Annotated in this window: 48 protein-coding genes and 1 pseudogene; 32 read left to right on the forward strand and 17 right to left on the reverse strand. The window is 71.7% G+C overall.

Translation table 11 applies throughout. The features are described 5' to 3' along the window. Positions 1–91 precede the first annotated feature (91 nt). Genes E9998_RS05860 through E9998_RS05870 form a run of 3 tightly spaced genes read left to right on the forward strand, consistent with a single transcriptional unit; the run spans position 92 to position 3,725 of the window. Positions 92–1,285: a serpin family protein gene (locus tag E9998_RS05860; RefSeq protein ID WP_136528761.1), complete on the forward strand. Its 1,194-nt coding sequence runs from the start codon at positions 92–94 to the stop codon at positions 1,283–1,285. A 30-nt stretch (positions 1,286–1,315) separates the two neighbouring features. Then, positions 1,316–2,533: a serpin family protein gene (locus E9998_RS05865; protein WP_136528762.1), complete on the forward strand. Its 1,218-nt coding sequence runs from the start codon at positions 1,316–1,318 to the stop codon at positions 2,531–2,533. Beyond that, positions 2,526–3,725 (forward strand): serpin family protein, encoded by a 1,200-nt coding sequence (locus E9998_RS05870; RefSeq protein WP_158299703.1) that lies wholly within the window; start codon positions 2,526–2,528, stop codon positions 3,723–3,725. The genes E9998_RS05865 and E9998_RS05870 overlap by 8 nt, the downstream gene beginning before the upstream one ends. Here the strand turns inward: E9998_RS05870 and E9998_RS05875 are convergent. From E9998_RS05875 to E9998_RS05885, 3 genes are read right to left on the reverse strand one after another with little or no spacing between them, the layout of a single operon-like run. Further along, on the reverse strand, positions 3,717–4,346 hold the full coding sequence (locus tag E9998_RS05875) for a hypothetical protein (RefSeq protein WP_204745267.1): 630 nt from the start codon (positions 4,344–4,346) through the stop codon (positions 3,717–3,719). The genes E9998_RS05870 and E9998_RS05875 overlap by 9 nt on opposite strands. Positions 4,347–4,386: 40 nt before the next feature. Beyond that, on the reverse strand, positions 4,387–6,168 hold the full coding sequence (locus E9998_RS05880) for an ABC transporter ATP-binding protein (protein WP_136528764.1): 1,782 nt from the start codon (positions 6,166–6,168) through the stop codon (positions 4,387–4,389). After that, positions 6,165–7,826, reverse strand: coding sequence for an ABC transporter transmembrane domain-containing protein (locus E9998_RS05885; protein WP_136528765.1), 1,662 nt, complete (start codon positions 7,824–7,826; stop codon positions 6,165–6,167). The genes E9998_RS05880 and E9998_RS05885 overlap by 4 nt, the downstream gene beginning before the upstream one ends. Before the next feature lie 157 nt (positions 7,827–7,983). Between E9998_RS05885 and E9998_RS05890 the strand changes: the two genes are divergently transcribed. Further along, positions 7,984–8,283 (forward strand): hypothetical protein, encoded by a 300-nt coding sequence (locus E9998_RS05890; RefSeq protein ID WP_204745268.1) that lies wholly within the window; start codon positions 7,984–7,986, stop codon positions 8,281–8,283. A 41-nt stretch (positions 8,284–8,324) separates the two neighbouring features. Here the strand turns inward: E9998_RS05890 and E9998_RS05895 are convergent, their stop codons facing one another. After that, positions 8,325–9,497 carry an MFS transporter gene (locus E9998_RS05895; RefSeq protein WP_204745269.1) on the reverse strand — a complete coding sequence of 391 codons (1,173 nt, stop codon included), beginning with the start codon at positions 9,495–9,497 and terminating at the stop codon, positions 8,325–8,327. A 114-nt stretch (positions 9,498–9,611) separates the two neighbouring features. Further along, entirely contained in the window at positions 9,612–10,130 is a 519-nt protein-coding gene (locus E9998_RS05900) for an isochorismatase family protein (RefSeq protein ID WP_136528766.1), read from the reverse strand. A gap of 104 nt (positions 10,131–10,234) precedes the next feature. On the opposite strand from E9998_RS05900, the gene E9998_RS05905 reads away from it, so the two are divergent. From E9998_RS05905 to E9998_RS27010, 3 genes and pseudogenes are all read left to right on the forward strand, one after another. Beyond that, a complete protein-coding gene (locus tag E9998_RS05905; protein ID WP_136528767.1) occupies positions 10,235–10,591 on the forward strand; it encodes an ArsR/SmtB family transcription factor in 357 nt (118 codons plus the stop codon). After that, a pseudogene (locus E9998_RS27005) lies at positions 10,588–11,055 on the forward strand (SRPBCC family protein); the annotation flags it as partial. The gene E9998_RS05905 and the pseudogene E9998_RS27005, both read left to right, overlap by 4 nt. Further along, a complete protein-coding gene (locus E9998_RS27010; protein WP_420842414.1) occupies positions 11,050–11,628 on the forward strand; it encodes a TIGR03086 family metal-binding protein in 579 nt (192 codons plus the stop codon). The pseudogene E9998_RS27005 and the gene E9998_RS27010, both read left to right, overlap by 6 nt. Before the next feature lie 36 nt (positions 11,629–11,664). On the opposite strand, the gene E9998_RS05915 is transcribed toward E9998_RS27010, so the two are convergent. The 4 genes from E9998_RS05915 to E9998_RS05930 all read right to left on the reverse strand — a co-directional run bounded on the left by E9998_RS05915 (position 11,665) and on the right by E9998_RS05930 (position 15,080). Next, the gene (locus tag E9998_RS05915; RefSeq protein WP_136528769.1) at positions 11,665–12,177 is read right to left on the reverse strand and encodes an isochorismatase family protein; all 513 of its coding nucleotides are present in this window, start codon (positions 12,175–12,177) and stop codon (positions 11,665–11,667) included. A 67-nt stretch (positions 12,178–12,244) separates the two neighbouring features. Beyond that, positions 12,245–12,694 (reverse strand): hypothetical protein, encoded by a 450-nt coding sequence (locus E9998_RS05920; protein WP_136528770.1) that lies wholly within the window; start codon positions 12,692–12,694, stop codon positions 12,245–12,247. A gap of 71 nt (positions 12,695–12,765) precedes the next feature. Then, positions 12,766–13,605, reverse strand: coding sequence for a beta-keto acid cleavage family enzyme (locus E9998_RS05925; protein ID WP_136528771.1), 840 nt, complete (start codon positions 13,603–13,605; stop codon positions 12,766–12,768). Beyond that, a complete protein-coding gene (locus E9998_RS05930; RefSeq protein WP_136528772.1) occupies positions 13,602–15,080 on the reverse strand; it encodes a KamA family radical SAM protein in 1,479 nt (492 codons plus the stop codon). The genes E9998_RS05925 and E9998_RS05930 overlap by 4 nt, the downstream gene beginning before the upstream one ends. A 154-nt stretch (positions 15,081–15,234) precedes the next feature. Between E9998_RS05930 and kdd the strand changes: the two genes are divergently transcribed. The 11 genes from kdd (at position 15,235) to E9998_RS05985 (ending at position 27,695) form a co-directional block, all read left to right on the forward strand. Next, entirely contained in the window at positions 15,235–16,305 is a 1,071-nt protein-coding gene (gene kdd / locus E9998_RS05935) for an L-erythro-3,5-diaminohexanoate dehydrogenase (RefSeq protein ID WP_136528773.1), read from the forward strand. Between the two features lies 1 nt (position 16,306). Further along, the gene (gene kamD / locus E9998_RS05940) at positions 16,307–17,890 is read left to right on the forward strand and encodes a lysine 5,6-aminomutase subunit alpha (protein ID WP_136528774.1); all 1,584 of its coding nucleotides are present in this window, start codon (positions 16,307–16,309) and stop codon (positions 17,888–17,890) included. Continuing rightward, complete coding sequence (gene kamE, locus E9998_RS05945; RefSeq protein ID WP_136528775.1) at positions 17,887–18,630, forward strand: lysine 5,6-aminomutase subunit beta; 744 nt, start codon at positions 17,887–17,889, stop codon at positions 18,628–18,630. The genes kamD and kamE overlap by 4 nt, the downstream gene beginning before the upstream one ends. Before the next feature lie 34 nt (positions 18,631–18,664). After that, positions 18,665–19,045 carry a 3-aminobutyryl-CoA ammonia lyase gene (gene kal / locus E9998_RS05950; RefSeq protein ID WP_136528776.1) on the forward strand — a complete coding sequence of 127 codons (381 nt, stop codon included), beginning with the start codon at positions 18,665–18,667 and terminating at the stop codon, positions 19,043–19,045. After that, on the forward strand, positions 19,042–20,397 hold the full coding sequence (locus tag E9998_RS05955; protein ID WP_136528777.1) for a glutamate mutase L: 1,356 nt from the start codon (positions 19,042–19,044) through the stop codon (positions 20,395–20,397). Before kal ends, E9998_RS05955 begins: the two co-directional genes overlap by 4 nt. Before the next feature lie 82 nt (positions 20,398–20,479). Further along, the gene (locus E9998_RS05960) at positions 20,480–21,481 is read left to right on the forward strand and encodes a serine hydrolase (RefSeq protein WP_136528778.1); all 1,002 of its coding nucleotides are present in this window, start codon (positions 20,480–20,482) and stop codon (positions 21,479–21,481) included. Positions 21,482–21,623: 142 nt separating this feature from the next. Further along, on the forward strand, positions 21,624–22,109 hold the full coding sequence (locus E9998_RS05965) for a cation:proton antiporter regulatory subunit (protein WP_136528779.1): 486 nt from the start codon (positions 21,624–21,626) through the stop codon (positions 22,107–22,109). Continuing rightward, a complete protein-coding gene (locus tag E9998_RS05970) occupies positions 22,109–23,299 on the forward strand; it encodes a cation:proton antiporter (RefSeq protein WP_136528780.1) in 1,191 nt (396 codons plus the stop codon). Before E9998_RS05965 ends, E9998_RS05970 begins: the two co-directional genes overlap by 1 nt. 260 nt (positions 23,300–23,559) lie before the next feature. Next, positions 23,560–24,882, forward strand: a complete 1,323-nt coding sequence (locus tag E9998_RS05975; protein ID WP_136528781.1) for a M20/M25/M40 family metallo-hydrolase — start codon at positions 23,560–23,562, stop codon at positions 24,880–24,882. A gap of 250 nt (positions 24,883–25,132) precedes the next feature. Next, complete coding sequence (abc-f, locus tag E9998_RS05980; protein ID WP_136528782.1) at positions 25,133–26,752, forward strand: ribosomal protection-like ABC-F family protein; 1,620 nt, start codon at positions 25,133–25,135, stop codon at positions 26,750–26,752. A 166-nt stretch (positions 26,753–26,918) separates the two neighbouring features. Then, on the forward strand, positions 26,919–27,695 hold the full coding sequence (locus E9998_RS05985) for a CPBP family intramembrane glutamic endopeptidase (protein ID WP_158299704.1): 777 nt from the start codon (positions 26,919–26,921) through the stop codon (positions 27,693–27,695). Between the two features lie 4 nt (positions 27,696–27,699). Here E9998_RS05985 and E9998_RS05990 read toward each other — a convergent pair whose 3' ends face one another. After that, entirely contained in the window at positions 27,700–28,536 is an 837-nt protein-coding gene (locus tag E9998_RS05990) for an AraC family transcriptional regulator (protein ID WP_136528784.1), read from the reverse strand. A 74-nt stretch (positions 28,537–28,610) separates the two neighbouring features. Here E9998_RS05990 and E9998_RS05995 point away from each other — a divergent pair, with 74 nt between their 5' ends. After that, positions 28,611–29,096: a VOC family protein gene (locus tag E9998_RS05995; protein ID WP_136528785.1), complete on the forward strand. Its 486-nt coding sequence runs from the start codon at positions 28,611–28,613 to the stop codon at positions 29,094–29,096. 46 nt (positions 29,097–29,142) lie between these two features. On the opposite strand, the gene E9998_RS06000 is transcribed toward E9998_RS05995, so the two are convergent. Further along, positions 29,143–30,117 (reverse strand): aldo/keto reductase, encoded by a 975-nt coding sequence (locus E9998_RS06000; protein WP_136528786.1) that lies wholly within the window; start codon positions 30,115–30,117, stop codon positions 29,143–29,145. 129 nt (positions 30,118–30,246) lie between these two features. On the opposite strand from E9998_RS06000, the gene mshC reads away from it, so the two are divergent. From mshC to E9998_RS06015, 3 genes are all read left to right on the forward strand, one after another. Beyond that, a complete protein-coding gene (mshC, locus tag E9998_RS06005) occupies positions 30,247–31,500 on the forward strand; it encodes a cysteine--1-D-myo-inosityl 2-amino-2-deoxy-alpha-D-glucopyranoside ligase (protein ID WP_136528787.1) in 1,254 nt (417 codons plus the stop codon). Positions 31,501–31,571: 71 nt separating this feature from the next. Then, positions 31,572–33,227 (forward strand): enoyl-CoA hydratase-related protein, encoded by a 1,656-nt coding sequence (locus E9998_RS06010; RefSeq protein WP_136528788.1) that lies wholly within the window; start codon positions 31,572–31,574, stop codon positions 33,225–33,227. A gap of 48 nt (positions 33,228–33,275) precedes the next feature. Further along, a complete protein-coding gene (locus E9998_RS06015; RefSeq protein ID WP_136528789.1) occupies positions 33,276–34,166 on the forward strand; it encodes a phenylalanine 4-monooxygenase in 891 nt (296 codons plus the stop codon). A gap of 3 nt (positions 34,167–34,169) precedes the next feature. Here E9998_RS06015 and E9998_RS06020 read toward each other — a convergent pair whose 3' ends face one another. Next, a complete protein-coding gene (locus E9998_RS06020) occupies positions 34,170–34,805 on the reverse strand; it encodes a pyridoxamine 5'-phosphate oxidase family protein (protein ID WP_136528790.1) in 636 nt (211 codons plus the stop codon). A gap of 27 nt (positions 34,806–34,832) precedes the next feature. After that, positions 34,833–34,979 carry a hypothetical protein gene (locus E9998_RS25170; protein ID WP_158299705.1) on the reverse strand — a complete coding sequence of 49 codons (147 nt, stop codon included), beginning with the start codon at positions 34,977–34,979 and terminating at the stop codon, positions 34,833–34,835. Between the two features lie 102 nt (positions 34,980–35,081). On the opposite strand from E9998_RS25170, the gene metH reads away from it, so the two are divergent. The 4 genes from metH (at position 35,082) to E9998_RS06040 (ending at position 40,614) form a co-directional block, all read left to right on the forward strand. Then, positions 35,082–38,624 carry a methionine synthase gene (gene metH, locus E9998_RS06025; RefSeq protein WP_136528791.1) on the forward strand — a complete coding sequence of 1,181 codons (3,543 nt, stop codon included), beginning with the start codon at positions 35,082–35,084 and terminating at the stop codon, positions 38,622–38,624. 90 nt (positions 38,625–38,714) lie between these two features. Then, positions 38,715–39,272, forward strand: coding sequence for a thymidine kinase (locus tag E9998_RS06030; RefSeq protein WP_136528792.1), 558 nt, complete (start codon positions 38,715–38,717; stop codon positions 39,270–39,272). A gap of 73 nt (positions 39,273–39,345) precedes the next feature. Beyond that, positions 39,346–40,023, forward strand: coding sequence for an HAD family hydrolase (locus E9998_RS06035; RefSeq protein WP_240037515.1), 678 nt, complete (start codon positions 39,346–39,348; stop codon positions 40,021–40,023). A gap of 48 nt (positions 40,024–40,071) precedes the next feature. Next, entirely contained in the window at positions 40,072–40,614 is a 543-nt protein-coding gene (locus tag E9998_RS06040; RefSeq protein WP_136528793.1) for a DUF2087 domain-containing protein, read from the forward strand. A gap of 6 nt (positions 40,615–40,620) precedes the next feature. Here E9998_RS06040 and E9998_RS06045 read toward each other — a convergent pair whose 3' ends face one another. Beyond that, positions 40,621–40,974 (reverse strand): winged helix-turn-helix transcriptional regulator, encoded by a 354-nt coding sequence (locus E9998_RS06045; protein ID WP_136528794.1) that lies wholly within the window; start codon positions 40,972–40,974, stop codon positions 40,621–40,623. Between the two features lie 139 nt (positions 40,975–41,113). Here E9998_RS06045 and E9998_RS06050 point away from each other — a divergent pair, with 139 nt between their 5' ends. From E9998_RS06050 to E9998_RS06070, 5 genes are read left to right on the forward strand one after another with little or no spacing between them, the layout of a single operon-like run. Further along, on the forward strand, positions 41,114–41,986 hold the full coding sequence (locus tag E9998_RS06050) for an NAD(P)-dependent oxidoreductase (RefSeq protein WP_136528795.1): 873 nt from the start codon (positions 41,114–41,116) through the stop codon (positions 41,984–41,986). Positions 41,987–41,992: 6 nt separating this feature from the next. Continuing rightward, positions 41,993–42,862 (forward strand): NAD(P)-dependent oxidoreductase, encoded by an 870-nt coding sequence (locus tag E9998_RS06055; RefSeq protein ID WP_136528796.1) that lies wholly within the window; start codon positions 41,993–41,995, stop codon positions 42,860–42,862. 17 nt (positions 42,863–42,879) lie between these two features. Then, positions 42,880–43,467 (forward strand): NAD(P)-binding domain-containing protein, encoded by a 588-nt coding sequence (locus E9998_RS06060; RefSeq protein ID WP_158299706.1) that lies wholly within the window; start codon positions 42,880–42,882, stop codon positions 43,465–43,467. Beyond that, complete coding sequence (locus tag E9998_RS06065; protein ID WP_136528798.1) at positions 43,422–43,766, forward strand: imine reductase family protein; 345 nt, start codon at positions 43,422–43,424, stop codon at positions 43,764–43,766. The genes E9998_RS06060 and E9998_RS06065 overlap by 46 nt, the downstream gene beginning before the upstream one ends. Beyond that, positions 43,763–44,665, forward strand: coding sequence for an NAD(P)-dependent oxidoreductase (locus E9998_RS06070; protein ID WP_275669496.1), 903 nt, complete (start codon positions 43,763–43,765; stop codon positions 44,663–44,665). The genes E9998_RS06065 and E9998_RS06070 overlap by 4 nt, the downstream gene beginning before the upstream one ends. A gap of 54 nt (positions 44,666–44,719) precedes the next feature. Here E9998_RS06070 and E9998_RS06075 read toward each other — a convergent pair whose 3' ends face one another. Further along, positions 44,720–45,565 (reverse strand): helix-turn-helix transcriptional regulator, encoded by an 846-nt coding sequence (locus E9998_RS06075; protein WP_204745271.1) that lies wholly within the window; start codon positions 45,563–45,565, stop codon positions 44,720–44,722. Positions 45,566–45,695: 130 nt separating this feature from the next. Here E9998_RS06075 and E9998_RS06080 point away from each other — a divergent pair, with 130 nt between their 5' ends. Beyond that, entirely contained in the window at positions 45,696–46,439 is a 744-nt protein-coding gene (locus tag E9998_RS06080; RefSeq protein ID WP_136528800.1) for an NAD(P)H-dependent oxidoreductase, read from the forward strand. 69 nt (positions 46,440–46,508) lie between these two features. On the opposite strand, the gene E9998_RS06085 is transcribed toward E9998_RS06080, so the two are convergent. Further along, a complete protein-coding gene (locus E9998_RS06085) occupies positions 46,509–47,801 on the reverse strand; it encodes a KamA family radical SAM protein (protein ID WP_136528801.1) in 1,293 nt (430 codons plus the stop codon). Positions 47,802–48,005: 204 nt separating this feature from the next. Beyond that, the gene (locus E9998_RS06090) at positions 48,006–48,431 is read right to left on the reverse strand and encodes an OsmC family peroxiredoxin (RefSeq protein WP_136528802.1); all 426 of its coding nucleotides are present in this window, start codon (positions 48,429–48,431) and stop codon (positions 48,006–48,008) included. Positions 48,432–48,922: the final 491 nt, after the last annotated feature.

Below are 48,922 nucleotides of genomic sequence, written 5' to 3' on the forward strand. Positions count from 1 at the left end.
GGCTCGCCGCCGCGCCCGCCGCCCTCCTCGCCGCCGTCGCCGACTCGNGCAACCGAATTTCCCGGTCGCACCGGCGCGATAGCATCCGCGCATGGGCACCAGTGACCTCCAGCAGGCCTTGACGACCGACGAGCTCCACGCCGCCAACCGCCTCACCCGCGCCTGGCTGGAGGACCTCCCCGAACTCCCCGCCGCGCTCTCCGGCCTCGGCCTGTGGCCACTCCTGGCCGTCCTCGCCACCGGCGCGAGCGGGCCGACGCGAAGCGAACTCGCCACCGCAGCGGGAATCAGGTCCGACCGGCTCGCCGCCGCGCCCGCCGCCCTCCTCGCCGCCGTCGCCGACTCGCCCGCGCTGCGCCTGGCCGTCGGCGTCTGGGCCGGATCGCGCGTCACCCTCGACCCCGACTGGACCGCAACGCTGCCCGTCGACGCCGTCGGCTCCCTCACCGGCGACCGGGCCGCCGACAAGGCCGCGCTCGACGCCTGGGCCTCCCGCAACACACGCGGCCTCATCCCCGCCATGCCCCTCGACTTCGAACGGCCCGTCGACCTCGTGCTCGCCAGCGCCCTGTCCGTGCGCACCACCTGGACCACCCCGTTCCAGGACGTCACCCGCACCTTCACGACCGGCCCCTGGGCCGCCCTCGGCCGCTGCCGCGGCCTCACCACGACCCTCCCCGGCGCGGTCCTGCGCGTCACCGACCGGGTCTCGGTGCTCACCGTCCCCGGCGACGGCGACATCGACGTCCTCCTGGCGATCGGCCGCGACGGCCTCGCCCCGCACCTCACCATGAGCGCCCTCCTCACCGCCGCCGCCGACCCGTCCTGGGGCCGCCCCGGCGCCGACCTCGCCGCGGGGGAGCGCGCGGCGGGCGTCGAGGTCGCCGAGTACCGCGCCATGCGCCCCCAGACCGACACCGAGACAGGCGTGGAGACCGTCCGCTTCGACCTCGGGTCCGAATTCGACCTCACCGAACACGCCCGGCCGCTCGGCCTCGCACAGGCCTGCGACCCCGACCTCGCCCGCTTCGACCGCCTCGCCGCCGAACCCGTCTACGTCAGTCAGGCCCGCCAGACCTGCAAGGCCGTCTTCAGCGCCACCGGCTTCGAAGCCGCCGCCGTCACCGCGATCGCCATGGCCCGCGCCGCCGGAGCGCCCCGCCTCGACCACCGGCACCTGCGCGCCACGATCCGCTTCGACCGGCCCTTCGCCTACCTCGCCCGCCACCGCCCCACCGGACTCGTCCTCGTCGCCGGATGGGTCGCCGAACCGGAGCGTGCCTAGGGTGAGCGCGCCCGCACTAGCATCCGGCCCATGAGCACCGATGAAGGCACGTTCGAATTGACCTCCGGGGACGTGGCGGCCGCCAACGGCCTCACCCGCCGCTGGTTCGCCTCGCGCGCCGCGATGCCCTCCGCCGCATCGGGTCTGGGCATCTGGCCGCTGCTGGGCGTGCTCGCCTCCGGCGCGGTCGGTCCCACCCTCGACGAGCTGCTGGCCGCCGCGGGCCTCGACGCCGACCGCGCCGCCGCCGCTCCCGAACTCCTCCTGCGCGCCGTCCGCGCCATGCCCGCGGTCCGGATCGCCCTCGGCGTCTGGGCGGGCGCCCGCGTCGCCCTCGACCCCGACTGGGTCGCCGGCCTCCCGGTCGGCGCCGTCGGCTCCCTCACCGGCGACCTCGTCGCCGACCAGGCCGCCCTCGACGCCTGGGCCGACGAGCACACCGACGGGCTCATCGACAGGATGCCGATCACCCTCGACGAGGAGATCCGCCTCGTCCTCGCCAGCGCCCTGCTCGTGCGCACCACCTGGGCCACGCCGTTCGAGGAGACCTACGCGCCCTTCCCGACCGGACCGTGGGCCGAGCAGCGCCACCAGGTCCTCACCGCCTCCTACGACCGGGACGTGCTCCGCGTCGGCGACGACGCCTCGGTGCTCACCGTCATCGGCCGGGACGACGTCGACGTCCTCCTGGCGATCGGCCGCGAGAACCTCGACCCCGGCGAGGTCATGGCCCGGCTCCTCGACGCCGCGGGCGAACCCGCCTGGGGCCGCTCCTCGACCGAACTGGCCGCGGGGGACCGGGCGGTCGGCGTCGAAGCCGCCGAGTACCTCGCACCCCGACCCCAGACCGGCCCCGAGGTCGCCGCCCGCACCGTCGCCTTCACAGTCGCGGACGAGATCGACCTCACCGGCGACGCCGAGGCGCTCGGCCTGGTCCACGCCTGCGACGCCCGCTTCGCGAGCTTCGACCGGCTCGCCGCCGAACCGCTCGTCGTGAGCCAGGCGAAACAGGCCTGCACGGCGACGTTCAGCGCCACCGGCTTCGAGGCCGCCGCGGTCACCGCCATCGGCATGCCCTTCGCCGGTGCCCTCCCGCCGCAGGACCGCCACCGCCATGTCCGCGCCACGGTCACCTTCGACCGGCCCTTCGCCTACCTCGCCCGCCACCGCCCCACCGGACTCGTCCTCGTCGCCGGCTGGGTCGCCGAACCCGCGAGCGCGGCGGCGTTACCCTCCCTCCATGAGTGAGGGAACCCTCGAACACGCCCTGACGCCCGCCGACGTCGCCGCCGCGAACGCACTGACGAAGCGCTGGCTCCTCGCGAACGACGAACTGCCTTCCGCCGCATCGGGACTCGGCGTCTGGGCGCTGCTGGCGATCCTCGCCACCGGCGCGCTCGAGGAGACCGAGGAGGAACTGCTCGCCGCAGTCGGCCTGGACGCCGAGTGCACCGCGGCCCTGCCCGGAGCCCTCGCCGAGGGGGTCGCGTCCGCCCCCGCGATCAGCCTCGCCGTCGCCGCCTGGGCCGGCGCCCGCGTCACCCTCGATCCGGAGTGGACCACCGGGCTACCCGCTGACGCGGTCGGCTCCCTAACCGGCGACACCGCCGCCGACAAGGCCGCGCTCGACGCCTGGGCCTCCCGCAACACCCGGGGGCTCATCGAGACCATGCCGGTCGACCTGGACGAGGCCACCGCGCTCGTGCTCGCCAGCGCCCTGTCCGTGCGCACCAGATGGCGCACCCCGTTCGAGAACGACGGGTCGCTCCGCGAAGGCCCCTGGGCCCGGGACCCGCGCGTCAAGACCCTCACCGCCGAATACCACGAGGACGTCCTGCGCGTGGGTGCCAACGCCTCGGTGCTCACCGTCCGCGGCGAGGACGACGTGGACGTGCTCCTCGCCGTCGGCTACGACGACGTGACCCCCGGCCAGGTCATGGCCCGCCTCCTCGCCGCCGCGAACAACCCCGACTGGGGCCGCTCGGCCATCGCACTCGACGCCGGGAAGTCCGGACCTGGCGTCCGCATCGCCGAGTCCTACGAGGAGCACCCGCAGGTCGCGCCCGAGATCGAGGTCCACACGGTCGGCTTCGACGTCACCGCCGACCTCGACCTCCTCGCCGACGCCGAAGCGCTCGGCCTCGAACTCGCCTCGGACTCCGACCTCGCCCAGTTCGCCCGGCTCGCCACCCAGCCGCTGCACGTGGCCCAGGCCAAGCAGACCTGCACCGCGACCTTCGACGCCACCGGCTTCGAAGCCGCCGCCGTCACCGCCTTCGGCATGTCCTACATGGGCGGCCTCCCGACCGAACCCGACCGGCCCCACCGGCACGTGCGCGCCCGCGTCACCTTCGACCGGCCCTTCGCCTACCTCGCCCGCCACCGCCCCACCGGACTCGTCCTCGTCGCCGGATGGGTCGCCGAGCCCGCCCTACACTGACAGCGGCGCCGCGTGCCAGGTCCAGTCGGGACCGCGCCGCGCCCGACCGTCCAAGGCGCCCCTGCCCGTGGCCCACAACAATGTCGGCCACGGATCGGTGTCGCCCGGCGCCTCGGGGAACAGCCGCGCCAGCGCCGGCGCCACCAGCTCCGGCGGTGGCTCGAAGGGAACACCGAGACCCTCCGCGAGGTCGAAGCCGTGCGCGAGCGTCTCCACCACGCCCATCGCCGCGAACCCCTCAGGATCGCCCGTCCCCCAGACATGCCAGGCCCGCGCCGACGCAGGACGCGCGTCCGCCACCGCCGCGACCAGCCCGCCCACGGTCAACAGGACCTCCAGCGCCGCATCCGGGCCCAGCGCCCGGTCCGTGAGCAGCGGCAGCGGACGCTCCCCGCCGCGGTCCCACAGCAGCGTCGGACGCCCCTGCACGTACGGCACCGGCGGCGCCAGCCGCGTCGCATACGAGAACACGCCGTTGTTCAAGTGCTCCAACGCATCCCAGCAGTCGCAGTCCATCGGCCCGGCCCGGTTCCCCCAGACCGCCGCGTCGGCGCCGCGCAGCTCCTCCACTGTGAAGCCCACGGCCCGCTCGACATCGGCACCGGTCACCGGAATCCTCATGCACGGACCCTATGCGCGACAGGCCGCACGGGCAACCCCCTCACTCCCCGCGCCACGCGTGCCACAGCCCCGCGTACACCCCTCCGGCCGCCAGCAGCTCCGCGTGCGAGCCCTCCTCGGCGATCCGCCCCGCCTCCACCACCGCGATCCGGTCCGCCGACGCCGCCGCCTGCAACTGGTGCGCGATCGCGATCACCGTGCGCCCCGCCAGCGCCGCCGCCAACGCCGTCTCCACCCTGCCCGCGCTCGCCGGATCGATCCCGGCCGTCGCCTCGTCCAGGATCACCACGTCCGGATCGGCCACCACGACCCGCGCCAACGCGATCTGCTGCGCCTCGGCCGTACTGAGCCGCCGGTGCTCGTCGCCGAGCATCACGTCCAGCCCCGCCTCCAGCGCCCAACCCGCGTCCACGCGCCGCAGCGCCTCCAGCAGCGTCGCGTCCCCGGCCTCCGGCGCCGCCAGGACCAGGTTGTCCCGCAGCGTCGCAGTGAACACGTAATGCTCCTGCGTCACCAGTACCACGCGCCGCCGCAGCTCCTCCACACCGATGTCGCCCACCGCGACCCCGCCGAGCGTCGCCGCCCCCGACCGCGGCCGGTCGATCCCCGCCAGCAGCCGAGCGATCGTCGACTTCCCCGCCCCCGACGGCCCCACCACCACCAACCGCTCCCCGGGCCGCGGATGCAGGCTCAACCCGTGCAGCACGTCCGGCCCGTCCCCGTACCCGAACGTCACCGCGTCCAACCGCAGGTCGGAACCGGAGGGCACCGCCTCGCGCGGCGCCGACTCGACCAGCCCCACGCCTTCGATCCGCGCCAACGCGGCCGCGCCCTGCTGGAACTCGCCCAGGTGCGTCATCACCGCGTTGGTGGGGTTGCTGATGCGCACGGCGATCGTCGCCGCCGCAGCCGCCGCGCCAACCGTAAGGCCCCCCTCGAAGTACCACAGGCCGCTCACCAGCAGCACCAGCGCCACCTGAATCCGGTTGAGCCACAACAACACCATGAAGAACTCCGACTGGAGCACCACGACCCGCGCGAACGTTCCGAAGACCTGCTCGCCCCGCCGGTAGCCCAGATCCCGACGCCGCCGCTGGAGGGCCAGCGCCGCCACCGTCTGCGACCCGGCCCCCGAGGCGCTCAGCGTCTCGGCCGCCTCGCTCAGCGCCGCCCGCTGCTCCACGAACGCCCCCGACGCCCGCCGCAGATACCGGCGCGCCGCCAGCATCAGCGGCACCAGGGTCACCAGGGCCGCCAAACCGAGCAGCGGATCGATCACGAACATCGCCGCATACAGCACCACCACCTCGATGAGCGAGGTCGCCACGATCGGCCCGTGGTCGCGCAGCAGGTCCGCGACCGTGTTCACGTCGGCCGCCGTGCGCGTGCCGAGGTCTCCGCGCCCGGCCCGCTCCACCCGGTCCAGCGGCAGTCGCAGCACCCGCACGACCACGCGCTCCCGCAACTGCGCCGCCGCCCGCTCCCCGAACCGGTACCCCGCCCGCCTGCCCAAGCGGCTGAGCACGAACTGCACCGCCACGCACCCGACCAGCACCGAACACACCGCGTTGATCCGCGCGACGCTCCAACCCGCCCCGATCCCGTCCACCACCTGCCCCAGCAGGACCGGCAGCGCGGTGCTGAACACCGCCGCGAGCAGGTACAGGACCAGCACCTGGACGGCGCGGCCGCGGTCGTCGGCGAGAATCCGCACGAACGCGCGGCGGACCTCCGCGGGGCCCGCGATCGGGAGGCGCTCCTGCGCCTCGTCAGCGGGCCCGTCCTCGAACGCCTTGCGGGGCTTCGGAACCACGGTGCTCATGCGGTCTCCAAGTGGGAGGCGAGGCGGCGGTAGTCGGGGTCGGCGAGCAGGTCCGAGTGCGCGCCCTCGGCGTGCACCTTCCCGTCCACCATCCACACCACCCGGTCGGCGTGCGCGAGCCACAGCGGCGACGCGGTCACGACCACGGTCGTCGCCTCGGCGCGGGTCGCCGCGACCCGTTCGGCGATGAGCGACTCGGTGTGCGAGTCGACCGCCGAGGTCGGCTCGACCGCCAGCAGCGTTTCGGGCTCGGCCGCGAGCGCGCGGGCGAGCCGCAGGCGCTGGCGCTGCCCGCCCGAGAGGTTCCTGCCCCCTTCTGCCACTTGGGCGTCGAGGTCGGAACCGAGCCCGGTGTAGACGTCGGCGGCGCAGGCGGCCTCGACGGCGGCCAGCGCCGCGTCCGGATCGACCCGCAGCGTCGAGCGGAGCGATTCGGCGAAGAGGTAGTCCTCGTCGGTGAGCAGCATGATCCGCTCGCGGACCTCGGCGAGCGCGAAATCGGCGAGTGGCAGGTCCCCCCAGCGCGCGTCGGACTCGCGGTAGCGGGCGAGCCGCTCGCACGCCTCCTGGGCCGGGGCGGTCTCGGCGGTCACCACGACGGTGAGCGCGCCGACTTGGACGGTCAGTCCCGAGACGCCGTCGCGCAGCGTCCCGGTCGCGCCGGTAGCGGCGCCCTCGTCGGCGATGTCGGACTCGACGCTGAGGACCCGCGCGATCCGCTTGGCGCCCACCCAGGCCGCGACGAAGAAGTTCGCGGAGCTGAGGAAGTTCCCCGAGACGGCGATGAAGATCGTGGCGAAACTGGAGGCCGAGGCTAGGCCGCCGATGGTGATGTCGCCGCGCACGGCGAGGATCGCGCCCGTCCAGGTGATGGCCGCGACGAACAGGATCGGCATCGAGTGGCGCAGGGCGTGGATCCACGAACTCGGGTTCGCCACCTGGTAGCCCATGTCGCGCAAGGCGTCCGAGCGGGCCCTGTAGCGCTCGGCGAACAGGACGTCCCCGCCGATCCCGCGCAGGACCCGCAGGCCGCCCACGATGTCGGCGGCGTCGGCGGTGAGGTGCCCGATGTGCGCTCGGTAGTCGCTCTGGCGCTGCTGGAGCCGCCCGAGGAGCGGACCGGCGAGGAGCGCGGTGAGGAGGCTCCCGGCGACGATGACCACGCCGAGCAGCGGGTGGATCGTCCACACGAGCACGACGCCGGTGGTGAACATGGCGGTGTTGTTGAGCAGGAACCCCGTCTCGGCGATGGCCCTGGTGGCCCGGCGTGAGTCCTCGCTGGGCAGGTTCACCAGCTCCCCGGCCGAGACCCGGCCCCGGATGCCGGTCCCGGCGAGGTTGAGCCGGTCGGTGAGCCGACGCACGATGCTCCGCTGGGCGCGCGCGTCGGCGGTGCCGAACAGCCGGAACCCCCTCGACCACAGGAAACCCTGCACGATCGCGGTGCAAGCGATGATCCCGATCCACCGTGCGAACGCCTCGCCGTCGCGGGCGATGAGCCCGTCGTCGATGACCTTCCCGATCATCCACAGCTGCGACATCGCGGTGGCGCCGGCGCACGCGAAGCAGATCGAGCCGAGGAGGACGCGCCTCCAATGGCGTCCCGCCAGGCCGGTCAGGAGGCGCAGCGGGGTGGTGGCGCGAGGCGGGGAGGGCATGGCCCGCAGCTTACCTGCCGACCGGTATTGACCGCATCCTCCATTTCCGCGGCGCCGCCCCACCGCGCCTGTTCGCCCGAGTTCCGTTTACCAGCCCCGATACAGGGAACCCCCGCTGTCCAACATCGACGGCAACGATGTTGCGAAAGGAGTGGTCATGCCTTACGTCGCCTCACGGCACAACCCGCTGATCGTGCACATCGTCACGATCGTCTTCGGGCTCATCGCCCTCGTCATCCTCCTGCACCTCGCGTTCGTCCTGCTGGAGGCCAACCCCGGCAACCCGCTGGTGGACTTCATCGCCGACCTCGCGAACTGGTTCTCCTGGCTCTTCCGCGACATGTTCACGATCGACGACCCCAAGGCGCGGGCCGTCGTCAACTACGGCCTCGCCGCCCTGGTCTTCCTCGCCGTGGGCGGGGCCATCGCCGGCGCCGGCCGCCGCTGGCACCACTGAGCGCGAGATGCGAAGGGCCCGAACGCGATGCGTTCGGGCCCTCAATCCCGCCGGTGCGCGGCGACGACGAGCACCGCCAGCGCCGCGGTCGTCCCGGCGAGGGCCATGACGGTCGAGGGCGAGCCGCGGTCGACGGCCGCGCCGCCCAGGAGCGCGCCGAGCGAGATGGTGGCCTGGAACGAGGCGGTGAACAGCACCCCGGCCGCTTCGGGAGAGTCCGGTGCGGCCCTGGCGAACCAGGTCTGGGAGCAGACCGGCACGCCGCCGTAGGACGCGCCCCAGAGGACGAGGAGCGCGATGGCCCCGGCTAGGTCGCGTCCGGCGACCGGCAGCAGCAGCGTCCCGGCGGCGATGCCCGCGGCGACGCCGGCGAAGGCCGCGCGCGGCCACCGCGACACCAGGGCGCCGAACACGAGGTTCCCCGCGATCCCGGCCGACCCGTAGACGAGCAGCGCCACGGTGATCGCGGTCGGCCCGGCCCCGGTGACCTGTTCGAGGAACGGCGTCACATACGTGTAGGCGCCGAAGTGGGCGAGCACCACGAGCACCGTTGCGGCCAGCGCGAACCGCGTGCCCGCGCGTCGCAGCACTCGCGCCAGCAGCGCCGCACGTGTCGGCCGCTCGGCGGGCAGCGGCGGCAGCGTCAGCAGCAGCGCGGTGAGGACGGCGACGCTGAGGAAGCCGAGGACCGCGAACGCCGTGCGCCATCCGGCGAGCTGCCCGATGAAGGTGCCGGCCGGGACGCCGAGTACGGACCCGAGCGGCACGGCCGAGAAGACCACGGCGGTCGCGCGGCCCGCGGCGGCGGGCACGAGCCGGCCCGCCAGTCCCGCCCCGATCGACCAGAAGCCGCCGATGGCGACGCCGACGAGCACCCGCGAGGCGAGGAGGACCCCGAAGTCCGTCGCCGCCGCCGCGAGGACGTTCGCTGCCGCGAGCAGCGACACGAAGGCGCACAGCATGGTCCGGCGGTCGAAGCGCGCGGTCGCGGTGGTCACCACCGGCGCCGCGACCGCCGCGAGGACGCCCGGCACGGTCATCATGAGCCCGGCCGTGCCGTCGGAGACCGAGAACTCGGCGCCGATCGAGGTGAGCAGTCCGATGGGGAGTATCTCGGTGGTGACGAGCGCGAAGATCCCCGCCGTCACCGCGAGCACCGCGGGCCATCGTGCGGTCGTCTCGGCGGTCTCCGTCGGCGCGGTGTCGGTCTGCAAGTGTCGGCGTCCTGTCCTGTCTCGCGGTGCTGCGGGCAGGCACAACCTCACCAGGCGGGGCCGCCGGATGCTGGCCGGAGAACGACGTCAACGGGGGAACCGGCGCACCCGCCGCTACGGCGCCCGCCAGTCCAGACCGACCGAGGCGACCACCTCGCCGAACCGCGGCAGGTTCAAGCCCACCGCCGCCTCATGTTCGGCCCTGCTCAAGGCGCTCATGGCGTCCTCGGCGAACACCAGGTCGTAGCCGTGGTCGGAGGCCGCCCGCGCGGTCGACTCCACGCCGAGGTTCGTCATGATCCCTGCCATGACGAGCCGGTCCGCGCCGAATCCGCGCAGCGTCGCTTCGAGGTCGGTGCCGTAGAAGCCGCCGATGGACCGCTTCACGACCACGGCGTCGGCGACCGCGGACGCCTCCGGCGCCAGTTCGCTGCCGAGCGGCTGCTCGGCGACGTTCGGGCGCTCGACGCGGATCGCCACCACCCGGGCACCCGCCGTCCGGGCGTTCCCGGCCAGCGCGAGCGCCGATTCGAGCACCGCGGCACCGGAGCGGGGATGCAGGTCGAGGGCGAGCAGTCGGGGCATGAGGTCGACGAGTACGACCGCGGTCGTTCGGGGGTCGAGAATGGTCATCGGCACACAGTAGGGCGTGCCGTCCCCCCTTTCGCAACCGATCGGTTGACAACGGTCGGTTCTCGGGCTAGCGTGGTATTCAACCGATCAGTTGAGGACGATCAGTGGACGACAGCAGCAACCGCCTGGACCGCGCCTTCGCCGCGCTGGCCGATCCGACCCGGCGCGACCTCGTCGCCCGCCTGGCCGGCTCGGACGCGACCGTGGGCGAGCTCGCCGAGCCGTACGACGTGAGCCTCCAGGCGATCTCCAAGCACGTGAAGGTGCTCGAAGAGGCCGGCCTGGTGACCCGCAGCAGGGACGCCCAGCGTCGGCCGGTCCACCTGCACGCCGAGACGTTCGACCTCATGACCACGTGGATCGAGCGCTACCGCCGCGAGGCCGAGGAGCGCTACTCCCGCCTCGACGCCCTCCTGGCCCGCGGGGCCGAGGACCGAACCGACTTGAAGGAAGCATCATGACCAGCAACAGGACCGAGATCTCGGCCGACCCGAAGGCGCCGACGATCGAAATAACGCGGGCGTTCGACGCGCCGCCCGAAGCGGTGTTCCGCGCGCACGTCGACCCCGAGCTCTACGCCCAGTGGGTCGGGCCGCGCTCGGTCACCACCAGGATCATCCGCTGGGAGGCCCGCACCGGCGGCGCATGGGCCTTCGCCAACGACCGCGGCGGCGAGGAGATCGCCGCGTTCTTCGGCAGCTTCCACGAAGTGCGCGAGAACGAACGGATCGTCTGGACCTTCACCTACGAGGGCGAGCCCGACGGCGTCGCCCTGGAGACGGTGACCTTCGAGCCGCTCGAAGGCGGGCGCACGCAGCTCCGAGTGCTCAGCGTCGTCGGGGACTTCGCGTCCCGGGACGCCATCCTCGCCAGCGGCATGGACACCGGCGTCAACGAAGGCTACGAGAAGCTCGACCGCCTGCTCCGGCCGCAGACCCCCGACACCCCGGCCGGGCGCCACGCCCGCGACGCCGCCGCCTTCACCGCCCTGGTCGAGTCCGCCGGCCCCGCCGACTGGGCGCGCCCCAGCCCGGTCCCCGAATGGACCGCCCTCGACGTCGTCAAGCACCTGGTCGAATGGCCCCGCGACTTCCTCAAGGGCGCCGGGATCGAACTGGAGCCCTTGGACGTCGACGTCGACGCCGACCCGGCCGCCGCCTGGGCCCGCCACGTCGCCGACATCCAAGCGATCCTCGACGACCCCGCCGGCCGCGTCCTCTCCAACCCGAACACTGGCGACAACCCCGTCGACCAGGCGATCGACCAGTTCTACACCGTCGACGTCTGGGCCCACTCCTGGGACCTCGCCAAAGCCCTCGGCCGCGAACCGGCCCTGGACGAGGAACGCTGCACGGCCGCCCTCGAAGGCATGCGACCGATCGAGCAGATCCTCCGCGACTCCGGCCAGTTCGGCCCCGCCGTCCCCGTTCCCGACGACGCCTCCCCCCAAGACAGGTTCGCCGCCTTCATCGGCCGCGACCCCGCCTGGCGCCCATGACCACCAAGGCGCCGTGCCGAACCCCGGCACGGCGCCTCACCCCCAGTGCACCGCCGACGACGGCGCCACCTCCCCGAACCGAGGCAGGTTGTACCGCACCGACGCCTCGTGATGCTCCGCGAACCGAGCGCTCATCGCATCCTCCACGAACACGAGCCGATGCCCCTGGTCGTACGCCGCCCTCGCGGTCGACTCGACCCCGATGTTCGTTCGAATCCCCGCCATCACCAGCGTCTCGATGCCACGCTCCCGCAGCAACGCGTCCAGCCCGGTCCCGTGATACCCGCCGACCGTCCGCTTCACGACCACCGCATCCGCAAGCGCGGCAACCGCAGGCGCCAATTCACTCCCGGGCGGCTGCACTGCTGCCCCCGTACGTTCCAACCGGATCGCGACCACGAAAGCGCCCGCACTCCGAGCACGCTCGGCCAGAGCCACCGCGGCTTCGAGCACCACCGCACCCGGGCGCGGCCCCAGCTCCAACTCCAGCAACCGCGGCATGAGGTCGACGAGGACGAGGGCACTGCGTTGGGGGTCAAGGGTTGTCATGCGGTCCACCGTAATCGGGGGCGGTGCACCGGCCGGTCAGTGGTCACTCGCACCCGATCACGGCGTTTCATGTCAGGCGATGGTGCCACCACCCGCTGAGCTCGTGTTCTCTTAGGGGCGCTCGGAAATCGGGAAGGGTGCGATCGCGGTAGCGTCGATCGAGCGCGGCGACTTCGCGGCGGAGCTCGGATCGCGGGCGGCCGCGCAGTTCCTCGAGGACCGTTTCGAGTACATCGCGGGCGTGGCGCACATCGTCGATGGAGCATCCGGGGCAAGAGCAATCGGCCGACTTCGGATAGAGCAGGCCGCGACCTGTGGCGAGGAACGCCCGATAGCGGCGCAATGCCGATGCCGTCACGCCCGGGAAGAGATGGTAGTGGCGGGAGTGGTACTCCACGCGGTGGATCGCCGCGACAGTGCGCGCCGAGAGACGCGCGATGTCTTGGGACGGTGGATCATCGGGGTAGGGGAGGGTTCGCAGTTCGGCGCGAATCGCGCCGGGACTCTTACGCGCCATGCGCCTTTCGTGAGTTCGTCATGCCCACATCCTAGTCGCGCCGGGCGGCTGCCCGCCCGGCGCGATGGGATTCAGTCGGCGTCTCGCATTCGTAGCAGCTTTCTTGCCTCGACGGTGGTGATGGCGGGGCGTTGGGCGAGCGCGGCGGCTTCGGCGGCGCGGGTGACGAGTTGGTCGTTGCCGGTGACGGGTTGTCGGCGGGCGAAGGTGACGGTGTCCTCCATGCCGACGCGGAGGTGGCCGCCGTGGGCGATGGCGGCGAACATGACCGGGAGGGTCGTGCGGCCGATGCCGGTGGCGGAGAAGGTGGTGCCTTCCGGCAGGTAGCGGGCGGTGGCCTCCGCGAAGGTCGTGACCGTAGAAGCGTCGCCGGGTGCGCCGCCGGGGACGCCGAGGACGAAGTCGACGTGGACGTGGTCGCCGAAGGGGAGGCCGCGCTGGTCGAGGAGGCGCGCCAGGGAGGTGACGTGGCCGAGGTCGAAGAGTTCGTACTCGGGCACGACGGCCTTGTCCCGCATCCGCTCGTGGAGGTCGACGATGAAGTCCCAGCGGTTGGTGAAGACGTCGGGGCCGAAGTTGACGGTGCCCATCGTGCAGGAGGCCATGTCGGGTTCGGCGTCGAGCACCGCCAGACGCGCCGCCTCGCCGTCGCGGACCGAACCGCCGGTGGAGAGCTGCACGATGAGGTCGGTCGACTCGCGCAGGGCCGCGACGGCGTCGCGGAGGCGCACCGGGTCGAGGGTCGGCTTGGCCGCGTCGTCGCGGAGGTGGACGTGGATGATCGAGGCGCCGGCCCGCTCGCAGGCCACGGCCGCCGCGACCAGCTCATCCAGTGTCACCGGCAGGGCCGGGACCTCGCCCTTGTCGACCTCGGCCCCGGTGGGGGCCACCGTGATGAGGGTCCCGGTCATCCGACCTCCGCCGTCTCGTCCTGCCGCGCCGAGGCCAGCCGCGAGCGGGCCGCGGCCTCGTTGCCGGCCTCGCGGGCGGCGACCGGCGGGTGCATGTTCGCCCACCACTGCTGACCGGCCTTGGGCAGCGTGTCGATCGGGTCGTAGAACGGGTAGCGGCGGGTGAGGGCGTCGGGGTCGTCGGCCTCGATGGAGGTCCGGTAGTTCTTGGTCCAGTAGGAGATCCCCAGCTCCCGGTCGTACTCGGAGAGCTGGTGGACCCAGCGCTTGCCGACCATCGGCACGTCGCAGATGATCCGCGGGGTCGCGTACCCCGGCAGGTACCCCATGATCGCCGTCTGGAGCTCCTGGGCCTGCGCCACGGAGGTCCGCCAGTGCTCGGCGTTGGGGATCATGTCGCACATGTAGAAGTAGTACGGCAGGATGTTCGCCTCGCCCTGCATGGCGAAGCACAGGTCGAGCAGGTCGGCCTGGGTGTCGTTGATGCCGCGCATGAGCACGCCCTGGTTGCGCACGTCGCGCACGCCCGCGTCGAGCATCGCCGCCGCGGCCCTCGCCACCGTCGGGGTCACCGAGTTGACGTGGTTGATGTGCGTGTGGATCGCGAGGTTGACGCCACGGTCGGCGGCGGTCTTGGCGATGCGGCCCATGCCGTCCACGACCTCGTCCTGGAGCCAGTGCTGCGGCAGGCCCATGAGCGCCTTGGTCGCCAGGCGGATGTCGCGGATCGTCTCGACGTCGAGCAGCCGTGTCAGGAACGCCTCGAGCTGGCGCCACGGCAGGTTCGCCACGTCGCCGCCGGAGACCACCACGTCGCGCACGCCCGGGTGCGCCTCCAGGTACTCCAGGATCGCGCTCTGGCGGTCGACGGGCTTGAGCGCCAGCCGCCGCTTGTCCACTGTGGGCGTGGAGTTGCCGACGAGGTCCATGCGGGTGCAGTGCCCGCAGTACTGCGGGCAGGTCGACAGGAGCTCGGCGAGGACCTTCGTCGGATACCGGTGGGTCAGCCCCTCGACGGCCCACATGTCGTGCTCGTGCAGCGAGTCGCGGCCCGAGAACGGGTGCGAGGGCCAGTCGGTGCGCCGGTCGGAGGCGACCGGGAGCATGTAGCGGCGCACCGGGTCGGCCAGGAACGCCTCGGTCCACGAGCCCGGCGCGGTCTCCTCGACCGCCGGCACCATCGTGTTGAGCATCTGCGGCGGCAGGAGCATCGACATCGTCGCCGAGTGCGCCATGTCCGCGGCCAGGTCCTCGTAGAACGACTCGTCGAGCCGGTCGCCGACCACCTCCCGCAGTTGCTTGACGTTCTTGACGCAGTGCGACCGCTGCCACTGGGCCGAGGCCCAGTCCTCCGCGGTGGCCTCCCGCCAGCCGGGGAACCGCGTCCAGTCCGGCTCGACGAGCGTGCGGCGCCGGTACTGGTAGGGCTGCTCGATCACCACGGGCGCCTTCGCACCGAACGGTCGATCCGACACCTTCTCACCTCCATGACCGGGATGTTGGCCCGGTGAAACCTCGCAGACGGAGGATAACCGTCTTGTGACGAGGATAACCTTCCGTTACAGTTGTGCGCTAGGTCCCGCATATTGAGACTCCATAACATCCCCGTTATCAGGAAGGGCGGCAACGATGTCGAAAGGCTCACCGGTCGGATCGCAGCGCGTCGTCAGTCCCGCCGGGACGCTGCCACAAGCAGCCGACCGACTGGACCCGAACCCCGAGATCGCCGACGACGAAGTGCGCGTCGGCGTCGAGCGACTCAACCTCGACGCCGCCTCCTTCAGGCAGCTGAGCACCGCCCACGGCGGCGACGGCGCCGCCGTCCGCGCCGCCGTCCTCGACATCGTCGAGCGCCGCGGCAAGATGCACAACCCCGTCACCGGCTCCGGCGGGATGCTCATCGGCACCGTCGAGGCCGTCGGCCCCGACTCCCCGCTCGGCCTCGCCGTCGGCGACAAGATCGCCACCCTCGTCTCGCTCACCCTCACCCCCTTGACGATCACCGACGGCCTCGCCCGCTGGGACGGGCGCAGCGAACAGGTCCCCGCCGCCGGGCACGCCATCCTCTTCGGACGGTCCATCGCCGCGGTCCTCCCCTCAGACCTCCCCGAGCACCTCGCGCTCGCCGTCCTCGACGTGTGCGGCGCGCCCGCCCTCGTCCGCCGCGTCCTCCACCGCCGCGGCCCCGGCGCCACCGTCGCCGTCATCGGCGCCGCCGGCAAGTCCGGCTCCCTCTCCCTCGCCGCCGCCCGCGACACCGGCGCGAAGGCCACCCTCGGCCTCGTCCGCGACGAGATCGAGGCCGCCCAGCTGCGCCGCCTCGGCCACGCCGACCACATCGTCGTCGCCGACGCCACCGACCCGCTCGCCGTCGCCCGCAAGGTCGACGCCGCCCTCGACGGCCGCGGCGCCGACGTCACCGTCGTCTGCGTCGACGCCCCCGGCTGCGAGCACGGCGCCATCCTCGCCACCGCCGACGGCGGCACCATCGTCTTCTTCTCCATGGCGACCTCCTTCCCGGCCGCCGCCCTCGGCGCCGAAGGCCTCGCCGCCGACGTCGAGATGCTCATCGGCAACGGCTACGTCCCCGGCCACGCCGCCTACGCGCTCGCCCTCGTCCAAGGCGACCCGCGCCTCAAAGAGCTCTTCATCGGCCGCGTCGGCGCGCACGAACAGCCCGCCGAGACCGAGGAGCACTGACATGAGCGCACCGCACCTCGCCCTCGACCCCGCACTGGTCTCCCGCGCCCGCGCCCTCGCCGCCCGCGCCGCACAACCCGTGGTCGACCTCGCCCGCAGCCACACCACGGTCTCCGTCGAACGCGCCACCCTGCGCCTCGCCGGACTCACCGGCGCCGACCCCGAAGGCATCCCCTGGGTCAACCGGCTCGCCGACGCCGTCGCCGAACAGGTCGGCATCGAGCACGGCATCGCCCTCCCCGTCTTCCACGCCCTCGCCGACCACCCCGACCTCACCCGCCTCGCCCACGCCGCCGCGGCGGGCGGCGCGAGCTTCACCCTCCCGACCGGCCCCGCCGCCGACGCCGCGCGCGCGCGGGCGAGCGCCGCCGTCGCCACCGGCTTCGACCGCATCGACGCCTCCCGCGCCCGCCGCGACCAGCTCGTCGCCGAGATCGGCGACCCGCCCCAGCGCCCCTGGATCTACCTCATCGTCGCCACCGGCGACATCTACGAGGACATCCCGCAGGCCCAGGCCGCCGCCAAGGCCGGCGCCGACGTCATCGCCGTCATCCGCTCCACCGGCCAGTCCCTCCTCGACTACGTCCCCGAAGGCGCCACCCGCGAAGGCTTCGCCGGGACGTACGCCACCGGCGAGAACTTCCGCCTCATGCGCGCCGCCCTGGACGAGACCTCCCGCGAGGTCGGCCGCTACATCCGCCTCACCAATTACGCCTCCGGGCTCTGCATGCCCGAGATCGCCGCGCTCGCCGGGATGCACCGGCTCGACATGATGCTCAACGACTCCATGTACGGCATCCTCTTCCGCGACATCAACCCGATCCGCACCTTCGTGGACCAGCGCTTCAGCCGCCAGGTCCACGCCCGCGCCGGGATCATCATCAACACCGGCGAGGACAACTACCTCACCACCGCCGACGCCGTCGAGGCCGCGCACACCGTCACCGTCTCCCAGCTCCTCAACGAGCGCTTCGCCCACGAGGCCGGACTCCCCGACGCCCTCCTGGGCCTCGGCCACGCCTTCGAGATCAACCCCGAAGTGCCCGAGTCGTTCCGGCTCGAACTCGCCCACGCACTCCTCGCCCGCACCCTCTTCCCCGACGCGCCGCTCAAATGGATGCCGCCGACCAAGCACATGACCGGCGACGTCTTCCGCGGCAACCTCCTCGACGGGTTCTTCAACCTCGCCGGACTCATGACCGGGCAGTCGATCCTCCTGGTGGGCATGATGACCGAAGCGGTCGTCACCCCCTGGCTCTCCGACCGCGACATCGCCCTCCAGAACGTCAGGTACGTCCTGAGCGCCTGCGCCGGGCTCGCCGAGGACTTCCACCCGCCCACCGGCGGGTTCATCGCCAACCGCGCCAACCACGTCCTCGGCGAGGCCGTCGACCTCCTCGGCAGGATCGTGGACGACGGCCTGCTCAACGCCATCGCCGACGGCACCTTCGGCATCATGAAACGCCCCGCCGACGGGGGCCGCGGCCTCGACGGCGTCGCGAGACGCGCCGACGACTACTGGAACCCCGCCACCGAGATCCTCGACCTCGACACCCCGCGCATCGACGAGGAGGCCGCCCGATGAGCCGCATCGTCCGCCCCTACGGCGACACCACCGGCGACGGCATGGTGCAGATGTCCTTCACCCTGCCCGTCCCGCACGACAAGCGCGCCGAAGGCGCCGCCCTCCAGCTCGCCGCCAAGATGGGCCTCGACGGCGCCATGCTCGTGCACGCCAAGCCCATCGGCGAGGACTACACGTTCTTCGTCGTCTACGGCGCCACCACGCACCTCGTCAACCTCGACGAGGTCAAGGTGGTCGAGCGCGACTACCCGCACTTCAGCCCCAAGGAAGTCAACGACGCCGTCCGAGAGAAGCTCGGCCGCAAGCTCACCGTCGTCGGCGCCTGCATCGGCACCGACGCGCACACCGTGGGCATCGACGCCATCCTCAACATCAAGGGCGTCGCGGGGGAGAAGGGACTGGAGTACTACCGCGAACTGCGCGTGGTCAACCTCGGCGCCCAGGTCTCCGTCCCCGACCTGGTGAACCGCGCCGTGGACGAGGGCGCCGACGCGGTCCTGGTCAGCCAGGTCGTCACCCAGAAGGACGCCCACCTGCACAACACCCGCGAGATGTCGGCCGCCTTCCGCGAGGCCCTGCCGCCGGGCAGGCGCCCGCTCCTGGTCGTCGGCGGCCCCCGCTTCGACGAGGGCGCCGCCGCCGAACTCGGCGTCGACCGGATCTTCACCCGGGGCACCATGCCCTCCGACGTCGCCTCCTACCTCGTCCACCGACTCGTCTTCAGCCGTGCAGATTCATGACCCGCAAGCTTCGCCAAGAGGGGGAACCCGCAGCATGACCGACCACACCGGCACCACCGTGACCCACCGCCGCTACATCCCCTACTCGCACGCGCACTACGGCGGGAACCTCGTGGACGGCGCGTACGGGCTCGGCATGTTCGGCGACGTCGCCACCGAGCTGTGCATCCTCACCGACGGCGACGAAGGCCTCTTCGCCTCCTACTCCGACGTCCAGTTCAAAACCCCCGTGCGCGCCGGGGACGTGGTCGAGGCGACCGCCGTCGTCGTGCGCACCGGCACCCGCAGCCGCACCGTCGAGTTCACCCTCACCGTCGTCGCCCGCGCCGACCCCGAACGCGGCGACTCGGCGGCGCAGATCCTCGCCGAACCCCTCACCGCCACCACCGCCACTGGCACCGTGGTGGTTCCTTGACCGCCGCGATCGTCTGCGCCGACGTCGGCTCCACCTACACCAAGGCCGCCGCCGTCGACGCCGACACCGGCGCGCTCCTCGGCACCGCCTCGTACCCGACCACCCTCGCCACCGACGTCATGGACGGCCTGCGCATCGCGATCGATGCGGCGGTCCCCAAGGGCGCGAACGTGATCGACACCCTCGTCTGCTCCTCCGCGGGCGGCGGCCTGCGCCTCGCCGTCATCGGCAACGAACCCCTCGTCACCGCCCGCGCCGCCTACCGGGCCGGCCTCAGCGCCGGCGCCCGGGTCGTGGACGTGCGCGCCGGGAGCCTCACCGCGGGCGACTTCGCGGCCCTCGGCGCCTCCCGCCCCGACGTGGTCCTCCTGGCGGGAGGCACCGACGGCGGCGACGAGACCGCGCTCCGAGCCCACGCCGAAAGCCTCGCCGCCAGTGCCTCTGAACGACATGGCCTTCGCACTCCGGTCGTCTTGGCGGGCAACACGAACGCCGCCGCAGAGGTCACCGCGCTCCTCACCGCCGCGGGCATCCCCGTCACCGCCGTCGCCAACGTCCTCCCGCGCATCGGCACCCTCGACCCCCTCCCCGCCCGCACCGCACTCCGCGACGTCTTCCTGCGCCACGTCATCGCCGGCAAGCACCTCTCCGCCAGCGCCGACTTCACCGCGATGGTCAAGGCCGCCACCCCGGACGCGGTGCTCACGGGCGTGGAACTGCTCGCCGAGCACACCGGCGACCTCCTCGTCATCGACGTCGGCGGCGCGACCACCGACGTCTACTCCGTGCTCACCCCCGACGCCGAGCTCCAGGGCCCGCGCGCCGAGGTCGCCGGAACCGCCTGGCGCTCAAGGACCGTTGAAGGAGACCTCGGGGTCCGCCACACCGCCGTCGGCATCGCCGAAGCCGCCGACGAGGAGGACCTGGCGACCGACCGGGACCTCTCCGACGCCGCGCGCAGGCGCGGCGCCGACCCCGCCTTCCGCGCCGACACCGACCGCGAACGGGCCTTCGACCGGGAGCTGAGCGCGCTGGCCGCCCGGATCGCGGTGCGCCGCCACGCCCGCGGCGAGCGCATCGGCGGCCCGACCGAGCCGCTGCGCGGCGGCAAGGACCTGGCCGCGGTCGGCCTCGTCGTCGGCTCCGGCGGCGTGCTGCGCCGCGACCCCTCGGCGGCGGACCGGCTCCGCGAGGCCGTCGGCGCCGACACCTCCGGCGGCGTGCGCCCGCCGAAGGGCGCGCGCTTCGCCGTGGACGCCGACTACCGCCTGGCCCCCGCCGGGCTTCTGGCCGCGAACGGCCGACGCGACCTCGCCGAGCGGCTCCTGCGCGGCGCGCCCGCGTTCTTCTGAACCCCGTGCAACCGGCCGCCGCAACAGCGGCGTATATCCCAACGGACACCCCCAAACCGTTGCAAGCCAACGAAAGGCGACCATGGAACGACGTGGTGTAATCAAACTCGGCGCAGGACTCACCGCCGGAGGCGCCGTCCTCGGCACCGGCTCGGCGGCGCACGGCGCGGCCGCCGGGGAGGAGGCCCGCAGCCTCGCCGCGAGCATCAAGCGGCTCTACGACGCCGAGCGCGCCAAGGCCGGCGGGACCTGGCAGGCCAAGGTCACGCTCCTCGACGGCGCCAACCCGCCCGTCGCGGCCGTCGACCACGACTCGACGAGCGTCCAGACCGCCGCGAGCATGAACAAGCTCGGCATCGCCCTCGGCGTCCTCGACAAGATCGACCGCGGCGAGCTCGCACTGGACGACCGGGTCACGCTCGACGCCGACATCATCCTCACCGGCTCGGGCTTCTACTTCCACCAGACCGCGTACGGCGACGAGATCACCGTTGCCAACGTCCTCGTCGCGATGCTGCTGACCTCCGACAACACCTCGGTGCGCCTGTGCGGCCTGGTCTGCCCGCCCGCCGAGATCAACGAGACCCTCGCCGCGAAGGGCTTCACCGACACCCGCGTCGAGCCCAACCCGGCCAACCCGAGCCGCATGTGGTTGGGCGACACCACGACCGCCGAGACCAACGACCTCCTCCACCGCCTCGCCCTCGGCGAGCTGCTCTCGGCCGGGAGCACCCGCTTCCTCCTCGGCGTCCTCAGCGGACTCTCGGGCTACCACGACGGCTTCCGCCGCAGCATGTCCTCGGCCGAGCGCTCCCGCATCGCCATGAAGTACGGCGCCGACGACGCCACCCGCAACGAGTCGGGCGTCGTCTTCAACACCGCGGGCGCGCCCGTCCTCGTCTACTCCTTCATGTCGCAGTTCGAGGACCACTGGGACGATTACGGGGCGACACACCCGGCGGTCCAGGCGCACGCGCGCATGGGCCGCAAGATCCTCGACCTCGTCGACGCCGCGTCGATAGCCGCCGACGCCGTCACCCTGGAATCCGACGAAGAGGCGGGCGCCGCGGGCCTCGCGGGCTGATCCTGCAACCGTGTTCCCGGCGGCGCGACGCACCGCCGGGAACACGGTGCGCCCTCGCCGCGGGCCCCCGGTGATCTCGGTCGCCTTTGGAAGCGGTGCTGTACGGTTCGGTGCGTATCCCACACATAAGGAGTGACCAACCGTGGACGTGGAGCGCACCGAGCTGCCCGGAATCGGCGTGCGATTCGAATTCGAGACCAAGCGCCATGTGCGCCTTGGCATCGTCGCCCATCGCGAAGGCCGTCGCGATTTCATCATCTACGACCCCGACGATCCCGATTCGATGCTCGACTGCATCGTGTTCTCGGCGGACGAGTCCGCCGCGATCGGCGAGCTCCTCGGCGGCGCCCGCATCGTCGAGAAGCTCAACCGGCTCCACCACGAGATCGACAACCTCGTCTCCCGCCAGCTGAGCGTGGACGCCACCAGCCCCTACGCCGAGCGCACCCTCGGCGACACCCGCGCCCGCACCCGCACCGGCGCGTCCATCGTCGCGATCGTGCGCACCGACGGAGTGGAGACCGGACCGGCCCCGTCCGCGAAGCTCCACGTCGGCGACCGTCTGGTCACCATCGGCACCCAGGAGGCGGTCGACGCCGTCGACGGCATTCTCAGAGGTATCGAATAGTGCACGAGACCGTCACACTCCTCCTCGAACTCGGCCTGCTCGTCGGCGGACTCGGGCTACTGGGGGCCTTCGCCGGCAGGGCCGGCATCTCCGCCATCCCGCTCTACCTCCTCGCCGGGCTCGCCTTCGGCGCCGGGGGCTTCTACGAACTCCACGCCATCACCGGATTCCTCGACGTCGGCGCCGAAATCGGCGTCGTCCTGCTGCTGTTCACGCTCGGCCTCGAATACACCCCGCGCGAACTGCTCGGAACGATGAAGACCTCGTGGCTCGGCGCCGTGGTCGACCTGGTCCTCAACGCCACCCCCGGCGTCGCCTGCGCGCTGCTGCTCGGCTGGGGGCCCGTCGCGGCCGTCGTGTTCGGCGGGGTCACGTACGTGTCCTCCTCGGGCATCATCGCGAAGGTCCTCTCCGACCTCGGCTGGCTCGGCAACCGCGAGACGCCCACGATCCTCGCGCTGCTCGTCGCCGAGGACCTCGTCATGGCCCTCTACCTGCCGATCCTGACCACGATCCTCGCGGGCCTCGCGTTCGCGCAGGCCGCGTGGGGCCTGGCGATCGCGCTCCTGGCGGTCGCCGGCGCCTTCGTGGTGGCCTCCAGGTGCGGGCACCTGCTCTCGCGCTTCCTGGCCTCGCCGAGCGACGAGATCCTGCTGCTCAAGGTCATGGGCATCGTCCTGGTCGTCGCGGGCCTCGCCGAGAAGGTGCACGTCTCGGCCGCGGTCGGCGCGTTCATCGTCGGCATGGCGCTCTCCGGGGAGGTCTCCCGGAAGGCCGAGCACACGCTCGAACCGCTGAAGAACCTGTTCGCGGCGATCTTCTTCGTCAACTTCGGGCTGGAGACCGATCCGACCGCGCTGCCGCCCGTGCTGCCGGTCGCGATCATGCTCGCGGTCTGCACGATCGCGACGAAGTTCGCCACCGGCTGGTGGGCCGCGGGACGCGGCGGCTCGATGTTCACCGGCAAGCTGCGCGCTGGCCTGGTGCTGCTGCCCAGAGGCGAGTTCTCCATCGTCATCGCCGGGCTCGGCGTCACCGCCGGCCTTGATCCGCAACTGGGCTCCGTCGCCGCGGCGTACGTGCTCATCCTCGCGGCCATCGGCCCCCTCGCACCGCGCCTGGCGGGACCGATCGTCGTCAAGCGCCGCCGCAAGGCGCGCGCGAAACGACTCGCCGACGCGGCGGTCTGACCCGCGGAGCGGAGGCGGCCCCGGCCGCCTCCGCTCCGCCGACCTGAACGAGTCCTCGCCTTCGCGCCCGCTTTCGGGTGACAAGGGCGCCCGCGGGGCCGATTCCTGTCGTACCCGCGCGAAACGATGGCGCTACCTTGCCCCTCTCGGGAGGGTGGGGGTTGGGGACGGCGGGCGGTGAGGGCCCGCGCGGGAGTGAAGGCTGCGACAGCGGCCACCGCACGGTGCGGACCGTTATCGCGGCTTGATACAACTCAGTAATGGCTGAAACCGCGAACCCGCCCCTGGCCGCTGACGAGGTCGTCGACATCGCCCGCGACCTCATCCGCATCGACACCACCAACACCGGCGACAACGCGACCGCCAAAGGCGAGCGCGCCGCCGCCGAGTACGTCGCGGAAAAGCTCGCCGAAGTCGGACTCGAACCGAAGATCTACGAGTCCGCGCCCGGCCGCGCCTCGGTCGCCTGCCGCTTCCCCGGCGCCGACCCCTCCCGCGGAGCGCTCCTCCTGCACGGCCACCTCGACGTCGTCCCCGCCCAGGCCGACGAGTGGACCGTCCACCCCTTCAGCGGCGAGATCGTCGACGACTACCTCTACGGCCGCGGCGCGGTCGACATGAAGGACTTCGACGCCATGCTCCTCGCCCTCGTGCGCGAGTGGCGCCGCACCGGCAAGGTCCCCCCGCGCGACCTCGTCCTCCTCTTCACCGCCGACGAGGAGGCCGGCTCCGACTACGGCGCCCGCTTCATGGTCGAGGAGCACCCCGAGGTCTTCGAAGGCGTCACCGAGGCCGTCGGCGAGGTCGGCGGGTTCTCCATGACCCTCCCCAACGACCTCCGCGTCTACGTGGTCCAGACCGCCGAGAAGGGCCTCGACTGGCTGCGCCTGCGCGCCTCGGGGCGCCCCGGCCACGGCTCGATGCTCCACGACGACAACGCCGTCACCCGCCTCGCGCGCGCCGTCGCCAACATCGGCGGCCACGAGTTCCCCGTCGAGATGACCCCGACCGTCCGCCAGTTCCTGGAGTCGGTCTCCGAGCTCACCGGCGTCGAGTTCGACCCCGCGAACCCCGACGAAGCCGTCGCCAAGCTCGGCCCCATCGCCCGCCTCGTCGGCGCGACCCTCCGCAACACCGCGAACCCGACGAGGCTGAACGCCGGCTACAAGACCAACGTCATCCCCTCGACCGCCGAGGCCGTCATCGACTGCCGCTCCCTCCCGGGCCGCAACGACGAACTGGAGGCGATCCTCAAGGACCTCGCGGGCTCAGGGATCGACTTCGAGTACGAGATCCGCCAGCCCGGCTACGAGACCTCGTTCGACGGCCCCCTCGTGGACGCGATGGCGGAAGCGATCCGACTCGCCGACCCGGGCGCGGTCACCGTGCCGTACATGCTGTCGGGCGGCACCGACGCCAAGGCCTTCGCGACCCTCGGCATCCGCTGCTTCGGGTTCGCGCCGCTCAAGCTCCCGGCCGACCTCGACTTCACCGCCCTGTTCCACGGCATCGACGAACGCGTCCCGCTCTCGGGCCTGCGCTTCGGCGTCGACGCCATGGACCGCTTCATCGCCGGGTCCTGAAGCGAGCGTGCGGGGGCGGTGAGCACCCTCACCGCCCCCGCACGCCGCCCCGCCCTGGACGACCGCCCCGAACCGGCCTATAGTCGTCAGCGATGTTGATCTTCCTCTAGAAGCAGCCGTGCCACCGCGTCGAGCCACGCTCCGCGGTGCCGCCACAGGCGCGCCGCCTCCGCGAAACCACCGGTTCCCGAGCCGCGCGCCGCCGTCCCGCAATACCCTCACCGCGAACGACTGCTCCCTGGAGGCCACAGTGCTCCGCCATGTACAACTCTCCCTTGTAGACGTCACCAGGCGCTACGGCGACAACCTCGTCCTCGACCGGATCTCTTTCGCCGTCAAGCCCGGCGAACGCCTCGGCGTCGTCGGCGACAACGGCTCCGGCAAGTCCACCCTGCTCAGACTCCTCGCGCAGACCGAGGAGCCCGACAACGGCGAACTCACCGTCCTCTCACCGGGCGGCGTCGGACACCTGCCACAGCAGCTCGACCTGCCCGAGGACCGCACCGTCGCCGACGCGATCGACCTCGCCCTCGCCGACCTCCGCGAGATCGAGGCCGCCATGCGCGCCGCCGAGCGCGCCCTCGCCGACGACCCCGCCGCCGCCGAGGCCTACGCCGACCTCACCGCCCGCTTCGAAGCCCGCGAAGGCTGGGACGCCGACCTGCGCGTCGACCGCGCCCTCGCCGCCCTCGGCCTGCCCGGACTCGACCGCGCCCGCCTCCTGGGAACCCTCTCCGGCGGCGAGCGCTCGCGCCTCATGCTCGCCGCGACCCTCGCCTCCCGGCCCGCCCTGCTGCTCCTCGACGAACCGTCCAACGACCTCGACGACGAGGCGGTGGCCTGGCTGGAGGCCGAACTGCGCGACTGGCCCGGCACCGTCGTGGCCGTCACCCACGACCGCGCCTTCCTGGAGGCCGTCGCCACCACCATGATCGAGGTCGCCGACCGGAAGGCCCGCCGCTACGGCAACGGCTACGCCGGCTACCTCACCGCGAAGGCCAGCGAACGCCAGCAGGCGCAGGCCGCCTACGAACGCTGGCACGCCGAGGTCGAACGCCAAGAGGGCATCGTCGAGCACAACACCGGCCGCGCCGGCGCCATCCCGCGCAAGCTCCCGATGGCCAACATGTCCACCGGCGCCTTCCGCTCCCGCTCCCGCAGCCACGGCGCCCAGAGCCGCATCAAGATCGCCAAGCAGCGGCTCGCCCGCCTCCACGCCGAGGCCGTCGTGCCGCCGCCCGAACCGCTCCGCTTCGAACCGGCCCTCGCCACCGCCGCCGAGGCCACCGAGACGCCCGCCCTGCGCCTCGCGGGCGTCCGCGTCGGCGACCGCCTCAAAGTCCCCGAACTGACCGTGGCCCAAGGCGAACGAATCCTCGTGACCGGCCCGAACGGCGCCGGCAAGACCACCCTCGTGCGGGTCCTCGCCGGCGAGCTCGAACCCGAGACCGGCACCGCCGAACGCACCGGCGCCGTCGGGCACCTGCGCCAGGTCGCCGGGCCCGGCTCGGCGCGCCAGTCGGTCCTGCGCGCCTTCGCCGCAGGCCGCGTCGGCACCCTCGAAGAACACGCCGAAGCACTGCTCGCCCTGGGGCTGTTCGCACCCGAGCAGTTCGGGACCACCGTCGCGGCCCTCTCCACCGGCCAGCGCCGCCGCCTCGAACTCGCCCGCCTCGTCTCCCGCCCGGTCGACGTCCTGCTCCTGGACGAGCCCACGAACCACCTCTCGCCGGTCCTCGCCGAAGAACTCCAGGCCGCGCTGGCCTCCTACACCGGCACGGTGGTCCTGGTCAGCCACGACCGCAGGCTCCGAGCCTCCTTCGCGGGCCGCCGCATCGAGATGGACGCGGGCGCGATCGCCGCCGCCTGAGCGCGACCGCCGGGCGGGCCGCGGCGGTCGGCTCCACGGGCGGCAAGCCACCGTGTGCCATCGAGATGACAGTATGACGTCATGAAGACGCCACCTCGATGAATCCATGCCGCGCAACGGGTCTAGAGTGGTGCCGCACCCGCCCGACTACAGGAGAGGCATCCCCATGTCCAATCCCGCCCCCAAGAGCCCCTGGCCGGTCCTCGGCGTCTTCGTGCTCCTCGCGTTCGCCTTCTCGGGCCTGCTCGGACTGTTCCAGTCCGTGATCGACGCCGAGGCGCTCACCCTGGCCCAGTTCGGGCCGGCCCTCGGTGCGCTCGCGACCTGGCTCGTCTACCGAAGGCGCCTCGCGTCCCTGCTGCCCGAGGCGGTCTCGCGCCGCCAGGTCGTCGCGCACACCGTGCTCATGGTCGCCGCGGTCGCCGTGTTCGCGCTGATCGCGGGAGCCCTCGCCCTCGCCACCGGGCAGGACCTCGCGGGCGTCGCCGCGGTCGGTGGAACGCCCTTCGTCCTCTACCTGGTGTTCCAACTCGTCGGCGCGGCGGGGGAGGAGATCGGCTGGCGCGGCTTCATGCAGCCGCTCCTCGAGCGTCGCATGGCCCGCCTGGCCGCGGCGGGCCTCACCGGCGTCGTCTGGGCGGCCTGGCACGTCCAGGTGTTCGCGACCGCACCCGCCGTCGCCGTGTCGTTCCTCGTCTCCACCGTCGCGTTCGCGATCCTGCTGGGCTACATGGGCAACGGTTCACTGTGGCAGCGCACGGCGACCGCGGCCGTCGGCCACTGGCTCATCAACGTCGCCCTGAACGTCATCGCCGGGGACGAGGTCAACGCTGCGCCGCAGGCGTACTTCACGGCCCTCGCCGCGGTCGTGACGACCGCACTGTTCCTGGCGCTGTTCGTCCGCGCCCGCGCCGCCCGAGAGCGGCGCGCCGCGACGGCCTGAGCGCTCACCGGTGCGCCATGACCAGTTCCCTTGCGGTCGTGGCGCACTGGGCGGCGTATTCGGAGGGCCGGTGGCCGATGAGGTCCTTGAAGTCGTTCGAGAAGTGCGCCTGGTCGGACCATCCGAGGTCGGCGGCCAGCCGCGTGAGGTCGGTGCCGGGTTCGGCGGCGAGGCGGTCGGCGGCGTCGTGGAGCCGGTAGCGGCGCAGCAGCGTCTTCGGCCCCAGTCCGATGTAGGCGTGGAAGAGCCGTTGAAGGCGCTTGGGGGACATGAAGCACCGCGCGGCGACCTGGTCGGCGCGGGTGATCGAGCGGTCCTCCAGCATGAGCGTGACGATGCCAAGCAGCTCCTCGTAGCGCGCGTCGACCTCGCGCGGCATCCGCGGCTCCAGGAACCGGCCGACCGCCGCCGCGCCCGCCTCGTCGCCGGTGGAGGCCACGGCCGCGTTGAGCGCCTCGACCTCGGGGCCGAACACCGTCGCCGCGCCGGCGACCCAGTCGGCGACCTCGGCCGCCTCGATCCCGGTGAACGCGGTGAACCCGCCGGGCCGGAACTTCACCCCGAGCACCCGTCCCGATCCTGTGAGCGGGTGCCGCGAGACCGCCGTGCCGGGGCCGTGGATCTCGGCGCCGAGGACCGGCATGAAGCTGAGGTTCACGCACGGGTGGGGGACCACCACCGACTCGTAGGAGGCGCCCTCGGGCAGGTCCCACGCCACCGTCCAGTACCGCTCCGCGTACCGCCCCAGCGGCCCCGGGACCGGGTACCGGCGCAGGTCGATGTGCCGCGCCGCCTCCTGCGGACGCAGTACGCCCTTGTCGCTCGCGGTCGGTCGATCCATGCCACCGAATCTAGCCGCCGGGTACGTCGCTTTTTTACAAGCGCAGGTCACGGCCGTCGACCAGACTGGTGCGCATGACGGAAACCAATGTCAACCCGATCCCCGAGGGCTACCACTCGGTCACGCCCTTCATCGTCGTCAAGGACGCCGCGAAGGCCATCGACTGGTACGCCGAGGTCTACGGGGCCACCACGCTCACCCGCAACGACATGCCCGACGGCACGGTAGCGCACTGCGAGATCCAGATCGGGAACTCGATCGTCCAGCTCGGCGATCCGAACCCGGCCTTCGGCATGGAGGTGCCCGACCCCGAGCACGTCACCGCCTCCCTCGTCCTCTACGTCGAGGACTGCGACGCGGTGTACGCCAAGGCCGTCGAGGCGGGCGCCACGGTCCGCGAGGAGCCCGCGGTGTTCCTCACCGGGGACCGCTACGCCTCCATCGCCGACCCGTTCGGCCGCCGCTGGTCGATCATGACCCGGGTCGAGGACGTCTCCCGCGAGGAGGGCGAGCGCCGCGTGGACGAGTGGCTCGCGTCCATGTCCCAAGGCGGGGAGTAACGCCGAAGGCCCCGCCGACCGGCGGGGCCTTTCGCGTCTTCGCAGGTCAGTAGCTCTCGGGGTAGCCCACCGTCGGCGCCGACACGTCGTCGAGCGCCAGGCGGATCTCCGGGGGCAGGAACAGCTGCTCGGCCGCGAGCGAGGCCCGCAGTTGCGTGGCGTTGCGCGCCCCCACGATCGCCGAGGCCACGCCCGGCTGGTCGCGGACCCACGCGAGGGCGACTTCGAGCGGGCTCACCCCGAGCCCTTCGGCGGCGGTCGCGCAGGCCTCCACGATCCCGGCCGAGCGCTCGTCGAGGTACACCGAGGCGAACCGCGACCACTGCGCCGAGGCCACCCGCGAGTCGGCCGGGCGCCCGAACCGGTACTTGCCGGTGAGGACCCCCCGGCCCAGGGGCGACCACGCGAGCAGGCCCAGCTCCATCGCCAGGCACGCGGGGAGCACCTCCCGCTCGACGCCGCGCTGGAGCAGCGAGTACTCCACCTGGCTCGCCGCGATCGGCGTGCGGCCGGGCCAGGCCGACTGCCACGCGTGCGCGCGGGCGGTCTGCCACCCGGTGTGGTTCGACAGGCCCACGTACCGGACCTTCCCGCTCGCCACCGCGCCGTCGAGGACCGACATGGTCTCCTCCAGCGGCGTGTCCGGGTCGTAGACGTGCAGGACCCACAGGTCGATGTAGTCGGTGCCGAGCCGCCGCAGCGAGCCCTCCAGGGACCGCAGCAGCCACCCCCGGGAGGTGTCCCGCTTGCGCGGCGCCCCGTCGGTGCGTACGCCCGCCTTCGTGGCGATGTGCAGCTCCGAGCGCGCCGCGATCTTGCCGATGAGCTGGCCGATCACCGCTTCGGCGGCCCCCTGCCCGAAGACGTCGGCGGTGTCGATGAGGGTGCCGCCGGCCTCGACGAAGGTCTGGAGCTGCGCGGCGGCATCCTCCAGGCCGGCCTCGTCGGTGGTCCACGTCATCGTTCCCAGGCCCAGAGAGGAGACTTCGATGCCGCTGCGTCCAAGTGGTCGGCGTTCCATGAGCACACAAGGTACATCGAGCGGCCCTCACATGGGTGCCTCAGGTGCGCCCCACCGGCTCCGCGGCCGCGCCGCATTCGGTCCCCGGGAGCTGGCCGGTCGGCCGGTATTCGAAATATGATCGCGGGCATGGAATCCTGGACCGCACCGCACGTACCCGCCCTGCCCGGCCACGGCCCCGCCCTGCGACTGCACGACACCGCGACCGCCGGCCCGCGCGAGCCGCTGGAGCCCGGCGCCCGGCGCGCCACCATGTACGTGTGCGGCATCACCCCCTACGACGCGACGCACCTGGGCCACGCGGCCACCATGATCACCTTCGACCTCGTCCACCGCTACTGGCTCGACCAGGGGATCGACGTCGACTACGCCCAGAACGTGACCGACGTCGACGAGCCGCTGTTCGAACGCGCCGAGCGCGACGGCACCGACTGGCAGGTCCTCGGCCTGCGCGAGACCGCCCTCTACCGCGAGGACATGGAGGCCCTCGCGGTCGTCCCGCCCCGCCACTACATCGGCGCGATCGAGTCGATCCCCTCGGTCGGCAGGGCCGTCGAGCGCCTCGTGGACTCCGGCGCGGCCTACCGCCACGAGTCCGGCGACGTCTACCACTCGGTCGAGGCCTACGTCGACCGCTTCCCCGCCGCACCCTCCGTCTCCGGCTACGACGAGGAGACCATGTTGCGCTACGCCGCCGAGCGCGGCGGCGACCCCGAGCGCGAGGGCAAGCGCCACCCGCTCGACCCGAAGCTGTGGAACGCCCCCCGCGACGGCGAGCCCTCCTGGGACTCCCCGGTCGGCCCCGGCCGCCCCGGCTGGCACATCGAGTGCGCCTGCATCGCCCTCGACCACCTCGGCGAGCAGATCGACGTCCAAGGCGGCGGCTCCGACCTCATCTACCCCCACCACGAGATGTCGGCCGCGCACGCCGAGGCCCTCACCGGGAAGCTCCCGTTCGCGAGCGCCTATGTGCACACCGGCATGATCGGCCTCGACGGCGAGAAGATGTCGAAGTCCCTGGGGAACCTCGTGTTCGTCTCCAAGCTCCGCGCCGAAGGGGTCGACCCGGCCGCCGTGCGCCTGGCCCTGCTCTCGCAGCACTACCGCACGGACCGCCAGTGGAGCGCCGCCGTGCTCGCCGAGGCCGAGCTGCGCCTGGGCCGCTGGCGGGAGGCCCTTTCGCGTGAACTCGCCGTGCCCGCCGGGGCCGTGCTCACCGCCGTCCGCGAACGCCTCGCCGACGACCTCGACACCCCTGGAGCCCTTGCGGCCGTTGACGCTTGGGCCAACGAAACCCTCACCACCGGAGGCGAGGACCCCTCGGCTCCGGCACTCGCCCGGGACACGATCGGAGGTTTGCTCGGCATAGACTGCACGCGCTGATTGTGCGAAATGCCGAGTATCGGTACGCTCATCACTGAGCGTGGCCGACTCCCCATCCCCCTGGAGTCGAATTGAAGATCCTGCTGCTGGTGTCCGCATTCAACGGCCTCACCCAGCGCGTGTGGTGCGCCCTGCGCGAGCAGGGGCACGACGTCGGCGTGGCACTCGCCCCGGCCCACCGCGACCCCGAGTCGCTCACGGCCGAGGTCGAGCGGACCGACCCCGACCTCGTCCTCTGCCCCTTCCTCAAGCACCGCGTGCCCGAAGCGGTCTGGCGGCGCCGGACCACCGTGATCGTCCACCCCGGCCCCGTCGGCGACCGCGGGCCCTCCTCGCTCGACCACGCGCTCCTCGAGGACCGGCCCCGCTGGGGCGTCACCGCCCTCTCGGCGGTCGAGGAGATGGACGCCGGACCGATCTGGGCCACCGCCGAATTCGACGTCCCGGCCGGGATCACCAAGAGCGCCCTCTACAACGGCCCCGCCGCCGACGCCGCCATGGAATGCGTCGCCGCCACCGTCCGCCGCGTCGCCGCCGGGGACCGGCCCGTCCCCGCCGACCGCCACCCGCGCGCCATCGCGGGCACCGGCGAACTGCCGCTGCTGCGCCGCCCCGCGTTCGCCCTCGACTGGCACGCCCCCGCCGCCGACCTCGCCCGCCGCATCGCCGCCGCCGACGGCGCCCCCGGCGCCCCCGCGGAGGTCCACGGCCGCACCTACTGCCTCTTCGACGCCGTCGCCACCGACGACCACACCGGCGCCGAACCGGGCACCGTCGTCGGCCGCGACTGCGAGACCCTCGCCTTCGCCACCGGCCGCGGCACCCTCTGGGTCGGCTACGCCGCCCTCCTCGGCACCAGGAGAGGCCCCAAACTCCCCGCCGCGATGGTCCTCGACCCCGGCGAGGTCCCGTTCCTCCCCGCGCCCGAGGCCGCCGCCGAGACGGCCTACCGCCGCGAAGGCGACATCGGCCACCTCACCCTGCGCTCCTACAACGGCGCCATGCACACCGAGCAGTGCCGCCGCCTCACCGGCGCGGTCGAGAAGGCCCTCACCGAGGACACCCGCATCCTCGTGATCACCGGCACCGAGCACGCCTTCTCCAACGGCATCCACCTCGGCGTCATCGACGCCGCCCCCGACCCCGCCGCCGAGGCCTGGGACAACATCACCGCCATCGACGAGCTGTGCCTGGCGATCGCCGGCGCCGACCAGCTCACCGTCGCCGCGTTCTCCGCCAACGCCGGCGCCGGCGGCGTCATGGCCGCCCTGTGCGCCGACGTCACCGTCGCCCGCGACGGCACCGTCCTCAACCCGTACTACGACATGGGCATCTACGGCTCCGAACTGCACACCTGGTCGGTCGCCAACCGCGTCGGCGCCGCGACCGCCGCCCGCCTCCTGGGCGACAAGCTCCCGATCTCCGCCGCCGAGGCCGCCCGCCTGGGCCTCATCGGCGCCGTCGGCCCCCGCGACTGGGCCGAGTTCCAGCGCTGGCTCCGCGCCGTCGCCATCGGCTACAACGACCCGATCACCCGCGGGCGCATGTTCGCCGCCAAGGCCCGCCGCCGCGCCGAGTCCAGGCCCATGTCCTACTACCAGACCATCGAGCTCGCCGAGATGGCCCGCGACCTCTTCGACGACCGCCACGGCTTCGACGCGAAAAGGCGCGCCTTCCTGGGCAAATCCGCCCCCGCCGAGACCCCGGCGAAACTTCGCCCCGCCTGATCCGGCGACCGCGTTGACAGGCCGGTTCCCACCTGATGGACTGTCGGTATGTTCGAAGAAGGACAGTACTTCGCGCCGGTCAACACCGACGCCGACGGCACGGTCGTCGTGGAACTGGGTGAGAACCACCCGGGCTTCGCCGACCCCGAGTACCGCGAGCGGCGCAACGCCATCGCGGCCCTCGCATTGGACTGGGAACCCGGCCTACCCATGCCGACCGTTTCCTACACCGACACCGAGCACGGGATCTGGCGGCTGGTCAGCGCCGAACTCGCGGTCAGGCACCAGGCCCTGGCCTGCCGCGAGTACCTGGAGGGCGCCGAGCGCCTCAAGCTCCCCGCCGACCACATACCGCAGCTCCACGAGGTCTCGGAGTCCCTGGAGCCGCTCACCGGCTTCAGCTACCTGCCCGCGGCCGGGCTCGTCCCGCTGCGCGAGTTCTACGGGGTGCTCTCCGACGCCCGCTTCCACGCCACCCAGTACATCCGCCACCACTCGGTGCCGCTGTACACGCCCGAGCCCGACGTGGTCCACGAGGTCATCGGCCACGCCAACGCGCTGGCGGCCCCGCGGTTCGCCGCGCTCTACCGGGCCGCCGGGGAGGCGGCCCGCAGGGTCCACTCCGAGGAGGCGCTCGAATTCGTCTCCCGGATCTTCTGGTTCACCCTCGAGTTCGGGGTGATCAGCGAGAAGGACGGCCTCAAGGCCTACGGCGCGGGCATCCTCTCCTCGTACGGGGAGATCGACGAGTTCCGGGACATGACGATCCTGCCGCTCGACCTGGTCACGATGGGCACCATCGACTACGACATCACCCACTACCAGGACAAGCTCTTCGACGCCGGTTCGATGGACCGGCTCGAAGACGTGGTGGGGGAGTTCTGGACGAACTGCGACGACGAGTCGATCGAGCGGCTCAAGGCCGACGCGGGCCGGTAGCGATCAGTACAGCTGCCGCTCGTACGTCTCGCCGTAGTACTCGGTGAGCTCCTCGAGGGTCTTCTCGACCACCTGGGTCTCCTTGACCATCTGCGCGTGCGGCGGCAGCGCGTCCGGCTCCCACGTCTCGGGGCTCCAGATGCCCGAGCGCATCGAGGCCTTGCCGCAGTGGAAGAAGATCGTCTCGATCTCGACCACGAGCGCCAGGATCGGCTTGTGGCCCTTGACGACCATGTCCTCGAAGAAGGGCGCGTCCGAGACCACTCGGGCGCGCCCGTTGATCCGCAGCGTCTCGCGCCGCCCCGGGATGAGCGACAGGAGCCCGACGCGCGGGTTGGCGAGCACGTTGCGGTAGCCGTCGACGCGCTTGTTGCCCTTGCGCTCGGGGATCGCCACCGTCGTGTCGTCCAGGACGTGCACCAGCCTCCCCGCCGGGTCGCCCTTCGGCGAGGCGTCGCAGCGGCCCTCGGCGCCCGAGGTCGCGATCACGCAGTACGGGGACGCGGCCAGCCACTCGCGGTCCCTGGCGTGGAGCACGGCGCGCTCCTTGGTCGCGGCCTGGGGCATCACGTCGCCGACGATCTCCCGCAGTTTCGCGGGATCGGTCACTTCGGTCCACAGTCGAGCATCGGTGTCCATCGGGGGACTTCCTTCCGCCAGGGGGCGTTACGACCCGATGCTACGCCCGTTCTCCTCGGATGCCGAGCGTCGTTCGTCGGCGTCGGCGAGCGCGTGGCGCACCGCGTAGCGGATCGTCCAGTACTGGAGGTAGAGGCCGAAGCCGACGACGAGGACCAGCAGGAGGGGGTTCACGACGCTCATCCTATTCGTGCCCGTGTGATCTTCGTCCGACACCGTGCCCATCCTGTGAAACGGAGTTCCCACTTGTCGGCACCCGCCGGTACCCTTGGCCCCGTGTCTGCGAAGAGCCTTTTCCTCGATGTCCTCAGCCGCCGCGTCGTGATCGCCGACGGCGGCATGGGCACGATGCTCCAGGCCTTCGACCCGACGATGGAGGACTACGACGGCCACGAGGGCCTCTCCGACATCCTCTGCCTGACCCGCCCCGACATCGTCCTGGGCATCCACGACGCCTACCTGGCCGCCGGCGCCGACTGCGTCGAGACCAACAGCTTCAACGCCAACTACGGCGGCCTGGTCGAATACGGCATCGAGGACCGCGCCCGCGAGATCGCCCGCGCCGCCGCCGCCCTCGCCCGGCAGAAGGCCGACGAGCACGCCACCCCCGAGTGGCCCCGCTTCGTCCTCGGCTCGATGGGCGGCGGCACCCGCCTGCCCACCCTCGGCCACGCCCCCTACGCGATCCTGCGCGACCACTACGAGGCCTGCTCCCTCGGCCTCATCGAAGGCGGCGCCGACGCGATCCTCGTCGAGACCGCCCAGGACCTCCTCCAGGCCAAGGCCGCCGTCATCGGCGCCAAGCGCGCCAACGCCGCACTCGGCACGAGCGTCCCGATCATCGCCCAGGTCACCGTCGAGACCACCGGCACCATGCTCGTCGGCGGCGAGATCGGCGCGGCCCTGACCAGCCTCGTCGCCCTCGGCATCGACCTCATCGGCCTCAACTGCGCCACCGGCCCCGCCGAGATGAGCGAGCACCTGCGATACCTCTCGCGCCACTCGCCGATCCCGATCTCCGTCATGCCCAACGCCGGCCTGCCCACCCTCGGCCCGAACGGCGCGGTCTACCCGCTCACGCCCGAAGAGCTCGCCGACGCTCACGAGGACTTCGTCCACAACTACGGCGTCGGCCTCGTCGGCGGATGCTGCGGCACCACCCCCGACCACATCCGGGCCGTCCGCGCCCGCCTCGGCGGCGCCCCCGAGGACCTCGCCGCCCCCAAGGCGCGCACCATCGTCCTCGAACCGGGCGCCTCCTCCTCCTACCACCACGTGCCCTACCGCCAGGACGCCTCGATCCTCAACGTCGGCGAGCGCACGAACGCCAACGGCTCCAAGGCCTTCCGCGACGCCATGCTCGCCGCCGACTACGACCGCTGCGTCGAGATCGCCCGCGAGCAGGCCGGCGGCGGCTCCCACCTCCTCGACCTGTGCGTCGATTACGTCGGCCGCGACGGCGCCGAGGACATGCGGGTCCTCGCCTCCCGCTTCGCCACCGCCTCCACCCTGCCGATCATGCTCGACTCCACCGAGCCGAACGTGGTCGAGGCCGGGCTCGAAGCCCTCGGCGGCAAGTGCATCGTCAACTCCGTCAACTTCGAGGACGGCGACGGCCCCACCTCCCGCTACCAGCGCATGATGCCGCTCGTCGCCGAGCATGGCGCCGGCGTCGTCGCCCTGTGCATCGACGAGGAGGGCCAGGCCCGCGACCGCGACTGGAAGGTCCGCGTCGCCGCCCGCCTCATCGACGACCTCACCGGCACCTGGGGCATGAAGGTCGAGGACATCTTCGTCGACGCCCTCACCTTCCCCATCTCCACCGGCCAGGAGGAGACCCGCCGCGACGGCCTGGAGACCATCGCCGCCATCCGCGAGATCGCCCGGCTCTACCCCGGCGTCAACTTCACGCTCGGCGTCTCCAACATCTCCTTCGGCCTCAACCCCGCCGCCCGCCAGGTCCTCAACTCCGTGTTCCTCAACGAATGCGTCGAGGCCGGGCTCACCAGCGCCATCGTCCACGCCTCCAAGATCCTGCCCATGGCCTCCATCCCCGAGGAGCAGAAGCAGATCGCGCTCGACATGGTCTACGACCGCCGCGGCGAGGACTACGATCCCCTCCAGAAGCTCATCGAGGTCTTCGACGGCGTCAGCCTCGCCGGCACCAAGGAGGCCCGCGCCGAGGCCCTCGCCGCCCTCCCGCTCGGCGAGCGCCTCGCCCAGCGCATCATCGACGGCGACAAGAACGGCCTCGACACCGACCTCGACACCGCCCTCGCCGACGGCAAGCGTCCCCTGGAGATCATCAACGACCACCTCCTCGAAGGCATGAAGGTCGTCGGCGACCGCTTCGGCTCCGGCCAGATGCAGCTGCCGTTCGTCCTCCAGTCCGCCGAGGCCATGAAGTTCGCCGTCGCCCACCTCGAACCCCACATGGACAAGGCCGACACCACCGACAAGGGCACCATCGTCCTCGCCACCGTCCGCGGCGACGTCCACGACATCGGCAAGAACCTCGTCGACATCATCCTGTCCAACAACGGCTACACCGTCGTCAACCTCGGCATCAAGCAGCCCATCAACGCCATCCTCGACGCCGCCGAAGAGCACGGCGCCGACGTCATCGGCATGAGCGGCCTCCTCGTCAAGTCCACCGTCATCATGAAGGACAACCTCGCCGAGATGATGGCCCGCAGCCTCCACCGGCGCTGGCCCGTCCTCCTCGGAGGCGCCGCGCTCACCCGCGCCTACGTCGAGGACGACCTGCGCGACATGTTCGAAGGCGGCCAGGTCCACTACGCCCGCGACGCCTTCGAGGGCCTCGCCCTCATGGACAAGGTCATGACCGCCCGCCGCACCGGCGTGCCGATCTCCGACCCCGAGCAGGACGCCAAGATCGCGCTGCGGCGCCAACGGCGCGCCAAGCAGGCCACGCTCGTCGCCGAGACCCTCCCCGACCTCGACGACACCTCGGTGCGCTCCGGCGTCGCCACGGACGTCGACATCCCCGTGCCGCCGTTCTACGGCTCCCGCGTGGTCAAGGGCATCGCGCTGGCCGAGTACGCCTCGATGCTCGACGAGCGCGCCACGTTCCTGGGCCAGTGGGGCCTCAAGCCCGGCCGCGGGGACGACGGCGCCTCCTACGAGGAGCTCGTGGAGACCGAGGGCCGCCCGCGCCTGCGCTACTGGCTCGACCGCCTCGCGACCGACAACGTCATCGAGGCGAAGGTCGTCTACGGCTACCTGCCGGTCTACTCCGAGGGCAACACGCTCGTGGTCCTGGACGAGAACGGCCACGCCGAGCGGGCCCGCTTCACCTTCCCGCGCCAGCGCCACGGCAAGCGCCTGTGCCTGGCCGACTTCTTCCGCGCCAAGGACGGCGAGCGCCTCGACGTCCTGGGGATGCAGCTGGTCACCTTGGGCTCCAAGGTCTCCGAGTACACGAACGAGCTGTTCAAGGCCAACGCCTACCGCGACTACCTCGAAGTGCACGGCCTCACCGTGCAGCTGACGGAGTCGCTCGCCGAGTACTGGCACCGCCGCATCCGCCGGGAGTGGACGCTGCCGGGCGGCGGCACCGTCGGCGACGCCGACCCGGGGGACCTCTCGGGCATCCTCGACGTCGACTTCCGCGGCTGCCGCTACTCCTTCGGATATCCGGCCTGCCCCGAACTGGCCGACCGCGCGACCCTCGTGGACCTCCTGGGCGCCGACCGCATCGGCGTCGAACTGTCCGAAGGGGACCAGCTCCACCCGGAGCAGTCCACCGACGCGATCGTCCTGCACCACCCCGAGGCGAGCTACTTTAACGCCAAGTGACCCCGGTGGGTGCCCGGCGTCCTTGGGGCGCCGGGCACCGATCCGGGAACCGCGTTCACCCGCGCGCCGCCCGCCCGGCACCATAGAGCCATGTCGCACGAACTCGTCGCCTATCTCGGCGTCATGGACGCCGGGAAGTCCACCCTCGCCCTCCAGTACCACCACTCCCTCGGCGGGAACGGCGTCGTGTACACCTCGATGGACCGCGGCGGCGAGGGCGTCGTCTCCAGCCGCCTGGGCCTGAGCCACGAGGCCCGCGAGGTCAAGCCCGGCTTCGACATCTACGACGACCTCGCGGCGCTGCGCCCGCCGTACGTCGTGGTCGACGAGGTGCAGTTCCTCGAAGCGCCCAAGCAGATCAACCACCTCGCCGACGCCGTCGACGGCCTCGGCATCGACGTCTACGCCTTCGGCCTCAAGACCGACTTCCTCGGCCGCCTCTTCCCCGCCTCGCAGCGCCTCATCGAGCTCGCCGACCGCGTCGAGGAGCTGCCGGTGCGCGTCAACTGCTGGTGCGGAGAGCGCGGCACCCACAACGCCCGCGTGCGGGAGGGCGTCATGGTCTTCTCCGGCGACCTCGTCGAAGTCGGCGACATGGACTCCTACACCGTCCTGTGCCGGCGCCACCACCGCGCCGGGCTCGCCTGAACCCGTGTGAGCCTGCTCGCCGGGGACCCCACGACCGGCCCGGCGCACCCGAGACGCCCGTACTGTTGGACGCGTGACCGACCTTCCGGAAGCCGTGTTCCCGCAAGCCGTCCTCTTCGACATGGACGGCACCCTCGTCGACAGCGAACGGGTCTGGGACACCGGCATCGAGGAGCTCGCCGTCCTCCTCGGCGGCACCCTCGACCCGCTCGTGCGCGCCCGCATGGTCGGCACCAACGAGGACGCCTCGGTCCTCATGCTCCTCGAAAGCCTCGGCAGGCCCCTCGCCGAGGCCCCCGCGCGCCAACTGTGGCTGCGCGCCCGCATGAAGGAGCTCTTCGCCCTCGGCGTCGACTGGAAGCCCGGCGCGCAGGACCTGCTGCTCGAATCGCGCGCCGCCGGCATCCCGACCGCGCTCGTCACCTCCACGCCCCGCGAACTCGCCGACGTCATCATCGACCAGCTCGGCGCCGACAACTTCGACCTCACCGTCTGCGGCGACGAGGTCGACCACCGCAAGCCCGACCCCGAGCCCTACCGCGCCGCCGCCGCCAAACTCGGCGTCGACATCCGCCGCTCGGTCGTGCTGGAAGACTCCGTCTCCGGCGTCGCCTCCGCCCTCGCGGCCGGCGCGGTCACCCTCGCCATCCCCAGCGAGGTCGCCCTCCCCGAGGACCTCGACGTCCTCCTCCTCGACACCCTCGAAGGCGTCGACCTCGACTACCTCCGGGCCCTGGCCCCGACCCGCTGAACCGCAAAAGCCGTTGACCGGCCCCGCCGTCTCCACCAGTCTGGGCGGATGCCAGCGCAACCGGCCGAACCGGCCCACACCATCGTCAAAGCCCTCGCCGACCCCGAACGGCTCCGGGTGTTCGCCGAGATCGTCCTCGCCGACGCCCCCGTGGCCGTCGCCGACCTCAACGCCCGCCACCCCCGCGCCGAACGCGCCCTCACGCGCCTGTTCGAGGCGGGACTCCTCACCCGCGAGGACGGCCGCCTCCGCGCCGCGCCCGAGGCCTTCCGCGACGCCGCCGCGGCCGCCCGCGCCGCCAGGCCCGACGCGCCCGCAGACGTCGCCCCCGAGGTCGCACCGCTGTACTCCGGCGGCCGCATCGCCGTCCGCCCCGTCAACCGCCGCACCCGGGTCGCCCTGCTGAACGACCTCGCCGGACGCCTCTTCGCCTTCGACCGCGTCTACACCGAACGCGAGATCACCGAGGCCCTCGCCGCCGAATACGACGACCCGCTCCAGCTGCGCCGCGACATGATCGACGAACTCCTCCTCGAACGCACCGAAGGCGGCCGCGAGTACCGCAGGCGCGAGGCCCCGCCGATCCCCTAGCCCCGCTCAGCAGGCGGCGAGACCGGACCGCGGCGCCAAGGCGTCGCGGTGCCGCTCACCCCAGACCTCCAAGGGCGCCAGCGCCTCCCCGAGCGAGAGCCCCAGCGGCGTCAGCGAGTACTCCACCCGCGGCGGCACCTCCGCGTACAGCTCCCGGTGCACGATCCCGCTCGCCTCCAACTGCCGGAGGTTCTCGGCGAGCACCTTCTCGCTCACGCCGTCGAGCTTGCGCCGGATCTGCCCGAACCGGACCGGCCCCTCGGCGAGCACCCACATCAGGTGCATCTTCCACTTGCCGCCCACGACATCGATCGCTATCGACATGCCGCAGGTTTGATCTGCGTCACTCGCCGCCTGCATCGGACCCCCTCCGGCCGTATTTCGAACCTCGACGTAAGTAGCCCCACCCGAAGGTGCGGTCTTGCAGAGCCTATCCGGCCGGGCGAACATGGATCCCGTCAACACCACCAGTGATCCACCAATTCGCAAGGGGCACAACATGTCTGCCAACAAATCAGTGACCGTGATCGGCCTCGGCCCGATGGGCCGCGCCACCGTCAAGGCCCTCCTCGACGCCGGATACGACGTCACCGTCTGGAACCGCAGCCGACCGGGCCTCGACGCCGCCGCCGCACTCGGCGCCCGCCCCGCCGCCACCGTCGCCGAAGCCGTCGCCGCCAACGACACGGTCCTGCTCTCCCTCATCCACTACGACGCCATGTACGGCGTCCTCGAACAGGCCCCCGCCGACCTCACCGGCACGACCGTCGTCAACCTCTCCTCCGACTCACCGGACAACACCCGCAAGGGCGCCGCATGGGTCGCCGAACGCGGCGGCGCCTTCCTCACCGGCGCCTACATGACCCAGAGCGACGACCTCCACCACGCCGCCTCCCGCCTCTACGTCAGCGGCCCCAAAGCCCTCCACGACACCAACCGCACCCTCCTCGAAACCCTCGTCCCCACCGTCCACCACCTCGGCGAGGACCACGGCCTCGCCCAGGTCTACTACCAGGCCGGCCTCGCCCAGTTCCACGCCTTCCTCACCTCCTTCGAACAGGCGCTGGCGATCGTGGAGGCCTCCGGCGCCGACATCGACCGCTTCGTCGCCTTCGCCACCGAGTCCCCGGAGAGCAACGTCGACTTCATGCGCTACTTCGCCGAGTCCGCCAAGCAGGGCGGCTGGGGCGACACCGCGAACCTCAAGATGATGCACGCGGGCGCCCAGCACGTCATCGACACCGCCGAAGAGGTCGGCGTCGACGCCGACCTCACCCGCACGATTCAGGACTACTACCGGCGCGCCCTGGACGCGAGCGAAGCGACCGGCCAGGCTGTCCCCGTCTACCGCGTCCTGCGCGGGAAGGCGTAGGACGCCATGACCGCAACCGCCGTCACCGTCCTCGGCCTCGGCGCGATGGGCTCGGCCGTCGCCGAACGCCTGCGCGCCACCGGCCGCACCACCACCGTGTGGAACCGCACCGCCGCCAAGACCGCCCCGCACGCCGCCGCCGGATCGAAGACCGCCGCCACCGTCGCGGCGGCGGTCGCCGCGAGCGACCTGACCCTGGTCGTCCTCCTCGACCACGCCGCCGTCCGCGAACGGCTCGAACCGGTCGCCGCCGACCTCAAGGGACGCACGTTGGTCGACCTGACCACCACCACCCCGAACCAGGCCCGCGAAAGCGCCGCCTGGGCCGCCGCACACGGCATCCGCTACGTCGACGGCGCCGTCATGGCCGTCCCCGCCATGATCGGCACCCCGCAGGCGCGACTGCTCTACTCCGGCGACCACGACGCCTACACCGACGCCCTCCCGGCCCTCGAAGCCCTCGGCACCGCCGAGTACGAAGGCGCCGACGCAGGCCTGGCCGCCCTCAAGGACATGGCGCTCCTGTCCGCGATGGACCTCATGTTCCTCGGCTACGTCCAGGCCATCGCCATGATGCGCACCGCCGGAACCGCCGCCGCCGACACCGCGGCCGACGTCGAAGCATGGCTCGCCGCCATGCTCCCGCACGGCCGCGGCATCGCCGACGTCATCGACGGCGGCACCTACGACACCGGCGGCCAGAGCGTCGACTTCGACCGCCGCGGCCTCGCCTCCCTCATCAACGCCAGCCGCGAACAAGGCGTCCGCGCCGACCTCCTCGAACCGCACCTCAAACTCCTCGACGAACTCGCCGCCACCGGCCGCGGCGCGAGCGACTGGCCCCGCATCATCGACCGCCTCGCCATCCGCGAATGACACCGAAGGAGACCGCCATGCCCAAGGGCACCGTCAGCATCCTCGGCCTCGGCGCGATGGGCTCGGCCGTCGCCGCGCGCCTGCGCGAGACCGGCCACGACACCACCGTCTGGAACCGCACCCCCGCCAAGGCCCGACCGCACGTCGAGGCCGGATCGGCACACGCCGCCACCGTCGCCGAAGCCGCCGCCGCGAGCGACCTCGTCGTCACCGTCCTCCTCGACCACGCCGCCGTCCGCGAACACCTCGACCCCGTCGCCGACCACCTCGCGGGCAAGACCCTCGTCAACCTCACCACCACCACCACACCGAACGAAGCCAGATCCACCGCCGCCGGGGCCGCCGCACACGGCATCGGCTACCTCGACGGCGCCGTCATGGCCGTCCCCGCCATGATCGGCGACACCGCCCGCCTGCTCCACTCCGGCGACCACCACGCCTTCACCACCGCCGAACCCGCCCTCAAAGCACTCGGCACCGCCGAATACCAAGGCGCCGACGCCGGCCTGGCCGCACTCAAGACTGTGCTTCCTTCGAAGACGCGGCGCTCCTCTCGGGCATGTACCTCATGCTCACCGGCTTCCTCCAGGCCGCGGCCCTCATGAGCACCGTCGGCGTCAGCGCCGCCGACACCGCCGAGGAGGTCACGGCCTACAACACCGCGATGCTCCCGCTCGTCTCCGTGTACGCCGAGATCATCGACCAGGCGAAATACGAACCCGCCGTCGACCAGGACATGGACTTCAGCCGCTCCACGTTCGGCTCCCTCATCGCAACGAGCCGCGAACAGGGCATCCGCGCCGACCTCCTCGAACGCGTCAAGAAACTCGTCGACGAAGCCGCCGCCACCGGCCACGGCGCCGCCGACTGGCCCCGCGTCATCGAAAGCCTCCACATCCGCTGACGCACCACCGAACACCGAAGGAGACCACCATGCCCAAGGGCACCATCACCATCCTCGGCCTCGGCGCCATGGGCTCGGCCGTCGCCGACCGCCTCCGCGCCACCGGCCACGACACCACCGTCTGGAACCGCACCCCCGCCAAAACCGCACCCCACCGCGCCGCCGGATCGAACGTCGCCTCCACCGTCGCCGAAGCCGCCAACGCGAGCGACCTCGTCCTCGTCGTCCTCCTCGACCACGCCAGCGTCCGCGAACACCTCGAACCCGTCGCCGCCGACCTCAAGCACCGCGTCGTCGTCAACCTCACCACCACCACACCGAACGAGGCAAGATCCACCGCCGCCTGGGCCGCCGCACACGGCATCACCTACCTCGACGGCGCCATCATGGCCGTCCCCGACATGATCGGGCGACCAGGCGCACGCCTCCTCTACTCCGGCGACGAGAACGCCTACGCCATCGCCCGCCCCGTCCTCGAAACCCTCGGCACCGCCGAATACGAAGGCACCGACGCCGGCCTCGCCTCGCTCAAGGACATGGCACTCCTGGCCGCCATGTACCAGATGTTCGGCGGCGTCCTCCACGCCATCGCCATGATGCGCACCGTCGGCGCCGCACCCACCGACACCGCCAGAGACCTCGTCGACTGGCTCGGCGCCCTCATCCCGATCGCCGCCGACTTCGGCGCCGACGTCGAGAAGCGCGAATACGCCGCCCCGCCCGGCCAATCCGTCGACTTCACCCGGCCCGCACTCGCCTCGATCATCACCGCCAGCCGCGAACAGGGCATCAGCGCCGACTTCCTCGAACCGGTCAAGAAGCACCTCGACGAACTCGCCGCCACCGGACGCGGCGGCGCCGAATGGGCCAGCGTCGTCGAACAACTCACCATCGAATAAGCCCACCAGGGGCGGGGGACCGGCCCCCGTCGAGCGACTGAACGGGGCGGGGGACTACCCTCCCGCCCCCAACAGCGCCAGCTTCTCGTACCCGTCCGTCCCCGGCGCCGCGCTCAACGTCACCAGCAACTGCCCGCTCCCGTCCGCCACCCGGAACTGCTCCTTGTGCAACCGCAGCACCCCCACCAGCGGATGATCGAACCGCACCTCGCCCTGGATGCAGTCCACCACCTCCGCATCCGCCCACAGCTCACTGAACCGCCGATGCCGGATCGACAGCTCCCCGATCAACGCCGCCATCGCCGCGTCCTCGGGGAACAGCGCCGCCATCTTCCGCAACTGCGCCACCGTCTCCGCCGCCACCGACTCCCAATCCGGGAAGAACTCCCGCGACTCGTCCTCGAACAACAGCCGCGCGAAATTCGCCCCCTCCAAGGACCAACCGAAGCCCCCCAGCAGCAACCGCATCATCCGATTCGTCGCCAGCACGTCCTTGCGGTGATTCGAGACCATCGCAGGGAACGCCTCGATCCCCTCCAGCATCGTCCGCAGCGGCAGCCCCAGCTCCGCACTCGGATGCCCCGGCTCCAACCGCGTCATCCCCGCCAACCGGTGCAGATGCCGCCGCGTCGCCTCGTCCAGACCCAGCGCCCGCGACACCGCGTCCAGCACCTGATCCGAAGGACGCTTCGCCCGCCCCTGCTCCAACCGCGTGTAGTAGTCCACGCTCACTCCCGCCAGCAGCGCCAGCTCCTCGCGCCGCAGGCCCGGCACCCGTCGCCGGTCGTGTTCCGGCAATCCCACCTCCGCCGGATTCACCCGGGCGCGCCGCGCCTGGAGGAACTTCCCCAGATCAACCACGTCCTCGAGCTTGTGGATCCCGATCGCATCAGACGACATCACTCAAACCTCCGCGGCAAGTATCACCGCGTCCGCGCTCCGACGCCTAGGTCTGTCAGTCCTAGGGTCGAAGGACCCCAGGTCGAACAGACGTCTGGCAGCCCCCCGCCCGCCCCGCCACCATCGACCCATGCACATCCACCACGTCTACGCCCACCCCCACGCCGACTCCCTCAACGCCGCACTCCGCGACGAGACCGACCGGACCCTCACCGCCCTCGGCCACACCCGCACCCTCAGCGACCTCTACGCCATGCGATGGAAGGCCGTCGCCGACCACGACGACTTCGCCGCCGAACCCGACCGCCACTTCATGACCGCCGCCGGCGAGGCCTACCGCACCGGCGCGCTGGCGGCCGACATCCGCGCCGAGCACGAGCGCCTCCTGGCCGCCGACGCGCTCCTCCTCCAGTTCCCGCTCTGGTGGTTCTCCATGCCCGCCATCATGAAAGGCTGGTTCGACCGGGTCTTCACCAACGGCTTCGGCTACAACACCGCCGAGCACTACGGCGCCGGCGTGCTCGCCGGGAAACGCGCGATGCTCATGGTCACCACCGGCGCCACCGCGGAGACCCTGAGCGGCCGCGGCATCGGCGGCCCGCTCGACGACCTGCTCTTCCCGATCCAGCACGGCACCCTCTTCTACACCGGGATGCGAGTCCTGCCGCCCTTCGCGATCCACAGCGCCTGGGCGGTCGACTCGCCCGGATTCGCCCGCGAGACCAAGCGCCTGCGCGAGCGCTTGGAAACCCTCGCCGCGACCGATCCGATCCCCTTCCGCACCGAGTCGAGCGGCGACTACGACGCCGCGGGCCTCCTCAAACCGGGCGCCGAACGCCCCGGCACCACCGGATTCGCCATGCACACCGCCTGACACGCGAAGAGCCGGAGCGGCCTCGGCCGCTCCGGCTCGCAGACTCCGTCCAGCCGACGAAGGACGGGTCTACTCGAACGGGAACTTGTCCGCGAACGCGGGCTTCAGATCATCGATCCACACCGCGTTCTCGTCGAACTTGGCGTAGAACGGGCGCCCCACGATCCCGGGGTTCCGCGCCTGGAGCATCCGCAGGGAGAACACCTTCTCCTCGCCGATCTCCACGACGCCGTCCACCGCCACCTTGCCCGGCGTGGCCGACATCGAAGGGCCCCTGACGGTCCGGCACAGGCCCGAGACCTGGCTGAACGCGTCCCGGTAGATCTCCCAGGCCCGCCACAGCGGCACCGAGAAGTAGTCCTGCGGGCCGGTGTCGCGCTCGATGAACATGTAGTACGGGATCATCCCCAGCTTGTGCTGGGTCCTCCACATCCCCGCCCACTGGTCCGCGTCGTCGTTGATCGTCCTGATCAGCGGCGCCTGCGTCCGGATCACCGCGCCGGTGGACCTGATGCGCCGCACCGCCTCCCGCACGATGTCGGACTCGAGCTCCTTCTGGTGCGAGAAGTGCGCCATGAACGCGAGGTTTCGCCCCGAGTCCACCACCCGCTCGAACAGCCGCAGCGTGTCCTCCGCGTCCGGGTCCGAGACGAACCGCTGCGGCCAGTACGCCAGGGCCTTCGACCCGATCCGGACGGACTCGACGTGGTCCATCTCCAGCAGCGGCTCGATGTACCGCCGCAGCACCGGCTCACCCATGATCATCGGGTCGCCGCCGGTCAGCAGCACGCTGCTCACCTCGGGGTGGTCGCGCACGTACCCCGTCAGCTGCTCGACGTCGTTGTTCGCCATCTTGAGGTCGGCGATCCCCACGAACTGCGCCCACCTGAAGCAGTAGGTGCAGTACGCGTGGCAGGTCTGGCCCTGCTGCGGGAAGAACAGCACCGTCTCGCGGTACTTGTGTTGGAGCCCGGGGATCGATTCCTCGCCCTCCTTGGGCACGTTCAGCTGCAACTGCCCCGCCGGATGCGGGTTGAGCTTGAACCGGATCACGTTGGCCGCGGCCGTGACCTCCTGCTTCGGAGCGTCGGCCTTGAGCAGGCCCGCGATGTGGTCGATGTCCTCGGCGGGCAGCATGTCCTCGGTCGGGAAGACGAGCCGGAACATCGGGTCCTCGAACGGGCGCTCCCAGTCGATGAGCTCATCGACCACGTAGGCGTTCGTCCTGAACGGCAGGACCGACGCCACGGCCCTCGTACGCAGCCGCTGATCCTCCGTCAGCGGCGCTCGCTGGAGCAGTTCCTCCAGATGGCGGATGGTATAGGCGTGGAACCGCCTACCGGTGTTTTCAGGAGCAGTCACGAGAACTCCCTCCTCTTGCTTGTAGGTATGCAACTGGGCAGGCAGGCCTGGTTACAAACAAGTGCGCGAAACCAACGCTCACCGCGCCTCCCGCAGGCGTGAGCCCGCGTTCCGCGCCGCGGCGTTTCCGCCGCGGATGGTGCACCCGATGCTTTCGCGCACACTGTGCGTGAAGTATGAAATTTTCAGTCGATTGTGACGACCCTAACCCAGGGTCGCCTCAAGCGAGATCGGGACCGCCTTGAGCGCCTGGCTCACCGGGCAGCCGTCCTTGGTCGCCGCGGCGATCTGGTCGAACTCGTCCTTGTCGATGCCGGGCACCACGGCCCTCACCGACAGGGCGATGCCCGTGATCCCCGTGCCGGGCTTGAAGTCCACGCCGGCTTCGGTGACGATCTCCTCCGCGGTGTAGCCGGCCTTGCCCAACCCGGCCGACAGCGCCATGGAGTAGCAGGAGGCGTGAGCCGCGGCGATGAGCTCCTCGGGGCTGGTCTTGCCCTCGGGGTCGTTCGCGCGCGACGCCCAGGTGACAGGGGTGTCCGGCAGTCCAGAGGACACGAAGCTGGTGACACCGCCCCCGTCCTGGAGGCCACCGGTCCATCGGGTGCGTGCGTTGCGAGTGACTGACATGCGTTCTCCTCTGATCGGAGTTCCTTCGCTCGCAGGCTAACAGCCGAAGACGGCACCGGATGACGGTCCGCGACGGCGGCCGGGCTCGCGCCCGACCGCCGCTCGTCTCGACGTCTTTCCCGAAGTTCTTGCCGTCTTCGCAGGTCAAGCGTATCGTCGAACCTTGGGTGACCCCCCTGGTTTCGGCCCCTTCGGGGGTGTGTATATTTGTCTCTGCCCGCAGGGGAACGGAACAGCCGAGGAAAACGAGGCCGGTCCGGAGATCACGGAAGTACGCGACAGGCTCGAAGTCATGGCGCGGCCCGGATCGAATTGCGGGGATCACCTGAGACTTCATAGAGGCTCAATCGCGTGTGACCAGGGTCAAGGACCCTGAGTTGGACAGCGCGGTTCGAGACTAGTAATGTTGTTCGGGTTGCTCCGGCGGAGAAGGAATCCTCATAAGGATCGATTCATCGTCATGGCGTGTTGTTTGAGAACTCAACAGGGTG

It is taken from the genome of Glycomyces paridis (assembly GCF_004912155.1).
GTDB lineage: Bacteria > Actinomycetota > Actinomycetes > Mycobacteriales > Micromonosporaceae > Glycomyces > Glycomyces paridis.

Excerpts from the sequence above, each read along its gene's own strand:
- E9998_RS05860 (WP_136528761.1), top strand. The coding sequence starts at position 92 with ATGGGCACCAGTGACCTCCAGCAGGCCTTGACGACCGACGAGCTCCAC.
- E9998_RS05865 (WP_136528762.1), top strand. The coding sequence starts at position 1,316 with ATGAGCACCGATGAAGGCACGTTCGAATTGACCTCCGGGGACGTGGCG.
- E9998_RS05870 (WP_158299703.1), top strand. The coding sequence starts at position 2,526 with ATGAGTGAGGGAACCCTCGAACACGCCCTGACGCCCGCCGACGTCGCC.
- E9998_RS05875 (WP_204745267.1), bottom strand. The coding sequence starts at position 4,346 with ATGAGGATTCCGGTGACCGGTGCCGATGTCGAGCGGGCCGTGGGCTTC.
- E9998_RS05880 (WP_136528764.1), bottom strand. The coding sequence starts at position 6,168 with ATGAGCACCGTGGTTCCGAAGCCCCGCAAGGCGTTCGAGGACGGGCCC.
- E9998_RS05885 (WP_136528765.1), bottom strand. The coding sequence starts at position 7,826 with ATGCCCTCCCCGCCTCGCGCCACCACCCCGCTGCGCCTCCTGACCGGC.
- E9998_RS05890 (WP_204745268.1), top strand. The coding sequence starts at position 7,984 with ATGCCTTACGTCGCCTCACGGCACAACCCGCTGATCGTGCACATCGTC.
- E9998_RS05900 (WP_136528766.1), bottom strand. The coding sequence starts at position 10,130 with ATGACCATTCTCGACCCCCGAACGACCGCGGTCGTACTCGTCGACCTC.
- E9998_RS05915 (WP_136528769.1), bottom strand. The coding sequence starts at position 12,177 with ATGACAACCCTTGACCCCCAACGCAGTGCCCTCGTCCTCGTCGACCTC.
- E9998_RS05920 (WP_136528770.1), bottom strand. The coding sequence starts at position 12,694 with ATGGCGCGTAAGAGTCCCGGCGCGATTCGCGCCGAACTGCGAACCCTC.
- E9998_RS05925 (WP_136528771.1), bottom strand. The coding sequence starts at position 13,605 with ATGACCGGGACCCTCATCACGGTGGCCCCCACCGGGGCCGAGGTCGAC.
- kdd (WP_136528773.1), top strand. The coding sequence starts at position 15,235 with ATGTCGAAAGGCTCACCGGTCGGATCGCAGCGCGTCGTCAGTCCCGCC.
- kamD (WP_136528774.1), top strand. The coding sequence starts at position 16,307 with ATGAGCGCACCGCACCTCGCCCTCGACCCCGCACTGGTCTCCCGCGCC.
- kamE (WP_136528775.1), top strand. The coding sequence starts at position 17,887 with ATGAGCCGCATCGTCCGCCCCTACGGCGACACCACCGGCGACGGCATG.
- kal (WP_136528776.1), top strand. The coding sequence starts at position 18,665 with ATGACCGACCACACCGGCACCACCGTGACCCACCGCCGCTACATCCCC.
- E9998_RS05960 (WP_136528778.1), top strand. The coding sequence starts at position 20,480 with ATGGAACGACGTGGTGTAATCAAACTCGGCGCAGGACTCACCGCCGGA.
- E9998_RS05975 (WP_136528781.1), top strand. The coding sequence starts at position 23,560 with ATGGCTGAAACCGCGAACCCGCCCCTGGCCGCTGACGAGGTCGTCGAC.
- E9998_RS05985 (WP_158299704.1), top strand. The coding sequence starts at position 26,919 with ATGTCCAATCCCGCCCCCAAGAGCCCCTGGCCGGTCCTCGGCGTCTTC.
- E9998_RS05990 (WP_136528784.1), bottom strand. The coding sequence starts at position 28,536 with ATGGATCGACCGACCGCGAGCGACAAGGGCGTACTGCGTCCGCAGGAG.
- E9998_RS05995 (WP_136528785.1), top strand. The coding sequence starts at position 28,611 with ATGACGGAAACCAATGTCAACCCGATCCCCGAGGGCTACCACTCGGTC.
- E9998_RS06000 (WP_136528786.1), bottom strand. The coding sequence starts at position 30,117 with ATGGAACGCCGACCACTTGGACGCAGCGGCATCGAAGTCTCCTCTCTG.
- mshC (WP_136528787.1), top strand. The coding sequence starts at position 30,247 with ATGGAATCCTGGACCGCACCGCACGTACCCGCCCTGCCCGGCCACGGC.
- E9998_RS06015 (WP_136528789.1), top strand. The coding sequence starts at position 33,276 with ATGTTCGAAGAAGGACAGTACTTCGCGCCGGTCAACACCGACGCCGAC.
- E9998_RS06020 (WP_136528790.1), bottom strand. The coding sequence starts at position 34,805 with ATGGACACCGATGCTCGACTGTGGACCGAAGTGACCGATCCCGCGAAA.
- E9998_RS06030 (WP_136528792.1), top strand. The coding sequence starts at position 38,715 with ATGTCGCACGAACTCGTCGCCTATCTCGGCGTCATGGACGCCGGGAAG.
- E9998_RS06040 (WP_136528793.1), top strand. The coding sequence starts at position 40,072 with ATGCCAGCGCAACCGGCCGAACCGGCCCACACCATCGTCAAAGCCCTC.
- E9998_RS06045 (WP_136528794.1), bottom strand. The coding sequence starts at position 40,974 with ATGCAGGCGGCGAGTGACGCAGATCAAACCTGCGGCATGTCGATAGCG.
- E9998_RS06050 (WP_136528795.1), top strand. The coding sequence starts at position 41,114 with ATGTCTGCCAACAAATCAGTGACCGTGATCGGCCTCGGCCCGATGGGC.
- E9998_RS06055 (WP_136528796.1), top strand. The coding sequence starts at position 41,993 with ATGACCGCAACCGCCGTCACCGTCCTCGGCCTCGGCGCGATGGGCTCG.
- E9998_RS06060 (WP_158299706.1), top strand. The coding sequence starts at position 42,880 with ATGCCCAAGGGCACCGTCAGCATCCTCGGCCTCGGCGCGATGGGCTCG.
- E9998_RS06065 (WP_136528798.1), top strand. The coding sequence starts at position 43,422 with ATGTACCTCATGCTCACCGGCTTCCTCCAGGCCGCGGCCCTCATGAGC.
- E9998_RS06075 (WP_204745271.1), bottom strand. The coding sequence starts at position 45,565 with ATGTCGTCTGATGCGATCGGGATCCACAAGCTCGAGGACGTGGTTGAT.
- E9998_RS06080 (WP_136528800.1), top strand. The coding sequence starts at position 45,696 with ATGCACATCCACCACGTCTACGCCCACCCCCACGCCGACTCCCTCAAC.
- E9998_RS06090 (WP_136528802.1), bottom strand. The coding sequence starts at position 48,431 with ATGTCAGTCACTCGCAACGCACGCACCCGATGGACCGGTGGCCTCCAG.